This window comes from Dyadobacter sp. SG02 (assembly GCF_900109045.1).
Lineage (GTDB): Bacteria > Bacteroidota > Bacteroidia > Cytophagales > Spirosomataceae > Dyadobacter.
In genome coordinates this window covers 1-57671 of the sequence record NZ_FNYL01000002.1, presented here as the reverse complement: position 1 = coordinate 57671, position 57671 = coordinate 1, and the positions used below count along the sequence as shown (strand labels likewise).

Genomic DNA, 57671 nt, shown 5'->3' with positions numbered 1-57671 from the left:
CGTAACCTCGACGAGGATGACATGACTGCTGCCATCCAAAATTCTCTTTTCCGCGGATTTAAGTTTCTGCTTTTCCACTTCCCGCGCGATAAGTACCTTCCTGATTTTGAATGTGATATTTTTGGAAACCGGGAAAATATTTGAACTTAAATACTTTGGATCCCTCAGCTCGCCAGGCAATGACCCGAGATCTACCCCGATGGCAAAGGCCGCGGGCTTCTTAACGCTGGTTTCCAATTCTTTAATGCCGCCATTATCCGGACGCCAGTCACCCTGTTTTTGATAGGCGAAAAACAGTTGGTGTTGAGAAACCGGCTGATCAAATATTCCGAAATCCAATCGCAGGAACGGGCTGAAATTTCGCAAGCCTTCGAGCTCCCGGTTGAACATAGCAACCTGCTCTTTTCTACCGATCACCCATAAATAATATGGTCTTTTTTGATTGACCAATTTGATTTTGCCATTGCGGTAATTATAGTAATTTCCATTAAAATCGGAATTAAAACCATACAAAGAAGCACAGAATCCCTTCTTTTTCAACCCTCTGAATGTTGATTTCATCAATGCTCTCAATTCGCCCGCGGCCCGTTGCCTGTTGATTTCCGGGTTGCGCCTGACAATGGAATCCGGATAGGACAATATGCAGTCCGAGACAAAAATCGACAGGTCGTCCGGGCGGGTTTTGCCTGCGATCAGCTGAAAAATACGGTGCATATCGGAACTCTTGCTGGAAGCGATCTTTACAGTGGCCATCTGTCGGATAAAGTCCCGGGTTTCGCCCGTAAAGGGAATCGCCTTACCGGCAATGTAGTAAATCTGCATCGGCTGCGCCGGTGTGAGCCTGCTTCCTTCGATGTCCACCATCATATTGGCAATGTCCCTCACAAATTCGGTTCCACCCTTGAAATAACCTTCCATACTGGCAGAAGTCTCCATAAAGAAATGGATTTGATCTACCTTTTGCGGGGCGGCACGATCCTTTTTATGTGCCGCTTTCTTTTTGGTTTCATCGGTACATCCCAAAACAATAACGAAAAGTACCAGGAGCTGCAAATGCTTTATCATAATAGAGGCTGGTAATAAAGACCTGTTTTTACTTTAATTCCAACCATTCGAAAAAGGTAACAGAATCGAAAAGATAAATTCCGGAGCAGCGCTTACCTGAAAGCGGCCTATTAATTCCAGTCAAACAGAAAAGGTAACAGACAAATTTTCACAGGTTTCTGAAAAGCCTTTCTTAGGCTTCCGAAATAAGTTTTTTGTCGGCGTAGAAATAATTTAATATTTCATTCACCCGAATCAAATAGTTTTATTTCAGATATTTAGCATTCACAAACCCGTTCCTCATCAATAATGAAAAGATTTTTACAACTTGCAGGCATACTCCTGCTTGTCTGGGCTTGCCAGACAGTTCCCGACCCAGCGGAAAAATCCTACTACATCAGCGCCTCGCAATACGATAATGCAAAACATAATGAAGCGTGCTCATTTCGGTATAAAATCGATAATTCATACCGCAATCTCACCAGCCAATTGCAACAGCAAGCCGTCAGGGCTGCGTTCGATCTTTGGCAGAATGCGAATCCCAATATTTTATTCCTTCAAAAACAGGACGGGCTGGTAACAGAAATCAATATAGGTTTTGGAAAACTCACCGAAGAAGACCGGAAAGATCACAAAGCGACCATAGGTCTTTTGCGAGGTAATTTGGAAAGCCTATCCAAAGTTCTCCTGAAAAAAAATAATACGACGATTTTGCTGGACGAAGATTTTGCCTGGGACACGCACTCCATTACACGGGTGGTGGCCTATCATATCGGCAAATTCCTCGGACTTTCAAATTCAACCGAGACCTCTTCATTGCTTTATCCGCTATACATTGACCAGTCACTCCGCCTTACCGTCAACGATTCAACGGAACTAAACAGGCTATATAATGTGCCTTGTGAAGGAGAATGCCGGGACTTCCTCCCGCAGACTTTGAAACTGCATGGAATGGCCGCCAGGAGCATTCGGATAGATCAGCCTGGAAAAATCACTATTACGGGCTCGGGCAGTTTATACACCGGCCCTTTCTTGAAATGGAGCACGTCGGATGGCCTCGCAAAAGGACTTTTCAATTTTTCTATCGATGCTTACAACCTTGTCCCGGATTACAATCATGCCGCATTAATTTACAAACTGAACAACGAACCAAATTGGCGCCTCTGCAAAAGCAAATGCGAATTTGAAACAGACGGGGTCAGTCAATGCCTTGACCTTACCCTGGCGATAAATGACAACGACACACTCAATAACGAAGGTACATACAATGTAATAGTAGACTATAAAAAGTAGCGCAAGATGAGGCTCAGTTTTGTCTGGATCGCCCTTTTTTTCACCGGGATCCCACACACCGGTCGCGCACAAGCGCCCTCCTATCTGCTGCATTGGCGCGAAGCGGAACGGCTTGCCGGTAACGGCAAATATCCTGAAAGCCTGGTGTTATACGAAAAAGCGTTGGATCAGGTCCGGAAATCGGATCCTGTGTGGGCGGCCAACTTGTGTAACGATATCAGCAGCGTACATTATGGTCTTCACGAGTATGAGATCAGCTTGCGGTATTGCCGCGAAGGAATCGCTTATCTCAAAGCCAGCCGGACACCGCCCGACTCGATCTACTTCAAAATCTATTCGAGCCTAGGCACCATGCACAACAGCCTTAACCATCCCGACTCCTCGTCATATTACTTTATGGCGGCGGATCGCGTAATCGAAAAGGAGCCCGCACTGGAATCACAGATTCCCTCGTACATTCTGCATCACTACTTGCACCAGGGAAGGTCGTTCTGGGCGCTGCACCGCTATCATCATAGCATTTCCTACTTCCTGAAAGCGCAGAAACTGTCTGAAAAATTTCACCTGGACTCCGAGCGGGACTACATTCAAAGTAGTCTGGCGGAGACCTACGACCTGCTGGGCCAGCACGAAAAAGCATTGATATTCAGACTGACGGCCGCCAGTCATTCCACAACGGACTTAGTCCGTAAGCAGGGCCTATTTTCTGGTGTTGCATTTACCTACCAACGGCTTGGCATGCTCGACAGCGCCCTGCATTGGCAAAACCGTTCGGAGGAACTGCTCCTCCGGCAAAGCGGGAAAACAAACCGCAACAAGCAGCACCACATTGAGTTATTGCTTCTGAAAAGCATCATCCAGCGTCAAAAAAAGCAGCTCGGGCCTGCCAGGAAATTACTGGTGACCGTAGATCGTCTACTCAAAGCCTACACCGAGGAAGACCAGCACTATTACGCCACCTTCCTGCTCATCGAAAAAGGCTTGATCGCACGCACTACTTTTCGCTACGAAGAGGCCGGACGACTATTTTCACAGGCGTTCTCGAAAGCTACTATGCCGGGCGGGCAGGAAAGCAACCCCGATAGCAGGCCGCCGAACCCACAGGTTGCATTGCTGGCTCTTCAACTCAGCGCTTCTACTCTGTTCCAGCAATACCGGGAGTCTGGAAAGCTCGGCTACCTCACCGCCAGTTTCGACACTTTCGGCAAACTCGTCCGATTGAAAAAATCCATGTACTTCGATGCGGCGGAGGATGTCAGTGATCGTCTGGTCCTCTCCTACGAAAGCTATGACCTTTTCCGCGAAGCTATTCCGGCGGGGTACGCCTATTACCAATCCCGGCCGTCAGCGGAAATCCTGCAAGAGCTTTTTGAATGGTTTGAAGACGCCAATGCCGTATATCTTTATGACGTACTCCGCAAAAAAATGACGGGCCAGGTGCAAAATGCCCACCTCTCGGAAGTCAAATACCAGAGCAGCGCCAAGCTGACATTTCAGACCGTTCAGAAGCAGCTAGGCAACAAATCCGCGTTCCTTTCTTACAAATGGTTTGGAAATCAAATGTATGCGATCGTGGTAACACGCGATACCACGCAGCTCGTCAGTTGGCAGGTAAACGCGTCGCAACTAAAACTATACCTCTCTGATTTACAGGCACAATTCAGCAATAATCCGGGATTTGGCAAATATCTGGGCTCGTCATCAGCCATCGGCTGTTACCGCACACTGATCGAACCGCTGAGGCAATGGACGGCAGGTAAGAACCAGCTGGTCATCGCGCGCGACTGGCAGTTCAATTTCCTCCCGTTCGAACTGCTCGAAACGGGGAAGACCGTGAACGACTACCTGGCCAAAACCCTGGCTATTTCCTACACTTACTCGGCTTCGTTCTTTTGGCAGCATCCGTTTCACATCTTTGCAGATCCCGCCCCGGAGCGCAGCAAGCGGAACCTGGTCATAGCCCCTTTTGTGAAAGAACAACCACTTGCGGACACTACCTGGAAACACGTGTCGAGCCTTACGGATATTCTGCAAATTCGGGGAAGAAGGCTTTGGGGAAGCCAAGCAACCAAATCCAGACTCATGCAATCCGGGTTTCCCTACCACATCATCCACTTTGCCACACATGCCCAGTCATCCGACGATAACCCGGGGGATTCTTTTATCCAATTCTTCCCCGGAATCGATGACAGGCTCTACCTGGACGATTTGTATAAACTACCGTTACGGTTTGCCAGGCTCGTTGTGTTAAGCGCCTGTTCGGCAGGCAAAGGGAAAAACCTGCGTGGGGAAGGTAACATTTCGATAGCACACGCCATTGCCCAGGCAGGATGTCCTTCGGTGATCACCACTACCTGGGAAGCTAACGACCAGGTGATCAGTTTCATGACAAATCAGCTGCACCAGTATCTTGACAAGGGATTTTCCATCGATATGGCGTTGAAGAAAGCAAGGCTCGACTTTTTCAATAATGAGGAATTACGAAAGTTCAGCCATCCCTATTATTGGGCCAATCTTACGCTGATTGGGAATAATCAGCCGGTTTTCCCTGTGCCGACCATGCCCGGCAGTACGCCGTTGGTTGCCGTGATCTTCATTTTGGTGGGATTGGCGGTGGCGGTGAAGATTTATTTCAAAAGGAAGGGAACGCCGGATGAAGAACCAACCATGGTATCATAAAAAAGGCCGCACCCACTGTGCGACCTACGATACGCGATTCCTGGCAGCTTGCGGCGACTACTTGCAGTTTGGCAGGCCATTGCAATTTGATTTCGGCGGTTGCTCATCACCCCCTCCTTCGACATGCATGACCGGTGCTTCCGGAGCGATTTCTTTTTCTGAGCAACTGAAAGTAACCATTGCCAACATAACCAGTGCGAATACCTTTTTCATGTGAAATGTGATTTGAGCTGCTGCCAATCTCGACAGGTGCTAATCGAGGGCTGCGGCCGATCACAATCCCTCCCAGGCGAGAGGAAAAATTTCTAAACCCGCGAAAAAAATCCGGAGGCCCGTTACGTTTCGGAAAACGGCAGGTATAAACGGACAAATAAGCCCAACTCGTGTATGAAGCATTCTTATACTGACCGTGAAATCATTGAAGCATTACTCGCCCGCAGGGAGCGCGAAGTGAATGAAGCAACCGAAGCGCTTTATAATCAACATCACAAGATGATCACTCAGCTGATATGCACCAGTGGCGGTAACCGGTACGATGCCGACGATGTGTTCCAGGATTTGCTGGTGGCATTCCTGCATAATGTGTGGTCGGGGCAATTCAGGTTGAAGGAGAATGCGAAGCTGAGCACTTACCTTTACGAAATCGCTAAAAACCTGTGGTACAAGAAAATCCGTAGCCGCAGCGCCTCCACGAGCCGGGAACTAGCCTACATGAAGGATTACGAGGCACAGACACCGGACGCACCGGACGCAATGCAGCAGTTGATTGCGGCCGACGAGGATGCGTGGAGTCTGAAAATTTTCAGACGGCTCGGCATAGAAGCGCAACAGCTTCTGAAAGCATTTTACTTCGAAAAGCTGAGTTTGAAAGACATTGCTGTAAAGCTGGGCTACCCGAGCGACAATGCTGTAAAAATGCAGAAACACCGGACTTTGAGAGATTTGAGTAACGAAATCAGAAAATGTAAAGGACTATAAGCCATGAAAAGACCAACCGACCGGGAAGAAGAGCAAGCGTGGATTGAGCGGTATGCGCTGGGCAAAATGCCGCCCGAAGAAATGCGCTTTTTTGAAAATGAATTAGTAAACGATCCTGATCTGACACACAAAATGAACGAAATAAAAACATTGCATCGAGTAATGCAGGAGGCCTTTCTTCAGGAACAGGCCCTGGAAACACTCAGGAAGTTGCAGTCGCGCAGCCGCATAAAGCGACGGTCTGTTACCATGGTGCGTTACATTGGCTTCGCCGCTGCCGCCTGTGTGGCCTTTATGGCCTATCTCAGTTTCAGCATGCCGCGTTTCCCGGATTCCGAGAATGATTTTACCGTGGTGAGAAGTACCAACAAGACAACGATGCCGCCTGCGCAAAGACAGGTTTTCGATCAGTTCTTCGAAGGACAGGCGCACATTGTGGAGGGACAGTATGTAATGGCTGTCAAAAACTTCGAGACGGTCCTCGAATCCAACGACCTGCGCCCCTATTTCAAAGAAGCTGCGCAATGGCACCTGATCGTGGCCTATCTGAAAAGCGGGGATTTGTCCAGGGCGGAAATATTATACAAGCGTTTCGATAATTGCCTGGAATGCGAATACCATGTAAGCACCCTCAACAGATGGAAAATATGGTGGCAAATCAACGTTCAGAAACTCACGTCATAACTCCCCTATCAGTAACATGCGCCAAATTTTCAGCGATTTTTCTCCCAGCCTGGAACAACTTTTCGCGGGAGCTGCCGCACAAACCCCGGCAGATTTATTCCAGTTCACATCGGGAATTTTCGAGCACAAGATTATGCAGGAAATTCGAAAGCTGCATTTCGTCCAACGGGATGACGAACACGCACTCCTGACTGAGACAATCGTAGAACTTTCGTCGATGCTTGGCACTTTCCGCCCTCGTTGGGGAAAAATCAAAAAAGTGCACATTGCCGACCAATTGGCCGGGCTGGTGAAAGCCACCAAATGGAAGCTCGAAATGCGGGGCTATCGCTACTCAGTAGAAACGACCACCCGATTTGCCGGACAAGGTATACTGCTCCTTCCTGCGCTGGGCGAATTATTGGAGCAAATAAAAAATGAAAACACGAAACTGGTCAACCATCTGCTCGTGAAACAGGTACTGCAATGGCCTGTCGACTATCCCGAAATCACCGAACGTGCCTTACGCTCCGTGATAACCCACATCCGGCGCCCGGAACGCTCGCCTCAAACGATATTCTCCTGGAACGATCGGTACCAGCTGTCACTGCAACGTCGCTTGATGGAACCTCATTTATTTGAGCAAACAGAGATATTTGGCTGTCTGGTCAAAAGTTACGTGAAGGAAAGGACTATCCGGAAAATCAACGGCAAGCTCCGAAAGTTCGTTGAGTCCCAGCTAAGCCATGACGAAAAGGATCAGCAGGCAAAGGACATCATCCAGAACGCATTTCTGTATTTCCTGGAAAAGCGCCAGGATTATATCGACAAGGTTTTTTATGTAGACAAGAAACTCCATTCCTATATTTTCGAAATCATCAAAAACAGGAAAGAAATCCGCAAAGTCCGAAAGGAAGAGGCCCAGAAAGAAATTGACTATCCGTTTGATGCGTGCGTCGACAGCCCGATCATGTCGGAAGAGCAGCAGGTTGTTATTAAAAAGCTGCTGGAATGCATTGAAACGCTGGACGAAGAATGTAAAGAGTTGATCAGGAAACGATATTTTGGGGATTATGCGGCTCCGCTTTCTTACAATGATGTTGCACAACGGATGAATAAGAATTCCAAGACCATCGAAAAACGTGGCAGGAAATGCGAAGAGGAACTGAGAGACTGCGTAATGACTAAAACAAAACGGCTGGGCCTGCGCCCCTACTGATATGGAAGAATCCCTGAAAACAAGGCTTATACTGGCCGCCAGGACAGGTCGGTTGACAGAAGAGGAATATGAGTTATACCTGCAACTGCTGGAAGAAGACCCCGACTTTCGGGAACAGGCAGAGTGGCAGGACTTTTTGGAAGAAAGCCTTCCAATAGCCCGGGACGCGGCGCTTTACGCAGCCGCAAAAAACTATTCGTATACGGAGCGGAAGCCGTTTTATAGCAAGCACCGGTATGCGATTGCCGCCGGAATTGCAGTGCTGCTTGTCGCGGGCCTGGGGCTCTATTTCGGGTTGAGCCCGGCAACGCCGGAAATGGTTGCAGCGCGCAAGATTGATCTTTACAGCGGTGACAACAAACCCGAGGGCCAGCTAGGTTATGCCGAAGGAGATATGCCCGCAGACGAAGTTTCCCTGAAATGGTGGAAATCACCTGACCAGGAAAGCCGGATCAGCTACCTGCTTTGTGCTGACACACTCAATGTCTACTTCCGCGAACCGGCCGACACGGTTACTTTCAACGCAACCTATAAGCTGACTTATTTTACGAAAACACAGGAATATCAACTAGAATCGAAGGATAAAAAGAAAATACCATTGGAAAACTGCTCCGCCGAACCGAAACCACTCCTTCCATGAAACTAAAATCTCTCCTCCTCTATGCATTGATTTTTACCAATTACCCGCTTTATGCTCAAAATAAGGAAAGGCTTCCCTGCAATTGCGACGCGCTCCTCGAACCCCAAAAACGGTACTTTGAAAATGAAGCACAAGCCGATTCACTCATGCGTGCGTACGTGAAACAGCTGTGGGCATTTTCCAGGATCAAAAAGATAGACGATCCATTCATTATCAGAGAAGCATTTTGTGAATCCCCGCTTTCTGAAATCTGCCCGGATGTACTGCCCGATGGCAGCAAACGGTCAATACGCCTGATTTTATACAACGACCGTTTTCTGAAAGGGCTCAATACAAAAAAACAAGGGGTGACGCTGGTCGACAAACACGTGCTGCTTCATGAAATAGGCCATCACGTACTTGGGCATCATAAAAATGCCAGGAGTATCGAAGCATTACAGATCCCGTATCGGCGGGCCAAGCCCGACCCGAAACTATGGCGCAAATATGGTGTGAACAATCCAATGGCCCAGGAATTCGAGGCCGATATTTATGCGGTATGGGCGTTGTCTAAGCTCGAACCGTCATTTCGATTGGATGACTTCATAGCCCAGCTAAATAAGGCGATGATTAACAATCTGGACGCCTTCGCCAAACACAGCGACCATCCGCTGTTCAAAGACCGGATCGAAACCATGAGAAAATACCAAGCGCAACTGGCCGGATCGGCCGGGAAGAAGGTTCCCCAACGCTACTTCGCAGACATTGCAAGCACCGCTTACCTCGCATTATGGCCCGAATCGTATATATATGACCTTTCGCTGAATGCAGGCGTTTCACTCGCCGGCAAAACGAGCTTTTCGACGGGTGGTGAAGAGGTGGAGGGGTTTCTTTATCCGGTTAGCGAATTTAAAAACTATCACATAGGATTTTCCATCGACCGCTTTCGCTGGGACAAACCGCTGCAAACCGGGCTGGATGTACAGTGGTCGAGCCACCAATATGGTACGAAGGCGGCGACGGCCGACGGCTTTCGGCTCGTTGAGCAGCTTCGGGTAAACTATATAACATTTTGCCCGAAAATCACCTGGAACAGCATTGGTGGCAGCAAGCAACAATCTCTTCATTCTCTACGCGTGGGTTTTCTGGCTGGCGTAGGGCTTAATGCGCGTATTCCGCTGGGAGATGTACGATATGTGAACCACATTTCAGGCGTAGCTACGCCCAAACTGCTTTTCTCGGCAGGCCCCAAGGTTACCGTCGGAGCTGCCGTCACCAGAAAATCCTTCGTCGGACGTGGTGTAAAAATACTTTTCAGCTACGATCCGCAATGGATACGACTGCAAACCGACTCCGATATACGCGCATTTTCCCATAACCTTGAATGTACGTTGCAGTACACATTGAAGCGATGGTAATTTTTTAAAATTCTGCCGGCATTTTGTTACCTGCCGCCGTTCGGGAGGAATAAATAGACAAAACAATTTATTCCTCCTGCTCATGTTCAAGACTATTACGATCTCCGTTACATTGTTCCTGACAGCGTTCGTTTGCTTCGCTCAGGAAACCATCACAAATCCCAGTGTCATTTCGATGACCAAGGCCAAGATTTCAAAGGATGTAATTCTGGACAAAATCAAATTCGGCCCCACCAAATTCAATATGTCCACGCCGGGCCTTATCGAATTGAAAAAGGAAGGCGTCCACGAGTCGGTAGTCGACGCGATGATGCTGGCTTCTTCCCCGATGCCTATGATACGAAACCAGGATGTGATCGATATGCACATCGGCGGCGTCTCGCGGACGATTATCACTAAAAAAATCCAGTATTCTGACACCGACTTCAGCCTGACGACGGAGGCATTGATCAACCTCAAAGCCGCCAAAGTCCCCGACGCACTGGTAAAAGTAATGATGGTTCCCAAGCGTGCGCAGCAGCAAAGCACCAATCCGAACCTCATTGCCGGAACATTGCCGCCCCATCCCGAGAACTTTCCCGTACCTGCGCGCGGCAAGTTTTCTGAACCGGGAATTTATTATGAAGAATTCAAAAAAGGAGCGCCTCAATACGAACAATTGGAGCCGACTACGACGAACCAGACCCGTAAAGGAACTGTGGGGGAAGCATTCCTGAACCAGGCGACTTCCGGCGTATCGGGTACCACCCAGCGCGTAGGTTTGGCCAATCCAAGCGCCAATTTCGTCATCGAAGACAACAAGCCCGTATTTTATATGGTATTTAGCGGCGCTAACCGGAAAAATATGAACGAAGTCGCTGAATCCATTTTCGAAGGCGTGGCAAGCCCTAACGACTTCACGCTGCTGCGCGTCAAGCCGAGCAACCGCGGCCGGGAGTTCGTGGTCGGGAGGGAATCCGCCTACACCAGCGAGACGGGATTCGGAGAAGGTGCCATTCCTTTCCGGTTTAAAAAAATCAGCAATACATTGTACAAAATTTACTTCGACCAGGAGATATCGGCTGCCGAATACGCCTTCTTTTATAACAAGGGAAGCGAGTTCACGTCCTCCATCAAACTCTATGATTTCTCGCTGCACAACAATGTGAAATAGCGCGCTATACACGCCTAGTTCAGTTTTTCAGCATATGCCCTCCGGCAGGAACAACTCCTGCCAGCGGAATTCCTCTGTCTTTTTTTAAACAATTATCTCATCTACCTTATGAAAAAAATCATTATTGTACCTGTCCTTCTTTTTGCATTCTGCCTCCATGCAGTAACGGCCAACGCCCAGGCATTTCAGAAAGGCACCAAGCTGATCGACGCCGGCTTCGAAATCCAGGAATCTTTCGACGAAAGCGTGATCCCAGTATTCGCCAACTTCGAAGCAGCCGTAAGCGACGACATCGGCGTGGGTGCCAAAGTGCGTTACTGGACAAAATACGACGTCAACAGCATGGTCGTACAAGCTACCGGCAACTACCATTTTGGCAGGATCATGAAGCTCAATACTGACAAGCTCGATATTTTTGCCGGGTTAGGGCTGGGTATCAACAGGTTGTGGGTTAGCGACTTTTCCGAATATTCGGAAAGCGTATTCGTGATCAGCCCGGGCATCGGCGCGCGGTATTTCTTCACGGAGCGTTTCGGGGTTACCGGTAAACTCGGGCTCGACACTTACCGCTACGACTACTACGACGACTATGCTTCCCGGTTCACAGACGCGAGTTTTACGCTGGGTGTCTCATTCAAATTCTAATGCCCGCAGCAGGTACCCGCGCATTTCCTCTTTTATCGTAATAGATTTCAGCACATCCGGAAAGCACCTGCTTTCCGGCATGTCTTATTCCCAATTACGTATACCAAAAAGCGTTCACAGCTCATTCCAACATCTTAAACGACTACATTATGAAACTTAAATGCACATTAGCGCTCGCCGCTATACTCTCGTTTGCCATCGGATTCACCGGATGCAAAAAGGATGGCGATGTGGTGCGGATACAGAAAGTGGTCCCACAGAAAATAATTGACGATCTTAAATCCAGGGGTATGATCATCAACGAGGGAACAAAACCACCTACTCTCGACGACGCGTATTTCATGTCTCCCTACGAGTTGCTCTCCCCATTTGGCCCCGACGACGACTTTGAGGTGGGTGACGAGGCCAGCGACTATTACTATAAGTTTTATGGACAAAATGAGAAAAATGAAGTCCTGTACGACTATATGAGCGCGCAAGGCGGAGATCACGGAGAGGCGCAAGGTGCTTTTATCGCGGGAGACGGGAAAAAATTCACTATTTTCTCCGAGGAAACCAGTGTAAGCTCTGGTATTCCCAATAAAAGCGTAACCATTATTTCAGGCGAGCTAACGTCCAAGGGCATCCGGAATTTCCAGTATGCATTTGTCATCAAAGAAAAAGACGGGGACGACGACGATGAAGTGCTGGTGGCCGTCAACAAAGGCCGGGTCTGGATTGATGGCGACTATATTTCAGAAACCACCAACTACCTGCGTACCGCGGGTTCCGGCGTGCAAAAAAGAGCTTCTTTCGAAAGATCAGTCCGGTCCCGGAAATGACCATGTAAAGCTTTTGTCAACAGCGCAGAAAGAAATAAGTCATCGACAGTAAAAAGTTGGTGACTTATTTCTTTCTGCATGCTAACTTTAACGTTCGGATTTATGATCCCTACCCTCTGTCCTCTCTGTGTTATCAAACTGAAATTGCATTGAAATACCGTCTACTCGTTTTCCTCTTTCTGTGCCTGTCACTCTCTGCGCATGCGCAAATACCCGTCGATTTCCAGTTTTGTACCGGTACCGGCGAGCTCTGTGTGACACCCAGCGATTCGACTTACGAACTTTGTCTTAACCTGAAACCTGGTTTTTGTGACTCTAAAGAATACGAAATCAGATGGGGCGACGGCAAAACGGAGCGCGTCACGCTCACCGCCGAAAAGAAAGCCACGCACATTTACGACCTCAGGCAGTTTGCCAAGAATTGCAGTGATGCCGAAATCGAATACAACTTCAATATTCGCGCAGTGAGCTGCGGGAATGACAATAAGGGGTATTTACTGATTTTCAAGAAAAGGCCGGAAGCCCGGCCGGTGATCGACGCAGCTTGCGCCGGCGCTACCGTGACGATCAGGAACCAGAGCTGCCCCACGTACAATGTCGACTTTCTCTGGGAATTCAGCGACGGCAGGACCAGCACCGACACCTACCCTTCACTTTCTTTTACAGACCCTGCGAAAACATACAAAGTGAAACTGACAGCCACCTCCAAAGTTTGCGGTTCCAGCACCGCAGAAACGGAGTTCAGGCTCGCCAAACCGCCTGTTGCGGATTTTAAAGTGTCGGGCGTGTCGGTCATTGAAAAAGACACGGTGGTATGCTTGTCCGGCGGCGGTGTCATCGACCTCGACGGCAGCATTTCGCAGGACGAGTCCGGCTACGACTGGTACATCGAAGGCGGAAAATTCACTTATCAGGGCAATACCAAACCCAGTGGCTCGGCCGTAAAGATCAAACTGGAAGAGGCAAAGGAGTACACTGTCACGTTGACGGTAAACAACAGCTGCGGCAGCAGAAAGATTACCAGGAAATACAAGGTAATCAGCACTATGGCTCCTTCCATTACGCCGCAGCCGGACGTCTGCGAAGAAATCACATATAAGGTGGGCAATCCCATTCCTGGCGCGGTTTATACGATCAACGGGACCGCATTCTCTCCCTCACAGGAGATTCCCGTGAAATTTGCATCCGCGCCTTACATTGTCGTCGCCAAAGTCCAGAACGCCTGTGGTACGCAAATAGCAAGCGATACTTTCAGCGTTGCACCGGCGCAACCGGTAAAAATCGTATCTATTCCCAAAGACACACTGGTTTGTACAAGCTCCGGGCGCATTTTGCTCACCGCCACCCTGCCGGGTGGGGAGTGGAGCGGAGGTTCCATTGAAACCGCTAACGGGCAGAGCTACTTCATGCCCAAAACGCCCGGCAATTTCACCGTCACTTACACACGCGGTACGGGCAAATGCGTGATGACCACGTCTGTGAAGGTGTTTGTTGAAGGCATTGAGGCGACGGCAGATAACAAATCCATTTGCGAAGGTACGGCCTGGATCAAGCTTTCCGGCACGCCGGTGGGCGGTCAATGGACAATGCCTTCCTGCCCGGGCTGTATTAAAGGAGATACCTTGTTTACCGCAGGGTTATCCGGGGACGAATTCGACATCCGGTATAGCGTTGCGAGCAAGACCGGCTGCAAGGCGGAAGCGCAAGCGAAGGTGTCTGTCGGTAGCCCCAAAGCGGACTTTTCCATTCAGGACGGTTGCACAGGACAGGCGTCTAAGCCGGTCAACACCTCGTTGCGGGCAGAAGCTTATGTATGGATGGTCAACAACAGGGTCATCGCCAGCGAGGCTATTCCGGAGCTACAACTCCCTGTCGGCAAGCAGACGATCACACTGATCGCGCGTGCCGGTTCTTGCGCCGACACAATCTCGCGGGAAGTGACCATTACCAGCCCGCCCGCTAAAATCAGCTTTACGCCGAGCGCAACAGCCGGGTGTGCCCCGCTGAATGTGTCGTTCAATATCAATGGTAAGGCAGAGCCCGGCATTGAATATGTTTGGAAAGTAAATGGCCGGACTGTTTTCACCGGGTTCCAGCTGCCCTCCAGAATATTTGAAAATACAAGCAGAAAAGACTCCGTCTACCAGATCAGCGTAGCATCCGACAATGCCTGCGGAGGGCAATCCGAAACAAAAGAAATAACGGTACGGCCCGGCACGCGGGCGGAGATCGGCGTCGACTCGACCATGCTCCGGTGCACCCCTGCTTCGCTACTGTTTTCCAACCGGTCTACGGGTCACGACAAAAAAACCTCTGTATGGTCATTTGGCGACGGTACCACGCTGCCATCCGCCGACGCAACCGTTTCCCATTTATTTTCAACCAAAGACAGCGCTACTACGTACACTGTCAGGCTAAAAGTTGCCGGCGAATGCGGACCGGACGATGATTCGGTAGCGATCCGTGTGTATCCCTCCACGGTAAAAGCTTTATATACGATTTCCAAGTCGGAGGTATGCCCTGGCGAAATCGTGCAGTTCAAAGATGCTTCGGTCCCAAAACCTGTTCGCTGGCTATGGCGCTTCGGCGACGGCACCATCGCCACCATTGCTAATCCCACACACACGTTTTCCAAAAGCAAGAGCGAGTACAAAGTAACGCTCATCGCATATACGGACTGCGGTTCCGACTCTACTCAATTAACGATCAGAACGACCGAAGCGCCTGCCGGGACTTTTGAAAGCCCCGCGCTGGCCTGCGACAATTCCGCAGTGAAATTTGCCAACCAGTCGCCCCCCGAGTATGGATTTGTATGGGATTTCGGCGACGGCAGTCCGCTCGATTCGCTTAGCCATTCACCCGAGCACCGCTATCCCGGTGCGGGGACCTACCAAGTAACTTTGAGCGTCTTCCGCAATACCCAGGCGTGTAAAGTGGTAGCCAAAAAAGCTGCAGTTACTGTCGTATCGCCCGCCAGGGCAGATTTCGGTTTCTCCGGTGACTCGTTGTTCTGCGCCCCCGGTCCGGTCGTCATGGTCAACCGTTCCGAGCAGGCCGACCGCTATTTGTGGTATTTCAGCGACGGGCGTACCGCCGAGTCACGGGAGCCGGCCCTCCCTTTTGAGCCAGGCATATACGATGTTAAACTGGTTACGGTAAAAGGCGGGGTTTGCATGGACTCAACCGAACGTGCTGCGGCATTTGTCGTGCAGAAGTGCCAGGTAGACATCCCACAGGCATTTACCCCCAACGGCGACGGCATCGGTGACCGCTATACGCTGTTTGGCGCCGGTATTAGTGAGATCAGTCTTTTGCGGATCCGAAACCGATGGGGAGAAATTGTTTTTGAAATGAAAAACGCCCAACCGGGAAGCCAGAAACCCGGCGAATCGTGGGACGGCACTTTCGGCGGTAAGGAAATGCCCGCCGATATGTACGTGTACGAAACCGAAGTGCGCTACATTGATCAAAAGAAATCCGAAAAACTACGGGGTAACCTTTACCTGACTCGCTAACACTTTATGAAGAAAATTCTACTTTTTTCCGGTGTGATATGCTGCATGCTGGGTTCTGTTCAGGCGCAGTCGCCGCAATTTTCCCAGTTTTACGCAAACCCCATTTACTCCAATCCAGCACTTGCCGGAGATGCCGGAACGCCTCGCCTGATCGCCAATTACCGTAATCAATGGGCCACCGTGGGTACCGCATTCCAGACTGCCGCGTTCTCGTTCGATACCTATGCCGAAGATCACCAAATCGGCCTGGGTGTCCAGGCGCTTCACGACCAGCGCGGGAGCGTACTGAAAAGCGATCAGGTTTCGGCCCAGTTTTCAAAAATGGTGTACCTGGACGGGCAACAAGAACTCCGGCTCATCGGCGGCGGCCAGGCCGCGTTTGCGATGAACCGATGGAACGGCGCCGACCTCACCTTCGTCTCCGATTTCCTGGGAAGCCCCGATCCGCTTTCTGGAAGCGCCATCCAGCAAAATCGGCTCACCTTATCGGTCGGTGGCATTCTTGAATACCTGCCCCGGCACGAAGACTACGCATCTTACTGGATCAGCGGCTCTTGGCACAATATTGGCGTCAACAGCCCCGTTAGCATCGACCACCAGCGGATCAATGTTCAGCTCGGCTCCAAAATACCAATTGGCATTCCGGCCCTGTTTGGCAACAACCTGGGTAGTGACCTTAGCCGCGAAAGCGCGCTGAACCTGGGAATGCAGGTGAGAAAACAGGGAAGCTCTCGGCAATTGGAAGTCGGCTTCAACCTGATATTCTCCCCTTTGGTAATAGGTGCATGGTACCGCGGGCTGGTCTGGGGAAGCTCCCGTCGCGACGCAGTGATCGGTACCGCCGGATGGGCTTATGGCAATATCCTTTTTCAGGCCAGCTACGACCTGCCCGTATCATCACTCGGCCCGGACACCGGTTCATTTGAAATATCGGTTTGGTACGGCGTGGACGCACTGTTCCGTTTCGCCGGCAGAAGAACGACCGATCGCAGGGCGCGTAAATGCCTGCGGTATTGAGAAAATCCGTTATCTTCTCCCAATGTCCAGACTGCATTGAAAACCCATTTAAGGTAACTAAAAGCAGATTAACTCTCGCGGCGGGCGTGCGGACTACCTACAAGCCTGCCGGATTCAAATATCCTACCTTTAATCAATTCTTCTTAATGCCCGTCAACTGGACCTTTCCCCTCAGGCGATAGCCTTAACTCGTAATCAGGCCTAACCATATATACTTAAAATTGCCCGACACTGTGTCCTGTTGATCGATGGCTCTACGCATGAATGAACTCTCCCACCGTTCTCAGATATATAGCTCAATAGTTTGGCAATGTTGACTAGGTTCCCAACTTTTTGGAATTTAATGCGGAGACGATGATCTATTATGCGTCGCATCAGACCTTGAAGCACTCTACTTTCAACCGTCTCGTTCGCCGGGGGGAGGTCAATAATAGTTGAAATCTGCAAGCTGTCTCAAGAGTTGACCCTCTGTTTGCATAAAATAATGCCTCATTTTAATTTCCATGAATAATAATTTTCTGTTTCGGCATGCAAGCTAGAATGGCACCGGTCATTTGATAAAATATGGTCGACGGAAACCCGCTTGCACCAACAAATGCGGTAATGCGCCTGTTGGCTCGCCTCGAGAGCTTCTTTCGTCGGAGCAAGCGGATGTTTGTCAACAATCCTGCTTTGGAGCCAGAGGGAAAGGTATGCCTCCTGGCCTTGCCAATATCTATTTTACAAATTGTAATAAAGCAGCTTCCAATGTTTCCCCTCTAATATCTTTTGCAACAATCACGCCTTCGGGATTGATCAGAAGTGTTGTAGGATAGCTCTCAATTTGGTATTTCTCTACAATCGTGTTCTTGTCGTCCGACAATATTTGCGGCCAGGGCAGCGCCAGTCGTTTAATGGTTTTTACCAGTTGGTCTGGTTTGTCGCGACCGGCTATACCGATAAATTCAATTTTATTCTTGTCTACTTTTTGATACAACTGTTTCAACATAGGCATTTCCTGAATGCAAGGTGCGCACCAGGAACCCCAAAAATCCAATAACACCCATTTCCCTTTCAGGTCGGCTAATGATACCGCCTTTTTGCTAATAATGTCCTGCCCACGGAAATGCTCCGCTGGGAAGTTTACCTGAGGTGATTTAATTGAATCAGTCGATGCAACACGTTTGATGATCAGCGACTTTGTCGGAAAATCAAAGCCCTCCACCTTGTACGTGCTGTCTCCGGCAGTCAGTAGTTGTCTTTCGCTAATAATTTCCCGGGAGTCTGACTTTCCACGGTCAGAGGTATTTCCATCGCTCAGGGCAACCTGCGGGCGCTGGAAGGAGGCCTCCATAAATCCAAAGAACCTTATCTGGATATCGTAACTATTGATCTTACCTTTTGCATAGATTGGAAAGTTATAAAGCAACATTCCTTTGTCAGAAGCAACGAATAGGGGAATCTCACAATCGACAACACGGCCCGCACGAAATAATTGATATTTAACGGTCTGCTTGTATAAACGACTCAAACTATCAAGGTGCACAAAATCGTATGGCGGCGGAGTAAATTGTTTCTCATCTGAGACGTCGCCGTCGTTGTCGGTATCAATAACTATTTTGCTCTCCCCCGACACTTCGCCAGTGGCGACAAAGACACTTGACTGAATCGGTGCTGATGACAAGCTGGCCAGGTCAGGCTTCCAGTTCCAGTTCTTTTTCAAGGTATTGAACCAGGAATCGTCTACATTACCCGCCTTCCAGTTCTGATACGCGAATTGATACATGTCAAGCCAGATCATACCTGTCCGGACATTCTTCCAATCTGCGGGAATTCCTGTTGCTTTTGGGAAACATTTGCTCCATGGTCCAGGCGAATTACCGTTTTGGAACCCGACCACACCCATTCCGGCATTATTAGCTAGCAAAATACTTGGTAGATTCATGTTGAAGCCTTGCTGGTGCTTAACTGCCGAGAAGAATAATAGAAAACGTCTGCTTGCCGCCCCAGCCTTCAATCTATTTGACTGGTGCCCTTTTTAGGCACCCTTGCATGGCATCTATCAGTGTAGTCCACTAACATACGATCGAGTTAACCCACTATTAATTAGCTTTAAGCGATTTAACAGGATTTGCTACCGCCGCCTTGAAACCCTGAAAACTGATCGGAACAATTGCAACGCACAATCCAGCCGCTCCCGCCAGCACAAATACCCAACAACTGATCGGAATATGGTAGGCGAAATCTTCCAGCCAGCTTTTGATTGCCAGATAGGCAAGCGGATGCAAGTAAAACGGATATCACTACCAGTTCCAAAAAGTATTTGGAGAGCATTGTGACAATATTTATGGCGGTCGCGCCGAGCACTTTCCGGATACCGATCTTCTTTCTGCGCTGCTCCGCTGAAAAAGTCGTCAGCCCGAACAATCCAGGCATGCAATTGCGATAGCTTCGGCAGCAATAAAAATTATTTGTCCGTTTTGGTTTTGAAATCAGCAAAGACGGCTAAAGAAGATGCCCGCTTGTCCGATTCTTGTGCCGAGTGTTCAGTTTCGAACAAGCGGATTTACAAAAACCCTCGTTTCCGGGCCATAAATACACCCTTTTAACATGGCACACCATTTGTTATACAAATACAGAAATAATTAAAATGTATGCGAGGTACCTACCTGGGAGAATTTGAAGAATTGGTGCTGTTGGCAGTGGCGATATTGGCCGGCCAGGCTTATGGCGCAGCTATTACCAATGAGATTGAGCACCAAATGCAGAGATCGGTGAATTTGGGTGCAGTACATGCTGCCCTGGCCCGATTGGAAGAGAAAGGTTTGCTTACGTCCAGACTCGGTGGGGCAACTGCGGAACGTGGCGGACGCAGTAAGCGATTTTTTACCGTTACGATGGCTGGAACGCAAGCTTTGGACCATATCCGCGAAATTCGAAACCGCATGTGGATTGCCATTCCCAAACCTGCCTGACGATGAAAGATCAAATTCAACCGCCCAAATGGGCCACAAAGCTACTACGTTGGTACTGCGCGCCACACCTGCTCAACGAACTTGAAGGCGATCTTCATGAACTATTTGCACAACGTTTGCATGCATACGGATTGCATGAAGCGTGTAGACGTTATGTGCTCGACGTATTCAGCCTGATGCGTCCTTTTGCGTTGAAAAAACAACCCGAGAAGTATCCAAAAACAGCATTTTATCAGATAGCCATGATCCGTAATTATTTAAAAATTGCCTTCCGTAATCTTGCGAAGCACAAGATGTTTTCCCTCATCAATATCATGGGACTTTCAGCAGGTATGACAGCCTGCTTTCTGATCGCATTGTATGTTCATTTTGAATTGACCTACGACGCATTCAATACAAAGGCCGACCGCATTTACCGCGTTTCAACGGATGTCCAGACTAGTTCCGAAACACTCCGGTATAGTATCAGCCCTTGGGCGATGGCATCGAATATGAAAAACGAATTCCCCGAAATCGAAACTTATGCGCGGGTCCAAAAAGACGAAATGCTTTTCCGTACAGGCGACCTTAAATTTAAAGAAGAAGACGCATTACTGGCAGACTCAACACTCTTTCAGGTTTTCGATTTCAGACTGTTAAAAGGAGATCCCAGAACCGCTTTGACCGCGCCGTTCCGCATTGTTCTTACAGAAACTGCCGCACGGAAATATTTCGGCAGTACTGACCCAATGGGTCAGACGCTGCTGCTCGGTGACAAAGGTGAACCCGCTCAGGTGACTGGCATCATGCAAGATCCTCCGGCCAATTCACAGATCAGAGGAGACATCTTTGTCTCAATGAGCACCTACACGGCGCATCAGGACAAAAATATCGAGCGCGAATGGGGCAGCTTCGGTGCCATCGCCTATGTACTGCTTAAACCAGGCGCGGATCCGGTCGCATTGGAAAAGAAATTTCCAGCATTTTTGCAAAATCACGCAGGAAAGATGATGGCCGAGCAGCAAATGCAAATCCACATGCTGCTCGAACCGCTACGTAACGTTTACCTGCATTCTACCCGGCCGGCAGATGAGTCCGGGAATGTGAACAATGTCTACGTTTTCGCTGCGGTCGCACTTTTTATCATGCTCATAGCGTGCATCAATTTTGTAAATCTCACCACTGCACGTTCAGTGGAAAGGGCGCGCGAGGTAGGTGTGCGGAAAGCGGTTGGCGCAGGGAAAAGTACATTGGCACGTCAATTTCTAGCGGAGTCAACGCTGTTGTGTTTGCTGGCGTTCTTCATTTCGATCATCCTATCGGCTGCGTTAATTCCCATTTTCAATGAGCTTGCTGGCAAGGTGGTAAGTGCCGGGATAATCTATGAGCTGCCCTTTGTAGCAACATTACTCGCAGCAGCCTTGTTGATCGGTTTGCTGTCGGGCATTTACCCAGCATTTGTATTGTCGTCTTTTGAACCAGTACGGGTTTTGAAAGGTCGATTTACTACGAGCCTGAAGGGCATAATGTTACGCAAAGGGCTGGTGACCGTTCAATTTACTATCTCTATCACAATGATTATCGCTACAATTGTGGTATACACTCAGCTTGACTTTATGCGAGGCTACGACCTGGGCTTTTCAAAAGATCAAACGCTGGTCATTCAAGGAGGCACCGACCGGGAGCGTGATGCTTTTGAAGAATCCATTGCAAGTTTAGCAGGGGTAAAATCGGCAACAGCTTCATCGGCAGTACCAGGGGGCTGGAATCCGCAGGCTTTTTCAAAAATAGAAAATAAAAGCGGCGAAATGCAGGCAGGGAATATGGACGTGTATCGCGTAGATTACGATTTCATACCCCAATATGGGTTGCAAGTGGTAGCCGGGCGCGGCTTTTCAAAGCTGTTCGGCACTGACAGTATCCAATCGCTGATCATTAATGAAGCGGCAGCGAGAGTACTGGGTTATGCCTCCCCGGGTGAAGCTGTCGGAAAGAGATTTGATCAGTGGGGCCGGCAGGGTACCATTATTGGTGTCGTGAAGGATTTCCATTTTAGGTCATTGCAGGAAACCATCAAGCCGCTGACATTCCGCACGCTCGACTTCTGGAACGGGAAACTCCTTTCCGTACAGATAGAGGGCAAGAATGTGAAGCAAACACTTTCCGCTATCGAAAATAGGTGGAAAACGATACACCCTGATCAACCATTTAGCTATTATTTCCTCGATGAGTTTTATGACCGTCAATATCGGACCGACGAGCGCTTTGAAGCACTTTTTGTGAATTTCGCGACACTGGCGATCTTCATTTCCTGTCTGGGATTGCTCGGACTGGCCTCCTACTCAACTGTTCAGCGTACAAAGGAAATTGGCGTCAGAAAGGTAATGGGCGCTTCAGCCGTTAACATTGTTGCGTTGTTGTCCTGGGATTTCCTGCTACTCGTTGGCATAGCATTTGCTATCGCCGCTCCGGTGGCCTGGTTTGTAATGAACCGCTGGCTGGACGGTTTTGCGTATAAAACGAGCATCCATTTCTGGATTTTTGTGGCAGCAGCGCTGTTAGCAGCGTTTGTTGCACTTGCGACAATCAGTTTCCAGACAATCCGCGCGGCAATGATGAATCCAGTAAAAAGTCTCAGAAGTGAATAATGGGGAGCTTGCCCAAAAATGCTTCATCGGATAAATCGGCGTACCACTATTTTGCCCGGTGTGCCTTTTTTCAACTTATAATAACACAGATAACCTCAAAAATGTGCATCAGTAGCACATACGCTTGTTCATTCATCGTAAGGCAGGGCGATGACTTTAGGGATGCCGGTTTTAAATGTGAGTGCGCAAAATACGCACGGCATATGTAGGTTCAATCCCCTTTCTTCGACAGCAACTCGACGTCCGCATCAATTGGCTTAGACTGCTGGAACATGCTGTGAATTGTATTAAAAAATACCTTTACCTTCCCGGTAAGCTCTGAACATCGGTTCTACAAGTCATGCGGAGTTCGTGAGGATTGGTCAAGCTACGTCAGAGCCACTTGCTCTTCAAGCGTAATTCGGGAAAGCCTACAAAGTCACTTCGGCGGCTATTATTCAATGCAGAAAGATTGTAGGAGTATCGCCCTTTCATGGCTACCAAAGACTTTTAAACCTGGCTGCGTATTTTTAAATTTTTTAAGATTTTAGGATAGCCTTTCTGGGAGATGACAGCATTCTCTGCTTAACAAAACGTCAAGTTATACAACCAAGGATTAATTGACAGATATGGATACGCCTAGTCTGTATTTGAGGAGTTCATTTGGATCGATGAGCTTAGAATTGTTATCGAAGCGCGTATTAAAAAGAGCCTCTAAGCCAATACGCCGGCTCAGTCGTAAGTTCAACCCAAACGCGCCGGATAAAGCAAAGTTTTGAGAATTTACGGTCGTGTGCATACCATCAATGTACTCCTTTCCCCATTGGAAATTATAGCCGGAGGAGAGTTGCACAAATGGCTTTAGTCTGAACCTGAGAAGGTAATAGCGGGAATAGATTTCAGGGAGCGCCGAGTATAGTTGATATTCAGGAAACACGAAGGTAACTGGTGCCCCGGATTTAGTCTTCTGGTAACGTTTCCCCATTGAAAATTGTAATCCAACTACCAAACGATCGGCTATAAGATAACCGATCTGAGGCGTGAGTGACCAAGTCCTGGTTAATTGCTGGATATCATTTGCCGCAGACGCCGAGGCATTTAACGTTGCAACGATGCGTCCTTTTTTCAGTACAGCAGAAGAAGCTTTGTCTGAACTATTGGTTGGTTCGCTCAATGCTGAATTTTCCTGTGCATGTGTATGGCTAATTGATGCAAGGACAACAAGCCAAATAATGAGTATGTTCCGTATTTGCTTCATAGAAATATCGTCTGAGTGAAAGGTAAGAAGAGCAAATTTCTTCCAATTTGCTACAAACGCAGCTAAAATTTCAATGTGTAGCTTATATAAGGCAGTATTGGGAGAAAAGAAACCTGCTTGATGGAAATTCCTGTCGGCTTGAAATCACTATTACTGCGCTGAACTTTAAGGTCAAGATATAAGGGGTTTTTTCTGTTATAAACATTGTATAGCCCAATCCCCAACTCAGCATTACGTTTTCGGGCAGTGGTTAAAGATTTGACAGCACCAATATCCAATCGATGGAAGGCAGGCATCCTTCCGTTATTCCGATAGTCGTATATAAACTTTGGGTCCGAATTATTTTCCGTCAATGTGGCGGCCACAGGTAATGTAACAGAATGTCCTGTTTGATAAATAAATGCGCTATTGAGCGTCCATTTATTTCCAATTGCATAGCCAGCCGTAAGCGAAATGTTGTGCCGCCTGTCATATTTCATTGGAAACCAGTTGTTATCATTTATGCCTGTAAACCTTCTCTCAGATTTGGACAAGGTGTAAGAAAGCGACCCCTTAAACTTACCAATGCTTTTGGCGGCCATAAATTCAAATCCTTTTCCCCTACCTGTCCCATTTTTAATTACTATTGAATCCCAGGAATCGGCCAGCAAGCCGGTGAAATTGGTGCCATCGGGATAGTCAATCAGATTTGTCTGCCTTTTAGCATATACTTCAAGTGATAGCTCCCAGCCTGAGTTTGGAAAAATTTTATACAATCCCAGTGACAATTGCCTAGCTCTTGAAGGCACTACCTTATCCGTAGAAGGAACCCAGGCATCATAACCAAATCCGAAGCCATTGTTGGTCAGTTGGTGGAGGTATTGATTCATCACCGAGAAACCCGCTTTTAGTTTCCAGTTGTTTGAAAGGGAATAGCTTAATCCGAGTCGTGGTTCCGAATTATAGAATGTACGGTCGCTTACTTTATAAATACTGTAACGTAACCCGGGATTAAGCCGGATGCTCGAAGTTATGGCGATATCTCCGTCGACATATAAATCCAACTGATATGCAGGAAGCCCACCTCCTTTGGAGTTATCAAACAATCCGTTGTAGTTGCTTTTCGTTACAAACGGGCTAAATGAATGTCGTGTGCCGTCGATACCAAACTTCAAGCCCAATCGATTCACCGGAAAATAGTCAAACTGGATTTTGCCTCCCCAATCGCTTACACCAGCATTGGTATACCTATAAAAATTTACAGGTTGTTCATTTATATTTTGGTCTTGGAAATCATTCGTGAATTCGCTGGTGTACTTCGAATAGAGAACAGCAAATCTTGCGAAAAGTTTTTGAGAGAATACTTTGCTGTACCGGAGTGTCGCCGTCGTGTTTCCCCAATTATTCCCGATGGCTGTTTCTGCTTCTTTACCATTACCGCTGGCGCTCCACTCGGTATATTTAAATCGATCAAAGCCATTGTAAAGACTAATATATACTTGATCCGTTTTATTGATCTGGTAATTGAACTTTGCATTTAGGTCATAAAATCGATACACACGCCTCTCCCCTGTGCCAGAGCTGTGCTTCTTACGTAAACTGAATAGAGATGTAAGCCCTAATGTCGAAACGCGACCTGATATGATAAAGGATGCCTTATTTTTAATGAGAGGTCCTTCCAACGTAAGTTTTTGATTTAGCAGTCCTATCCCGACTTCTCCTCCGAATTTCTGATTGTTCCCATCCTTCATCGTAAGGTCGATAACAGAGGCAAGCCTGCCCCCGTACCTGGCTGGGAATGCACCTTTGTACAGATCTACGGATTTTAAAGAAGTCGGGTTAAATACTGAGAAAAACCCACCTAAATGCATGACATTATATACAGGTACTTCGTCCAGAAGAATCAAATTTTGATCCGGCGTTCCACCGCGAATGTATAGTCCTGCACTTCCCTCTGTACCGGTGGAAACACCAGGGGTATAGCTTAAAGCTTTCAGGACATCAACTTCACCAAGTAATGCTGGCAACGCCTTAATTCTGTGAATAGGAATTGACAAACTCCCGATAGGTGCACTGAAAAGCTTATTTTCTCTGATGCTTATCTCATTGAGATTATTCTGCTGATACAACTTTATTTCCAAAGGAAAACCAAGATTGGAAATGCTGGTTATATGAGCTGGCGAATAACCCACATAGCTTACTTTAAGATGATGGCCCGAAGAAGGAACTTCAATGCTAAAGAAGCCATATGCATTAGTTTGCACTCCCGTTCCCGCAATGCTATCGCTAACAGAAGCTCCGATAAGCAATTCGCCGCTTGTAGCATCGCGAACCGTTCCACTTACAGTAACTTTTTGCGCAAAAGCCTGCCCAATGGAAGTAAACAATAAAATGAAAATGTATGTAAACGGCTGGCTCATAGTAGCTCTATGGTTTTTTCGCTGGACGCAAAAATAAGTCCGTAGCCATTTTTAACATTGGTTAGTGCCTGCTGTGGAGGAAGTACCAAGTGGTCTACACCTTCCGGTTGCTTGTTTTCTATTTTCGCATATTCAAAGTATTCTTTGGAAACCACGCCAATACGCGCAGTCACTTTTAATGCCCGGTCAGTATAATTGTAGCCAGTTGCTGTTTCCACGTAAAATTTCAGTGGTGTCGCCGGTACTGGCAAGCATTGACTGGACATCAAGAAGACGCGACTTTGTGGAAAAAGATAGGCTTTTATAACCGCATTGTATTTTGGCTTCTCCGGTTCCGTTCCCCAAGTATGGCAATCTTCTTCATTCGCAGGTATATTATCTGCCGAAGCATAGGGATAGCTGGAAAGCGTATCACTTTTGTAGTAACTCATCAACTTGATGCTAAGATACTTTTCGGACATCGCATCTTCTTTTGCAAGATATAGAGTAACCAAATCTTGTGGAGTTTGATGGTTCATTTGAGGAACAACATCATGTGTCCGCACTGCAGTCACCTCAGATATTTCGGCGGGGACAGTCACAACAGCCGATTCTGCCGTAGGTAACGAAGGTGCCGACACCTTGACAAAGTAGCTGGCACCCGCCTGAATCACGCTATCGGATGTGTAGAACCCAGGCTCCTTGCCGGAATGTGAAAGTGTCAGGTATATTTTTCCGTTTTTATACAATACGACGGTGGCATTATTCACTGTAACATCATTCGGAATATTTCCAACCGGATTAAAAGTCTTCGTGACTTGTAATTTAAATGAGGAATTCGCTTGAAGTTTCCCCCACAGAACAAGTTTGTCGCCCGAATATGGGACATTCATTTCCAAGTCTTGTTCTTTACAGCCTACTAAGAGTGTTAGTGAGAAAAAAAGAAAGCGCCTAATGTTCATAGTCAGATAGATATGCTTAAAGCCAAACCATGTATACACATATAGTATTTACACGGCTTGGCCATCTTAGTTCAAATCTGCGTAGTTCGTTGGATGCGTATGCAGATTATAAAAAACCAGGGTCATTCTGGATAGAAATCCACATTATACAATTTTGAAGGTGTAACCTGGCAGTACATGTTAGCCCGGCAATCGGAGAGCCAGGACAGCCCTGCCGGTCCGTAAACTTCGACAACGAACATACTGATCTCTTCTACATTGTTGCCACTTCTTGATCCAGAAAAAGGAGATCTTGAAATAAAGCCTGCCTCATTTTTTTCGTAAGTACCTGAAGTTGTGAAACTAAGATGATCTGCCGCAGTACCACTCCATCCAATCACATTTTTCTTTTTATAGCTTACTTTGACAACGAGCGAGCTGTAAAAAGGAGCTAGATGACGTTTAAACTCCCCAATAATCCGGCGATTCCCATCGGTATTTTGGTAATCTTGTACCCTGGCATTTCCCAGTTGTTCATTTATAACTTTGCTGTATTTCACCCCTGCCATGTTATAATTAGTCAAAAATTCCTTCAAAATACCGTAGTCCTGACCAATTTTTATTGCACTTGCCCTTTCAGCTCCGATATGATAGGCTGTATCTGACACTATTATGTATCCTTTTGCATTCAAAATTGCTGCCAGCCTTGGATCATCTACGATCTTCTCCAAGATCTTGTTTTCGCCGCTCCCTCTGAATATTGCAACGTCGGAAAGCTCGCCAAACTCACCAGTTTCAGCGATTTTATCATATTGTGCTGTGGTTATGGCATTTTGCCGTTTCAACAATGATGTGAAACCAGAGCCGGCATACCAGTTACTCATATCCTTTTGATTCGCAATTTCCTTCACCACGCTATTCAGATGAGTTTTAGAGGAGAATTTGAGCACCCCGTTCACAACCTCAACATCATTTATCGAGCCCACTCGCTCTGCATCAGGTGACGGGCTAATTTTTCCTTCTTTGTCACCACAGGACAGGAAGAATACACCTCCGACTAACAAAAGCAACAATTTCTTCATACTTTTACTTTGGTTTAAATTGTGAAAAATAGTTTGAACTGCTTTGAGCTCACCCTCCGACCGCAAAATCCTGGGTGAGCTTTTTTTAAAAAAATTGATAGACACACTTTTAAAATTATATTCAAAAGTGTTCTACGCTGCGTAGCACAAAGAATTGCTCAATGAATACGCCATTCTATTTACATTAGGCGTAAAATTATTCTTTCATTTTTTATTAAACTATTGCGAATTCGCAAGAAATCGGCTAGTTTGTAACCAAAGATTACTTTTTAGCTACCAGACTTATTGAATACCGCATGGAATCAATTGTGCATTTGATAAAATCTCACCTTGACGTCAGTGAGGATGCCCTGTCTGAGATAGCCAAACGGTTTGTCAAAAGGAAATTGCCCCGGAAAGCTCAAATCTTGATTCCAAATGATCGACAACAAACACTTATTTTTTTGGTGAAAGGCGTAACTCGGAACTTTTATAGACTGGATAGAAAGGAATGGACAAGCCGATTCTCCCAAGCTGGCGATTTAGTATTATCAATTGATAGTTTTCTTTTTGACGAACCATCAAAGGAATATATAGAGTGTTGTACACCGATAGAATTTTGGGAGATTTCAAAAAACGATTACCATGAGCTTTTATCCAAATATACTGAACTTCAGATATTGGCTTGTAAGCTGTCGTATCGCAATTTAAGGTTAAGCACTACCAGGATGTACAATTGGAAAATGTTGACCTCAGTCGAACGGTATGGGCAATTTTGCAAGGAAAATCCAAGCCTTATTAAGACTGTACAGGGACAGCACATTGCTAGTTATTTGGGGATTAGCGCGTTTGATTTGTCAAGAATAAGACGCCGGTTTTCACAAATAAAAGTATCTACTCTTATTTTCCATCTAGTCCCCCCCCTAGAAATCTGGTGAACTGTATTTAAACCCACGAAATTTTATATAATAAACTCAAAATTGAGCAGTGCGGTCAGATGTTTGTATTCCACGAATACAAATTTATGAGTCAACTACCACCTTTCGTATCAGCACAAACTCTTTATGTTCCAAAATGTCTATTTTCCAGAAGTAGTCACATGAACTTGGTCGCGGAACCGCTTTACCCTCGATAGCATCGGCGCGATGATCGTGTTGCTGTGGCTGACGAAGTCATGAAGATATCCCAATGTAAGCTTCCCCGCATTTGAAGCCTTACGTAATTGTCAACTCGAATTTGTTCGGGGTATGGCCTGACCATTGCTATCACACGGCATCCGATCGTTAAATCTCTCGCTCTTCGTCATAAAAACAAATCTATATCAACTCGCAACCGATTCGGGATCAATGTTTCCATTAGATATGCAATTTCTATTTCTTCGTCAGGAGTAGGCGACAGTGTTCCTGGGTGAGAATCCATAATTTCTTGAATCTCCTGTTCAGTCAGTTCCCGTTCATAATCCAGATCATAAACAAGCCCAAATTGTACCATTGAATAAGTATTTGGTTACTTACTAGTAGTTCGCAGTGGCGAATTACTTATATCATATTGATTTTCAGCACGATTGACTTTTCCAAACCAACCGCTCAATCCACCGGCTTATGAACTACAAACCTACGATGTCCGCCATGGGCAATTCAGGATCTACATGCGCCGCTACCCTGTTTTTATTCTTCGTAAAACTGTTTTACGTATTCATTTTGCTCGTACCGCTTTTTGCACATGCACAGCCTCCGAATGTGTTGTGGAAAAAAACGCTTGGAGGCACAGCCGATGAGTCTGGACGCGCCGTTATCCGGACCCTCGACGGAGGATCCCTTGTAGTTGGCGGGGCCAATTCCAATAACGGAGATGTTACGGGTGTGCACGGGCTCTCCGATTTCTGGGTCGTGAAACTGGATGCTAATGGTAATGTCGGTTGGCAAAAAGCTTATGGGGGAACGGGGTACGAATCTGCATCGGGCGCACTGGAGACCACAGATGGCGGCTTCTATATTTTTGGCTCCACAATGTCCAATGATGGTGATGTAACGGCAAACCATGGTAGCTCCGATGCGTGGATTCTCAGGATCAATTCTTCTGGGGCTATCATCTGGCAAAAAACCTATGGCGGCAGTGGCTCCGATGGGGTAACAACCGGATGGGCACTCGCTGATGGCAATCTGGTACTTTCCGGCTCCACTAGTTCTAATGACGGAGACGTGTCGGGCAATCACGGAGATGCTGATTTCTGGTTTTTGATAATCGATGAAGTTGGGGCGCTTATTATGCAAAAATGCTATGGGGGTACTTCCATGGACCTTTCGGCAGGTATGACCTTTTCGCCGGATGGCAATGTTGTCATGACCGGAACGACTTATTCAACGGACGGTGATGTTACCGGGAATCCAAGCCCCTGGTTCGCCGGTTCATGGACAATCAAAATAAATTTGGTGGGAATATTGCTGTGGGAACGGTTTGAAAAGCCGGAATTTTGGGCGCAAGGGGCCTTTAGTGTTGCGAGCACAAAAAACGGGGTCGTCATAGCAGGTTATAAATCAAACAGTGTCTACCCCGATGGCGCGGATTTGTGGCTGGTTAGATACGATGAAGACGGAAACAAACTCTGGGACAAAAGGTATGGCGGCTTTGCGGCAGACGATGCTTATCGCATCGTCCCGATGATCGACGGTGGACTGATCGTAGTTGGTGAGACGTGGGAAACGGGTTCTGACGGGGTTTCCAGGGGATGGTCTAACTTCTGGGTATTGAAAATAGGTCTGCCAGGTAATATCATTTGGCAGAAGATAATGGGTGGTACAGCTGGTGAAGAAGCCTGGTGCGCAGCGGTTAATCCCGACGGAAGTATAGTTGTAGTGGGAAATGCCGCCTCCAACGACGGCGATGTGTCGGGCAATCACGGGTTGTACGACATATGGGTTGTCAAGCTCGATGTCGATCCTGCACTTCCAGTCTCGCTGATCAGCTTTTCAGCACAACCCCGAGATCATAATTCCGTTGAACTGAGATGGGTTACCGCCAATGAAGTTGATAATGCCTACTTTGAAATTGAGAAAAGCAAAGACCTGAAAGATATCGGCCCATTAACCCGCGTTTCACCTGATGAGCAACTTGCGGCAACCCACACCTATTATTACGTCGATGAAATACCCTTTCACGGAACAAGTTACTACCGGTTGAAACAGGTGGATATCGACGGCAAAACGACAACTTATCCATGGCGTGCTGTAATCCTGAGCGGCGACTATTCAGTATATCCGAACCCTTCCACGGCAGGAAGTTTTCACCTGCGGCTGGATGAGCCGGCAAACGCGGTCATTCAATTATACGACCTCTATGGCCGACAGGTACCTATTCAGACAAGCCGTCGTGAAACAGGCTTTGTTGAACTGAAACTTGCTGAAAAATCCAGCCCGGGAGCATATGTCCTGCAAGTGACCGAGCGCGGCCACGTCCGCGAGCATCGGGTGATATTTGACTAGATAAAAACCTAATCCATCTCAGAACGTAGTTAAATGCGAAATGACTATGATAAAAGTGTTACTTTCCATTGCTTTTGCATCGTTCATCTACGGCAGAAGCTTGGCCCAAACCTGTGGGACAGACGGGATTTTGCTTGAAAACCAGGCACAGGTAGATGCGTTTGCGACGACCTACCCGGGATGCACGCAAGTGGGGCAACTTGAAATAACCGGACCGGGAATTGTGAACCTAAATGGCCTTGGCGGCATCGCTTCCATTCAGGGATATTTAAACCTGCACGATTGCCCCAACCTTACGACAATGGGTGGGTTTAATCTCAGCGGAGTAGGCGCCCTGAGTTTGACCAATAATGCGCTCCTTACCGATTTTGCCGGTTTCGAGGCGGTCACATCGTTGGAACTCTATGTCATCAACTGCCCTGCCATTACCAGTTTGTCTGGACTGGGAAATGTTGCGAGCCTCCCTAACCTTCACCTGGAAGGCACTGGCATCACCAATTTCACTGCTATGACTTCCCTCACCCAGCCAGGCTATATCAAGTTCGTAGGCCCTAATCCCAATCTAAAAAATTTTGCCGGTTTTGAAGCTGCAACGACACTTGCAGGCGGCATTACGATTGGGGAAGGGATGGTAATGACTGATTTTACAGGCCTCGACAACGTTACCGGAATGTATTACCTGGATATCTGGGGTAAGCTCGACAGCTTTAAAGGGTTGGGTGCGCTTAAAGCGACACTTGGCTGGATGGACGTCTATGAAACCGCCGATATCCCCAATTTCAAAGGGCTCAATTCCCTTGCTTTCGTCGATCGCCTTTCGTGTGCCAGTCCTACCCTGACCAGCCTCGAAGGCCTGGAAAGTTTAGATTCGACATATTTTGGTGTAACGTTCGTCAATTCCAAGATTCAAAATCTGATGGGGCTCACGGGAATGTCCAGGATCAGTCTTGGTTTGCTGAACAACGCGCTGCTAACAGATGTATCAGCCATTGAGAACACTCCGATCACAGGACTGCGGATCGAAGGCTCTCCGCTCTTATCGGATTGTGCCGCCAAAAGCATTTGTATCTATCTTACAAATCCAACCAACCTGGTTACTTTGGCAGGCAATGCTGTGGGCTGCAATACACGCGAGCAGATCGTAAATTCAATTGAGTGCCAGACTATATTACCCGTTGAACTACTTTCATTTACGGGAATGCAGACCCCTGAGGGCAATAAATTGATGTGGCAAACAACCTGGGAGACCGGTAATAAAGGCTTCGAAATCGAACGCAGCGCCGACATGCGAAACTTTGAAAAGATTGGTTTTATTGAAGGTTATGGCGAAAGCAACACGCAGAAAAAATACTCATTCACCGACGCGGGCATTGGCAAAGTTTCCTACTATCGCCTGAAACAGATCGATTACGATCAGACATATCATTATTCAAAAATCATTGCGATACATAATAGCCCCCGGGCGACTCGAGTATATCCGAATCCTGCGAAAGAGCGCCTGAACATCGATGCTGCCGATCGGAACCAGGGCTTCGCCATCAAAAACTCGCAGGGTGTTACCGTCATGGAAGGATCGATATTACCGCAAGACGCGATGAATACAAGCTCTTTGCAGTCCGGGATCTATATCTTGTCGGTTGGAAAAGAGGCTTTCAAGGTGGTCGTGCAGCAGTAACGTTTATGTGCACAGCTAGGCCATTCATCCTCTACCGGCCAGAGGGAAGAGACACGGCCCGACGGGAAGCCGGTTTGAGTTTGGCCACATAATCCTGTTGCAGTCCTGGCGAATGGTAAGCGAAATCCCGTATATCAACCAACAGTTGGCGCATGTCTTATTTTATGGTTCTTCCGCTAATATTGGATTTATAGCATTATTGTTACCTCAATTTACAAAGATGACGATGGTGTTGCCAAATTTGTGAAATATTTCTTGAAAGCAATCGTGTAAATTTCAACATGAGAAGATACACGTACGAGGTGGTGCTCATTGCTCGTAACGCGTTTTTGATATCGAAAAGAGATGTTGGGCTATTACTTGTTTCTGATTTGACCACGTTACTCAAACTTGCACCGGCGCGGGACTTATTATATTGGAAATCAAATTGGAGGACATTCAGCCACTCGGCTGTTGGGCATTCAAGATCTGGGACAATTTTTCAATGAACTTTTTTTGCGCGCTCGTCGCATAGGGTAAGCTTTCCCAAAATTGTAGGCTTCCCTGGAATTAGGACGGTGAAGGATTAACTCGAAAAGAGCCGAAAATCTCAAATTATCAGCTTTCTCGTTTGCCGGGGGAGGCCATTTCTTGATGTAAATTAACAAATTCCTTCGAGGTTAAATCATTCAGTGCGCTGTTTGACCCGGAGGTCACACAGATCATACAGCAAACCGTAGACACCCTTTGTATTGAGACTTGTGGTAGAAACTTTCTTCAGTAGTACGTCAAAAATACTTGCTACTACTTTCTTGATCCGGTAAACGCTATGCTGATAAATTCGATATTACTCTGATCAAACTTCCTAGAAACAAGAGCGAAATTGCAGCAGCATAATCGCAACGCTGAAATAAGTTTCATCCGCATGCAGCAATTTATAAATAGTCCTTGTCATGCAATGGGCTATGAGTTGTCAAATGCTCCCGGATACTATTACTACCATTCAATTGCCATAGCTACCCTAATAAACACCTGAGCAAAAAATAACTTCTAGAAATGAAAAACCGCGCATTAGCAGCAGGGGGGAGTGTTGGCTCCTTCCAGAATTATACCATTGTCTCTATTTTATTTGTTCTTGTCTTCGCTACTACATTTCCTAAGTATCTTGAGATACTGGATGATCCTAAACCGTATGACACCTATAATTATTATTTTCAAAAAATTAGCGCCCCATTTTCTCCAACCAGATCTGTTGACGAAAGTAGCCACGGAGCAAAACTGACCTTCAGGTTTACGGTTCCACTGCTTGCAAAATTGCTCGGAATTGGGGCGGAAAATGCGGGAAAGGGTATTGTCTGGCTTTATGTAATTCAATCTGTGTTGCTGTATCCATTTCTTTACATGCTAACTAAAATTACATTTCGATTTGCTGATCGGGCTCAAGGCTTATATTTTACATTCGCTTGTGCATTTACCTATCTGTGTAAGGCTTTTTTCTGGGACTATGACTTCTGGTTTGACGGTTACGCATACTTCTTTTTGCTGGCGGGTCTTTACCTTCGCAAGCCCTTTTGGGTGTTTTTCATGCTCCAATGTGCCTGTTGGACAGATGAGCGCGCAGTTGTAGCTCTGCCGGGGGTTTTTCTATTCCACGTATTGCAGCAGGCAGACTTCACAATTCCGAACCGCATTGATGACTTCCTAAAATATGCCCCCAAAGCCAATCCACTGACAACCGTATTAGCCGGAGTTGCGTATATTGTTATACGTTTATTCATTTCGGTGAACTCGGGGCTCGTTACTCCGACTGGTGAAGCCGCCGGAGTAAGCGTTGCATTGATCCCCTTTCAGATGCACAACAGGCTGATTGGAATATTTTTAACCTTCGAGGGGCTTTGGGTAGTAGTCATCTTGTCGATCTATTTTTTGGTCAAAGCCCGAAATTTTCTTGCCTGGGTTATTGCGTTGCTAATGTCAGTGCAAATCATAGTTGCATTCAGCGTTTTCGACATTACAAGAAGTATGACGTATTGTTTTCCGTTATTACTTGTGTGTTTTATCGTATGGAGCCGTTTGGACACGAAGAGGGAAATGTATAATATGTTGATAGTCTTACTTTTATGCGTTATAATCCCCACTCAGTATTTGATATTTTTCCCAAGGCAGATACCAATGACCATTTTCTCGTTGCAGGAAATGTTAACAATTTTCAAGCACAATTTCTAGCCGGCCGAGGTAAGGGCTTCACAGCACAAATTCCAAATCCGGGAATGGCCTTAATTAAATTCTACTCTCGGTGCAGCATTTTCGTGAATCGGCCTGTCTAGTCAGTGAAGTTGACCTATATGTCTGAAAAGAAGATGAGATTTAGTGGATTAGTAGTTGTTTTATTGACGTTGCCTCTCTTATTTGAGTGCAACCACATTAAAGATGTACAGCCTGAGGATAAGGATATTGTTCCGTCTACTGCGGTGCAGGCTATAAAGAAATCTTACCCGGAGGCCAGGGATTTTATTTTCGAATCACTGATCAAAGGTGAGTTATGGGTGGTGGATTTTTCTGTCGACAACACAAAATTACGCACGCAGGTAAATGACTCTGCCATTGTTTCAAGCATTTATGAGCGTTTACCTGCCAACTTTGCGACGTATAAAGCATTGACAGACAAGTGCAGTATTCGAGGAGGCGAGTTCTCTGATCTGCTTAGATATGCAGGAGACACCAGTTCAGCCCGCATAATGAAATACCATTGGCAGGGTGATACTTACTTCCTTGAATTTCAAAAAGATGACTTCTTATTTAATACCAATAGAATTACTCTAGTTTCACCAGATGCGTCATTGCCATGTTATGTCTCTGAGCAGCAACTGCCAGAAAAGGCTAGGCAGTTTTTTCAAGATAATAATGTTGGTCTGAAGTACCGATTGGGGCAATTTGCGGTGTCCGGTGCGGAAAAAAAAATATACCGAGTTTACGCACTGAATTACGATTTCCCGTTCTTTTTCGACGACGACGGAGATCTGATTTGGAGTTTGGTTGCAAATAATCCAGCCAATAGTATTTATAGCGTAAAAAATTCTGAATTAGGCTACCCCGCTATACTTGCCAAAACCGATGCGATGTATGCAGGTTTTGACACTTTGACCAGTGGGGCGTCAAAGACCGATTACAATGGAATAATCAGCCTGAGGTTTTTATTTCGAAAACAGACCGGAGAATCATTAAATCCAGACGGGTCAATAAATATGAATTACATCAATGAAATCAGCGAAGTTTATTTTAACGCGAACACAAGCGATTTGATACTTAACTATTACAGGGCTTTTATAAAATATTGAATGACTGGATATCTAAATAGTATTGGCGATTCGAAATAGGTTACATGGGATTATTCAAGTCGAAACATGTTTGGGATCCTGCCGAGCTTATCAAGGCCTGCCTTCGGAAAGAGCCGCGAGCGCAAGAGGTATTTTATGAAAGGTATAAAAAGAAGTTAATTGGGGTTTGCCTTCGCTATGCAAGAACTGCTGCCGAAGCAGAGGATATATTTCAGGAAGGAATACTTAAGATATTTGGGCGGCTCCATGAAGTCAGAGAGCCCTTAGCGCTGGATGGCTGGGTAAAGACCACCATGATCCGACATTCGATTAACTACTACAACCTCGTCACAAAGAAAGAAAATTTGAATGTCACGATTGAAAGTTCAGATGTAGTTTGGGAATCCAATGACTACACTGACTTTCTAACCAGATTTGAGATCGTCTCAATTCTGGAAGTTATCAATGAGCTCCCTGATGGATATCGAATGATGGTAAACATGTACTTTATTGACGGCTACTCGCACGCCGAAATAGCGGAAATGCTTGGTATAGCGGAATCTACCTCACGGTCGCAGGCAGCAAGAGGAAGAAATCTTTTGCTTAAAAAATTAGAAGAGAAGGGCATCAGACACTATGAAAGCTACTGACGATAAAATTAATAGCGAAGTGAAAATGTCACTTCAGGCAACCTTTTCGAACTTTGAAGGTGACTTCGGGCCAGCTTTCGACAAGGATATATTGGAGTCTTTGAGAAAGCCATTTTGGAGACGTAACTATATGTTTTGGCCCGTTATAGGAATTCTGATCATCTTAACGATCGGCTCAGCGTTGGTATTTTCTCTATCCGGCACTAAAAAGACCGCTCAAAAAGCGAATACCATGGCATCCTCCCACCTAAGAACTGACAACGGTTACACGACTTTGGCTGGTAGTAAAAAAGCTAAAAACATTAAGCCTCAAATCGGATCTGATGCGGGACAAATAAAACTTATCGACACGGCAAGCTTGCCTTCGGTCGGAATTTCTCAGCTACATCAGAAAATCATCGTAAGTAAAGTTTCTAAATCGTCTATCCTGTTCCAGGATACCACCTCCCAACGAACAGTTCCAACTTCCATGGAATCGTCGGGCACATACAATAAGAATCGCTTCCAATTGGAACCAATGATTGATGATTCCGTTGCATTGTCCTTACCTTCCAGTAACCTGAGCTATCAGGCCGCCGGAAAATTGGATTCTACATCGAATATAGAGGTATTGCCAATGATTGAAAATCGAAATGTCGCACCCCCTTTTAGGGCACCTGACCTTCCAATAATTAAAGGCTACGGTAAAACAGCACAAAATGCCCGTGTTGCTGTGAATAACAGGTACAAGATTGTATTGAGTTTAATGCCAACGAAGGTTAACTTTGGACTTTTCATAAGACCTGCCGAAAATTCAAGAATACAAGATGTTTCGCTTTTAAAGTCAAGCTTGTCAGTTGGCATAAAGGTAAGCGCAGGACTAGAAATAAGGAATGCGCAGTTTTTACTCGCATATAGCCATCTGAACAGGCGAATTGGCTATGAGACAGGTATCGAAAAATTTACTGCGAATGAGACAAGTCCAGGCGAGTACGTAATTAAAAGACTAGGAGATCGACGGGAGGTACGGATGCCTGGTCATATGCTGGGGATTGGGGTAAAAAGGATGTTTTATTTCAACTTCCTACAAAAGCATGCATTGTTTGCGTCTGTTGGCGGCGACTATATGCGAGCCTTACGCCCCGCAGGTGGAAATCAGATTCAAGTTAATTTCATATTAGGGAGGAGCTTTGCTTTGAATTCCAAATCAGTATTCACAATTGGCCCTTATCTCGAATATGGGATTACCAAGCAAGCGTTTGTTAATGGCCAGATGCGAGTAAGGCAGTACCAGTATGGGATTTCGCTGGGCCTCAAACTTGCAAAACCACCTCTATTTGTTCCGTGAAGACATTTTGCAGGCTTCAGACAATGTAGGCGAGCCTTTGTCAGAATAATTGATATACCGGGACAAAATTGGTTGAGTGAAGTCGCTTAGCAACCGAAAATTTATTTAAAAGCGTTTATGTTTTGAACCCAGAGATTCTGCTGCTTGCTTTTAAAGTATTGCTATGCTAGATGCGAACTCCCCCTTCCGCTTTGGATGGATGCCCCTGTACCGAAGTCACATTAAGATAGCGATAACTGATGACAATAGTTTTACCCGGAACGAATTAAGATCGTCACATAGTCAGGATCAATCGCCAGTATTAAACAGTGGCATATGGAGACTTGACAAAAAGGTCGAAATTGCCTGTTGTTTTCTTACTTGGCCAAGGAGCTTTTGAGTCGAAAGTATCTTGGAGGCTAAGTTCAAAGGCCGTAACTTGGAAACTGAATCGATCAAAATACTACAAAGTCGATCGTTGCATCTCTTGACCTATCCAGTAGCCTGAAAATTGAAGTGTGAGATATTGCTGTTTCTTAGACAGTTAGGCGATAAAAATGATCCCAGCGGGATAACCGAGATCGCCTCAAAAGGCGCTTTTTTCAATCCAAAAAGTCGTTATTGTGAGTTTTTAAAAAATAAGCCCATCATTACCGTTCAATCCACGTCAAAGCATCTTGTAACCTTTTCGGTAACCTGTTAAGTTAGGCTGACTATCATTTATTCAAAACACCCTAAGCTTTCTATCTTGCGGACCTACGTATTTCCCTGAATGCGTATAATGCTGAGAGTCTTTGGTCAGCGCGCCTCTTCCAGCTCCATTCCGGCAAGCATATGCGTCAGTATAGGTTTACACTTTTCGCGGCAGGCCGGATAGAAATGCCGATGTTTCCACGAATCGGATTTTGGGGACTGGCCCCACCAGAACTCAGCCATTGCAACGGGTTTCATGCCATACCGAAAGGCATATTGCAGCATTTTGGGTGCAGCGCACTCGCCGGCACCCGCGGGAGGATTTTTGTACGAGGCTCCTTCGAAGATGGCACGCAGGCTTTTCTCTTCCCCAGCCTGGTTTAAGAAATTATACTGGTCGTAAATCTCGTTTTGAAGGCGGTATGAGTGAATCTTTCGCGCTGTTTTCAATGATTGTATTTCCTGTTCGAAATTTGGGGGCTTTCGTGTTTCCAATGTCCTGATCTGCTCGTTGAGATCGGAAAGTTCGTGCATTCCTGCATTCAGAAACCCACCGTCGGCCAATCCGTCGAACATCGGCGGCACAAACCCTTCGTGGTGATTGCTACCTGCCAGTTTACCAGAAAAAGCAGACAGGTAACCGAGCCTGCCCTCCCGGGTCATTACCACCAGTACACCGAACATCTTGCCGATAACAGTTTTGTCACTCGCCGACAGACCAAAATTATGCACCCAGTTTTGTTGTACTTCCAAATGCGATTGCAGCTTTTCGACGGCTAGCAGGCTGATCGCATGTGGCTGATAGTGAAACGGGAAAGTAAACTTTTCAGGAAGCGGAAAGTCCCAGGGTGTTTCGTTAAAATAATGAATGACAGAATGCTTTTCCGTTGAGCCTGTGTCCAAAAGTATGCAGCTTATTACCCGGGCCGACCGGAGATTTTAGTCAAAAAAAGGTTCGAATTTACAGAAAATTATGTGTTAATGATGGCTTTCTATGGATACCAAATGGACAGTCTAGAAAAAGTGGACCGTCACTGGCAGATCTTTCTCCATAAAATCGACACACTCAGTCCCGAAAAAATGTGTAGGAGAAATCTCGCCTTCAACGAACTAGCCAAGTCCTTGGATGTCGACTATGATGGCTGGGATATCGAACATATTTTACACTCTTCAAAATCAACTGTGGCATTTTACTTAATAAGTTTAGCATGGATTCAGAAAGCTTCACAATCACACTCACCAATGCCTCAAATAACCTGGGGAATATGTGACAGTAGCTCGTTAGATGCTGTAAAGCAATTAATACGTGAATCGTTGAGTAGGAACGTTCAATCTTAGATGGACGGTTGTCGCATCAACCGGCATAGCATTGGAGCTTATCGTCCTTGTTTTCGTGCCTGATCCAAAGTGTAGGCAGAAACTATGTGACGTGGTGGCTTGGGTAACGTTCTTTAGGAAGAAGGGATTTTTTGTAAATTGCTCTTGAGAGGGGCGTAACAAAATATTCAACCTTGGTGGGTTATTTAATGAATGCGCTTCCTCTCATTTAGTATGGCTGCTAAAATTTCTTTCTATGTCGTATAGTGAAATCACACTTGCTGAGCACCCAGATGATCGAGTATTCGTTGGTATCGCAAATCTTCTTAATGAGAAATTGAATGCAAATGTTATTACCAAACTTTCTGATCTAGATTCGACTTATTGGGATTTAGAGATTGGATCATCAATATTGGTGCTTCATCAGCAAACATTCGTAGGTATTACAATTTTCCCAAAAGAAGGTTACAGCGCCCCCGAAGAGACGATAGGACTGGTCAAAGCAATTGGGATGTTGGTCAAGAATGGGAACGCGTAGCCATATTATTCACACTAGATCAACCAAATCCGTAAACAATGAGAATTTTTTACAATGTAAAGGTGAGAAACGCCTCTATCATACTGACAATATTACATTTCATTGCATTGATTTTTACTCCCGGGACTTCATGGAGTCGTGATCCCACGGAAGCCGGGTTTTGGATGGCAGCAGCCAGTGCAATAACATCGACCTTGGTAATAAATTGGATTCTTGTGCGAGTGTTCACAATAAAAAAGGGTGACAAAAATACCTGAGTTCCATATTCTCACTTTACAAGCCCTGTATCTGGAATAAAATCTCCGACCTACTGCCTGCGGTATCATGGTAGCCTCTCGACCATTACCATGCAAGTGACCCCTTCTCAGATAACGAGGGTGAGTAGATTCAAGTTTGACCAGTGCGTTCCGGAGAAGCTGCTGCATCAGGTAGAATAAGGGATCCAGGCTGCGTTTCGAAGGCAATCAGTTTGAATAAAGTTTTTTCTCCCTTATTGCAAATTTGCTGTTAGCGATAGTTCTATGCGGTCGACCTTGAATTTTCCTTATTAGATTTAGAGATTTGGAAAGTCAACTTGGCTTGTCAGTCCATTTTTTGTGTCAATAAATAAAAGGTATGTATTTCTTAAACCTTCCATTTTTTCCCGATTTTCAATTCGAGCAATTACATATTCGGCTCCCTCAACTTCTGTTAACTTGTTAAAACTTACATAGTTGTATTTATCTTGCCCGTATATTGTTAGGCAGAAAGTTGTCATGGTAATTAAAAGGATGATTTTCATTTTTTTGAATTTAAGTTTCGTCCGTGTGATTGGCAGGTAGCTGAAATACAACTTGCCGGTCCACGCACTTCAAATATAACATTCGTATTGCGAAAGTATTGTCTCAGACAAAGCCTATGGGGAAATATACTTATTTTACCTTCTCGTAGGATTATCCATTATTTGATACGCTGGTTCCTACAACTGATGTCAATAGTTAACGTCTTAGCGATATTGCTAATCTTATCAGAATTGGCTCCAATCGATGGCAATGCAGTGGTCAGGCATCCAGTTATCTAAATAGCTCAAATAACCAGGGAAATTTGTGACAACGGCGCAACATCAACCCCAGAGATAGCATGAACGGGCAAGGACAAGTAACTGGCTGCAACAAAGGCAAAACTGGCTCGCAAAACGGAAAGAATTCGACAATTTCTTACACAAATGGCTTTGTAACGGCTTTTTCCACGCCCACTATTCAGAATTATCAGCTGATCTGGGATGATCAAAAAGGCAATCTGACGAGTCGTAAAGATGCTAGGGACACCGTAAATAAAATCGGGACGTTCTTATATGATGGCCTCAATCGGCTAACGAGTGCGACCGTAAATGACACAGCCTCTATCGCGGCCTATGCATCTAATGGTAACATTGCCAGTAAGACGGGTTTAGGAGCGTATCTCTATAATCACCCGTCTAAGTTCAAGAGCGAGCTAAGACTCAACAATGTAGTTCAAAATACCAGATATTATTTTTCTTTTAGTTCGACATTGACGGTCGTGCTGTTTATAGTTCGTTCTGCATCAAAATTCTGAATGCGTATCAGATTGTTATTCTGATATTCGAATTTGGTTTTCGGATATTTGACTCCGTTTATCTCAATAAAAATCGTCGACAGTCTCTCGCCTTTATATTCGAAAAACAGTGTAGGGTTTCCTGGCCCTCCACCACGCACACGCGACATGACTGTTGGTTGGCTCCGGGAATCGTATTCAAAAGCATAGGATATGCCTGATTGTGTAAATTCAGCCAGCTTACAATTTTTCGACAACACCTCTTCAACCGGATTTTTCTCTTTACAAGACAATGTGATACAGGCTAACAATATTGCACCAAAAAGGATTTTGTATACACGCATTTCAGGTACATTTATTGCAGGTCGTTAGCAATCAGAAAACCGGTTAGCATATTGGCAAATAGTGTTGCTTGTAAACCACCTATGGATTAGCCACAAATATTGAATGGGGTTGCGAAGATGTGGCATCACCTGAAAGTGGGACAGGCGTGTTATTCTTGAGGTAAGAAGGACTGCAATTTGGACAAGGCGTTGAAGGAGTAATCACATAGACATTGCTATTGAGCGTTGCGATGCTAATCGCATCGCGACCATTCAGATTACTTTTGACTCCGTTTTTCCATATCACAGCTTTATCAACCTGGTTTACATATTCAATTCCAACAATGTAAACATCCTCGCCAGCAATAGCGATATCTCTTGCCAACGCACTATTTCCACCGTCATCAAGATTATTTTCGACACCGTTTTTCCAATATTTTGGAACAAATCGACTCGTGCCAGGAGCAAGTTCAAAACCGACAATGTGCACATCGTTCTCCGAAGCAGCTATGGCAAGAGCGTTTGTAATATTTTTGCTTTTCGAAAGGTTAACCTCGCTGCCATTTCGCCAATATTTAGCGACCGGCCCAATCTGATTTTGAGTAAAACCACAAGTGTGTACATCGCCTCCGGATACAGATACCCCGGTCATAGTCCCGAGGTCCGTTTCGTTACCGATTACACAAACTCCATTCTTCCAATAAGCTGGTAAGTGTATATTAAAAGGATCGTAAACCGCACCTGCAATATAAACATCATCTCCAACTACCGTAATGTCGTCAAAAGATGTAGGGATTCCACCGGTTAAAACATTCGATATCACGCCATTCTTCCAATAAGTGCCGAAACCTTGAATACCTGCATTTAAATAACCGCTTCCAATCACGTGGACATCTCCGCCGGACACAGCAATGCCAGTCGCTCCGATGAATGCAAATTGGTGGGAAGGACTTGGCAGACTAAATGATTGTCCATTTTTCCAGTACATCACCTTTGAGTTACTGTTTACCCCTTCCGAGCCAGTTACGTATACATCTGGTTCAGGTTCGATTGGCGAAACATGTTTAGAGGAACAGTATGATAAGAAAAAACAAATTAAAATAGCGCAGAGGCAACGATAAAGATTTTGCATTTGCAAATGTAAAAGAATGTAACTGGCTAGCCAAGATCAAAAATAACCAAATGGCAAGTTAGAACCGAATAGCGAGCGAGATTTCGCCTTAGCGATGTGGCTAAAATTCTACGACAAACAAGCACTAATTGGTACATTCTGATGCGTGACGCGAACGTACCTTTCTGGTCCGTAGTCACTTTCGGTCACCTGTATTGTGATTCGGAACATTGGAGCTGCTAACAACATATTTACAATTACGATACTTCCCCCTATGAGCAAACTTTACAACATAACATTCTTGTTTTTGATTTGCGCATTCCATGCAAGCGGCCAGTATATCACCGTCTGGAAAACAGATAATGATGGTACCAGCGCCAGCAATCAGATCACCATTCCGGCAACAGGAACCGGTTATAGCATCGTCTGGGAAGAAGTCGGTAATCCGGCGAATAATGGTACCGCAATCGGAACAAACAATTATGTACTCACTTTTCCCTCCCCGGGAACTTACCAGGTAAGCATTACGCCCGGCACTGGAACGTTCAACAGAATTTCCTTTGCCAGCCAGGTTGATTACCGCAAACTGCTGGAAGTAAAACAGTGGGGTAATATTCAATGGGCCAGCATGGAAAATGCGTATTTGGGCTGCTATGACGTGAAAATTACTGCTACTGACGCTCCGGACCTGAGTAATGTGACCTCTATGCGAGGCATGTTCAGTTCATGCAGTTCGGTCTCGACTGTTCCCGGAATCAACAACTGGGATGTGAGTTCAGTAACGAATATGAGTTTCATGTTTGCCGCAGCATCTTCGTTCAACGACCCTTTGGATAATTGGGATGTCAGCAATGTCACAGACATGACCGCGATGTTTCAGAGCTCGGCGTTTAACCAGCCAATCGCCAACTGGAATGTCGGCAATGTCACCACCATGTATGTCATGTTCCAAAATGCAATTAATTTCAATCAGCCGATCGGTTCGTGGGATGTCCGCAACGTCGACATAATGAGTGGGATGTTTACCGACGCAGAAAGCTTTAATCAGTCTCTCAATGACTGGGATGTGAGCGAGGTTACCGACATGGACGGCATGTTTCTCGATGCGACAATGTTTAATCAACCTCTTGATCACTGGGATGTCGGAAATGTGGAGACGATTAGCGCGATGTTCTGCCGGGCCGCGGCATTTAACCAGCCGATCGGCTCATGGGACGTAAGTAATGTGATCTATATGCGCTCTGTGTTCAATGGGGCTGCCAGCTTTAATCAACCCCTCAACAACTGGAATGTAGGAAATGTGATTGATATGTCTGAAATGTTCAGCGGCGCCACGGTATTTAACCAGCCGATCGGTAACTGGAATGTCGGGCAGGTAACGAGCACGACGCACATGTTTCGGCAGGCAACGGCTTTCAACCAGCCCATTGGTAGTTGGGACGTAAGTAAGGTTACCAACATGACTTTCATGTTTGGCGGTACCAATAATTTTAACCAGCCGCTTAATAGTTGGGACGTAAGCCAGGTTACCGATATGTCTTACATGTTTCTCGGCGCAAGGGATTTTAACCAGCCGCTTAATGACTGGGATTTAAGCCAGACTACCACTATTTCGGTCATGTTTTACCTGGCACAGTCTTTCAACCAGCCTGTCAACGAATGGAACGTGAGCGGGGTTACCGACATGTCGGGAGCATTTTATGGTGCCGCCGCATTTAATCAACCACTCACTGACTGGACGATTTCCCCGGGCGCTAACCTGACCGCCCTGCTTTTCGACTCAGGGATGGATTGCGTGAATATGACGCTGACGTTGCAGGCCTGGGCAGCGAATACCGCTACGCCCGATAACATTACATTTGGCGCCCAAGGTATGACGTATGGTTCTCCGGCAGTCGCAGCATTGGAAACTTTAAGAAATACTAAAAATTGGTCGATTGACATTGGCGACGAGGTAGACTGCGAAGCCTTGGCTGTGTCGCTGATCAGTTTCGATGCAAAAAGCGTAGAGGGAACAGTGCAACTGGAATGGGCCACGGCGTCGGAAACTGACAATGATTATTTCGACGTGGAGCGTTCGCCTGATGCAAGAAGTTGGAAAACAGCCGGTCGGATCAAGGGCGCCGGAACTGTGAATTCTGTCCGCTATTATTCAATGACCGATTCAAGTCCATTGAAAGGTATATCGTATTACCGGTTGAGAATTGTGGATTTCGAAGGAAAGGCGGAATATTCCAACATGCACGTTGTTAAACTGAACACGCCTGCCCCGATCGTGTATCCTAATCCTGCGACGAGCTCTCTTACACTTTCAGGAAAAACAGATGGCTATGTTAAGATATACAGTCTGTCTGGTCAGGAGGTTGGACAAATAGAGGTGAAAGGTGAAAAAACGATTATACCTATAAAGGAACTTCCCGTTGGCCCCTATTTGCTAAAATCAAACGACGGATGGAGTTCAAAATTCATCAAGCATTAAGTTGAGCTGATATCACCCATGGAAACAAATCGCAACAACTCCGAGAAAGCATAAATAGCTTATTTTCCACTGCTTAAATCCGACAACTTTTGCAAATCAACCAACATTTCGTAACCGAGCCGACAAGCATAGATAACGAAAGTGTCTCACAGAACCAGGGTTATTTTCGTATGCTACGGAATGACGTTGACAGCTAGCCAGTTTGATGAAAATGAGCGCCGTATTGGATATTTCCGAACCGCACTTTTTTATACGGATACCATTTTAGTGGGAGCGGGCCTGAGCGTCGATGCGCTTGGTTGGGCGTCAGATAGCCGATTGAGGCGTGTGGTCGAAGGTTATTGTAGGCATTAATGGCCCGTTCGATGGAAGTGCTTGCTGCTGAAAAAGAAAGAAATCCTCTCAGTTTAAAATCTTCCCGCTCCGGCGGCTTGGTTCAGTGTTCGGAAGACGCGTTCGGCCATCGCATTTTCATTCGGGTCGCCGCTTTCAGCCATACTCGCGGCCAGATGGCAAGCCAAAGTTTGAGTTCTGGCAGTATGAGAATTTGCCGCCGCTCGGTGATGACAGGCAATTTGAGTCAAAATTTTCACTATTTTGAAAAATCACTGGTCCGCCAGTTTAACGAAAAATACCTGAACACAGAAACAATTATGAAATCAAAATATTATGGAAGAAGGGTACGAAACAACTAACGTCTCCCCTCTTTGGACAGTTTGACCGCTATTTTCCTTAATTCCCCCTGGCACCTTCTGTTGACATGAACTCGCCCATTTAAGATCCGCAACGTCTAATTCAAGCGACAGGAAAGCTTGAAAAAAAAATTGTAACCGCTTTTGCACTTTTGATCTTTTTTCCATCTATAATTGTAAAAGTTCTTCACATCTATCCGTAGTTCTTCTACAACTAGCACCCATAATTATTTCTCGCTTCTATTGTACCGAATCTAAATTATCGGGATGATAAGTTGCGCATGCCTGTCAATATCTTATACTCTATGGCCAAATTAATTGGCATGAAACAATCTATATGAACGTACAAATGAACTTCGCTCAACAATTGAAGATGATAACAAAATCTAATTTTTTAAAGAAAATAGAACCATTTTGTGGTATTAAAATAGCAATTCTTACACTGTTTGTTTTTTGGGATACACCCACATTTGCTCAAAAAAATATTGATACAACCGCCCGTTGGGAAATCGGATATGATATAATGCCAAATTTAAGGTCAATATCTACCGGAAAGATGAGCGCAAGTTTCATCGTAAAGCGATATGGGCAGTCAGGGTTAAACGCATGGCGTTTCAAGCTGCTCTTCTTCGGAAATAATATTGGCAAGCAAGAGACAGAGGGACTTATTGACAGTAGTGGCTATGTTGACAGCCATCGGTCAATTTGGGAGGGCAGGGTTGGAAGGGAATGGGGCCGGACAATTTTATCCGGACGTGCTAAAATCTTCTGGGGATCAGATATTGTTTACAGTCTCACCCATGAGAGCGCAGAAGCATTCACCAATGCAGGAGATAGCAAATGGGATCGATCAACTAATACATTTTCGTACGGTATTTCCCCTCTCCTAGGCCTATCATATGCGTTCAAGAAGGGCTTAGCTATATCTGTTGAAACCCATTTAAATCTTTATCCAACCTTTACCAGAAGGCGGGTTAACGACCCTACACTTGCTCCGAATACGGTGACTTTTCGCCAAAACGGATTTGATTACCAACTTAATGCCGTCGATATGTTGTATATAAGTTTAAGGTTTTAACTAAATAATGAAAGCTCATGAAAAAAAGTATGCGATTTCTTTTATTTCTACTTGCCTATCGGGAAAATGGCTTTTTCACAGCCGACAAATCTCGTAGTTAGCCCTATTGAGCCACAGTACAACACGGACGCTCCCCCGCAATTGATTAAAGTAGCATCTAGCCTTCAGGAAGTTCCCAGCACTCTAGGTATTGGATACCAGGTTAAATGGGACAACGGGGACGGTATTAATTTAAACGGATGTACCGTTGTCTGGGAGACAACCTACGGTGTAATGTACTCAGGGGTCCAGTATTCCAATCCTGATGCAAAAACAAGTACTTTGACAACAAACCCTAGCCAAGGGTACGTTCGATGGGTTAATGCAAAAGAATATCCCGTAGCAAATCCAGACGGTAGCACTACCTACGTAGCAAGGGGCAAAATCAAAGTGACATACTCCGGTTCTAATTGTAGCGCCAATGGTAAAACCGCAACAAAGGACGTAAACATTAGATTTGTAGGAAATCCCGGCGCAGTCACGATCACTGGGTATTCAAATCCCGCGACCGTGACTTGCGGCGCCAAGAACATCACATTAACTGTGACGCATCACGACTGAATCATTGGCTCGACATGTGTTACAACACACCTCGCTTCGTCACTTAACATGGCATCCGTTATCAGAACAAAAGCGGATTTTCTTGGTTTTGTCCTATGAACAACGCACTACTTGCCTACCTAGGATTTGAAAACAGCTTGGCCAAATGCGTGCCCAGAGCGTCGGGTTTCAGATCTGTGGCGAGTATCTTGCCGTTGGGGTCGATGAGAAAGTTTTTAGGGATCGCTTAAAATTACATTTAAACCCCTAAGGTCGCGAAATAGCGTAACTTGTTTTCATGTACCGCTAATCTGTACCGCTAAAAGGCAATAATCGCCACTAAAGTCGATTAGCGTCAAGCGTCGTGAAAGTACAGAAATACGACCGAATAAATCGAAAGGATAAGATTCTACAATAGCGACAAAATTCATGTGGTTGTCTAGGCGATGCCAGACAAGCTGCCAGAAAAGCCTTGGGGAAGACGATATCAGGCTGATCTGCCAGAGCGTTGCCCAGGACAGCGGCCCTGCCGGTGCAGAACACGCCCGAAAGTGGATAGAAAGGGACACTGCTAAAAATGTCATGGAACTGGCCGGGTACCGGCAGCAACTGCGTAGGCAGGAGCTGGATACTGGGAAGGAAAGGGGAATGAGTTTAGGGATGTATGGAAATGACAGTGAAACTGACCTGCTGATTTTCAATTTTGGTTAACCAGGTTATTTTGGTCTCAATTGACCATTCATTTCTTTTCATCAGCAAGTTACCTAGTAGTGAGCGAATCACACTGAAAGTCAATGGCATCCTATTTTCCGATAAAATGTACAATCTTTTTCTATTTAAATTTCAACCGTACAACGGGTTACCTCTTTTTGAATGAATAGAAATATTCTCGAAAAGCTAGCGTATCCGCTTTACTTAGTGAATTCACATAAGATTCATCAAATTCATTAAACCAGGTACCGGATGCCCTCCCTCTACGATGCGGGTCCAAGTAGTAATTTGGGTCACCGTGTGTATTCCACCATACACGGCTGTACTCAAACAGTGGCAAATTCAGTTCAGAGTAGCTCCCGTACCCTACAAACATATTATAGTGGCTAAATTTGCTATCCCACACGCGTTCAAATTCACTTCTGTATTTAGCCATGTTATAAAAGTTTTGGATGTCCTCTTCTGATACAATCAACTTTCTTGTCGACTTAAATACTAGTTGTTTGTCATTTTTTGTGACTAGCAAGGATTCAAATGTGTCTGAAAATTCAGCGGAGTCGGATGAAAAGAATCTGATGTATACATCGCTGACAAATGAGGAATCTTTTAATGTAAATCCCCCATAGCCTTTTACAAACCTGTCTATCACCGCCTTATCTGTTATTTCCCTTTTGTCAGTATACAGCCGGATTTTCGATTTTACGCTGATCCGATTTAGGTAAAGCGTCGCTGGAAATTCAGGAAGCTGTTTTATCTCTGATTTTTTACAACTGATTGTAGTGAGGAAAAGAAGGAGAACGGAAAGGTATTTCATAAATATCGATATGGGTAATTAGTGCAATGTAGAAATTTTTAGGTCACAGTTAACCCGGAGAGTGCTACTTTCCCTGAATGAGTACAGAAAAACCACCGAATAAATTGTCTATACAGGTCAATAGATTAAATCTATAAAGTTTATGGCCAGCTGACATCGGAAGTCGTTGCGCGGGCTGGTGGAACGCCATCAAAACCGGAAGCAAGAAAGAATAAGAAGTCAATGCCTACTAAAAGATTAGTAAAAAATCTAATCACTTAGCTTGCATACTAAATTTTTAGTAGTTTACTTGCCATCATCACTCATTAATCTGGAATATGGAACCCCGTTCACTTACTAGGGCCGAAGCAGAAATTATGAAAATCCTCTGGCAGCTCGGTAAAGCATTCGTTAAAGACATTATTGCGCAAATGAATGAGCCTAAGCCTGCATATACCACTGTTGCGACCTTCGTGCGAATATTAGAAAAAAAGGGCATCGTTGCCCATAAGACGTATGGCAACACACATGAATACTACCCGCTGATCAGCGAGCAGGAGTACCGCAAATATGAGGTTCAGCAATTAGTCGAAAATTACTTTGACAATTCCGTGACCAACCTGGTCTCCTTCTTCATGAAAGACGATAATTTAAAGAAGAGTGATCTTGACGATTTGGCCGCATTTATCGAGAAAAATAAAAGCAAAAAATAACTGTCCTGAAAATGGAAGCACTTCCTTATTTGCTTAAAGTCAACATCTGCTGGATGGTATTCTATGGGTGCTACTGGCTTCTATTCCGGAAGCATACCTTTTTTATACTCAACCGTGGATATTTACTGTTTTCATTGATCGTCAGCTTTGTAATTCCGGCTGTTGAATTGCAGGAAACGGTCAGCATTGTTGAAAGTGCGGCAGTTGCCGTAACGGCAAAGGGTCCGGTAATAGCCGGGGAAGTAACTCCTAACACAAATTATACGGGATATCTACTGCTTGTTTGCTATTGCGCAGGAGTCATTTCAATGGTCATTGTGCTGATCAAAGCTATTTCCCAAGTATATCTAATCGTGCGAAGTGGGATTTCCGTTCCCATGCAGGGATACCATCTGGTAATTAGTCAGCGCCAATATGCACGGAGCGGATCGTTTTCATTTCTGAAATGGATGATCATTTCCAATGATGACTATGAACAGAACTTTGAACCGATTTTTACGCATGAAATGGTGCACATCAGCCAATGGCATACGCTCGATATCCTGCTAATTGAGGTCTTAAAGGTGGTATTTTGGTTTAATCCGGCTCTATGGCTCTACAAGCGCGCGTTACAGGATACTCATGAGTTTCTGGCCGACGAGCAGGCTTCCGACAGAGATTATTATGCCACATTCCTGCTTACATACGCAAAAGGTGCTATTTCCACTTCGGTTACCAATCAATTCTTCAACGCATCACTGCTTAAAAAGCGCATTCATATGATATACAGGAACAGGACAGCTACTTGGCTAAAGGGCAAGTACCTCCTGTTACTACCGGTCCTCGCATTAGCAGTAGTTCTGATGGCTGCCAGAAAGTATGTCTCCGAAGAAAAGAAAACGATGCCGAAATATGAATATGGTCTAGGTTTAGTAACGGTTAAGGGAATTGTAATCGACGAATCAGGTTCGCCCGTGTCCAATGCTGCAGTCACTTTCTCGGGTACCTATGAAAGTACGGTAACCAATACGACCGGTAGCTTCGAGGTCAATAATATCCCGCGAGGGTCAACAATGACGGTGTCTCACAACGATTTCTTGCAGTACATTCAAAAAATCCGAAAACAGAATACCGAATACCATATTCGCTTACAAAGCAATGCAAAGCAACTATTAACGAAACAAGAAAGGCGTGCAGACAAACGAACGCTTGCAACCAACGAACCGGCTCATATTCTGCTAGACCGCTGGCCAAGGCTCCCAGGTAGGGGCAATTTTATTGCCAGGACGCTAAAATATCCGGAGCAGGCCATACTAGATGGTGTTCAAGGGCAGGTCTCGGTATCGTTCCAAATTGATACAGCTGGAAATGTAAGCGATCCTAAAATTGAAAAAGGCGTTAGGAAAGATCTGAATAATGAAGCCTTGCGAATCGTTAGCCTGATGCCTAAATGGCGACCGGCTGAAAAAGACTTCAAGCCTGTGGCTGTTCGCTATACAATGAATATCACTTTCGACATTGCCGTTGACACATTACCGCTTGCTGCGAAAGAGAAAACTCCACCAGGTTTTTGGGGAAATAGATCCATTTACTCACCGGCAAAAACGCGGCCGATTGGTAACCAGCTTGTTAAAGATATTTTTGAGTCTACAACAATTAACCTACGTGATAGCACTCCTCCGACGACAAAATTACAAAGATTCCGAATCGCGATGTATCGCCCATTGCCAGAAAAACAGGTCGATATGAGAATTAAACTACCAAAGAAATGACACGCATCCTGATATATTTACTGGCATTGTCAACGATCATGCCCACAAAAGCACTAGGTCAAAACATTAAGATCGCAACAGTTGACCTAGAATACGTATACGCTAATCTTCCCTCGTACAAAAAACTGATGACTGAGATCGATAGCTCATCTTCAAGATATCAGTCAGTCCAAAAAGAGAAACTGGTAGTCTATCAGCAAAAACTACAAGCTTATCAGAAACTAGGGAAACAAACACCAGAACCCGTTTTAAAGGACAAAACGACCGAACTAGAATCTCTTCAGGCTTCCATGCAGGAGTTTCAAGCAAACGCAGACACTGACCTACGCACAAAATACGCAAGCAAGTTTCCCGAGATTGAGAAGACGGTTAGAGCGGCAATCGCTGAATGCGCTAAGGAGCTCCACGTGACCTACGTTGCCAGAAATTATGCAGACTACAATGCCGGCGAGTCAGCGCCCCTGGTACTATATTCAAGTGATATACAAACCGACTTAACAGATCATATCCTACGTAAACTGGGTGTTGCAAATCATACTGAAAAAGGCAAGGTTAGGAAAAATGGGATAATCAAGTGATTCCGCTTTCGACAGCACAAATAAGAGAGCTAACCATTCGTCAGCCATCCTAAGAATTGAATAGACGAATGGCTAAGCTACATTTAAACGCGTGCTCGTCGCAATTTGTGGACTGAACATCCCCTACCTGGATCATCCCGATTGCACTTTTACACACATGCCAGCATAGTACGGCTAAACCACCGGATAACTCCAATTGGTAAGATCGTACAAATTGGAATCGCAGCTTCCCACGACGGCTCGTAAAGCTCAAAATAGTGTCATTATTGCAATCACCTTTTCTCGAAGTTTAGAAAATTATAGAGAGATTATCAGCTACGCGCCCACCTAGTGTTTTGAATGATAAATAACTCAGAAAAGCGGAGCGCGTTGCCGCGCTTGTTATCTGGACACATAGATCGAGAGAGACCTTATCAGCAAATGAACGAAAGAGTTACTTGCGGTTAAGAAGCTATCCGGAATAAAGCTAGGTCGACCAACAGGCCCAGGTAAAAGTAAACTTGATCAGTTCAGGCCCGAAATTGAAGCCTTGCTACTCAATGGCTCGAGTCAAAAGTACATAGCAGACCGCTACCGGGTGACCGAGGCAACCTTGTCCAATTGGATTAAAAGAATGATATTAGAAAAAATCAGAAAGCTACCTAGCAAAACAGCAGTCTTTAACCCTATGTCAAAAATGGATTCTTGGACAGACGAAGTTATTAGCCAATGGCAGATCGAACGCATAGAACTGAATACCAGCATTACCAACGACCAAATCAACGTCGCCGAACAAATCCTCAATTTTACATTCCCCGATCAATTTAAACAGCTGTATACGAAGGCAAACGGGTTCAGTAACTACGACTGGCTGTCAAACATGTTTTCAATATGGCCACTGGAAAGAATTATCGACGAATACCAGTCCAGTACTAACAAACAATTCATTGCCTTTGCAGATTTTCTAATTGGGAGTCACTGGATTGGCTTTATGAACGACAGGGATGGTATTTATAAATTTTATAAAGAGCCTGAATTTGTATCCGTTACGTTTGAGCAAGCAATTCGCCTGATCAATTCAGACGCTACAATCATATACGTTTGATCTTTCCAGAGACATTCTTATCTGCACGCTAACCTAGCAATTACATTGCTGTTTAATTCTGAATTTCGCAAGTATTATTGTAAAATAAAAAGTTATGATAGATTTTGAGCAAAAGATAAACGAGATCACTAATAAAGAAGATTTTGTCAGTTTTATGGAGTTACTATTATCCAATTTAAATAGCAATCCAGAGGAGTGGGCTAATAAAAATTTATCGGAGTACTTAGAAGGGATTGCAGGTTGGACAGAAGATATGGAAGGATATTATCAAAACAATAATATCCCTTTTCCCGAAAATATAAATTGGAAGGTTTTTGCCAACATATTGATAGCCGCAAAAATGTATGAATAGTAAAAGCCCCGGTCACACGGGGCTTTATTGTTGAATCACTTTAAGTTTTGACGTTATTGATCATGGCATCGAGCGCATATAGAATACGTGTTTTTTTTTGTCGATCTCCGGAAACTTTGCAATATCATTTAGCCGCTTCATCATGGAAGTGTCTTTTAGAAGTTCTCTGTCCTCGGTCCCCCCCCATCTGATAGCCCACGGTGGTATCCTTCTTCCAGCGGCCCTCCATCAGCCAAAAGGAAAAGGAATAAACGCGCGAAGGCACTGGTGGCTTCATTTGAGTGCCTCAGAAAAATGGAAAGCCGCCATTATGCCGGAAGCTTTTGGCGGCTTTAAACAATCCTGAAATACTAGGGCCACTATTAAGCTGGCCTTTTGCCGAGTTTGTTTGTAAAACATCGTCTAGGAAAGCCTTTCGCTAAGTTTAGCCATGTCGTTGCTAACCTTTCTATCGACGATACGAGCGTAGTGCTGCGTCGTTTTCAGATCTTTGTGCCCCAACATTTTTGACACAGTTTCGATTGGGACGTCATTTATGGGAGATATGCCTTATCGCTTTGAGATAAAACGCATAGTCGGAGATGAAAGAATAGGTAAGCTGGTCTATTTCAATGTCCTTCGCTTTGTATTTGTAGTAAAGGAACTTGCTGACATTCCCCAGTGCAGCCTCATATCTGTTGCATGTACTGAGGGTGAAATCACGACCGACCAACGCAAACATTTCATCATTATGTTTTCGAAATACATCCAAGAGCGAAATGGCCCTGTCTTCTTTTCCGGAAAACATGGATTTAAGGTATTCCAGAGTTACAGGAATATTATGGTCTACAAGATGGCGATGAATGTCGTAGGCTTTGTTCTGTAACGTGTCGAGGTATGAATTAAGTAGTTTGACATCCTCCTTGTTACCAACCTTGCGCCCTGCTCGAGCGTTCCACTTCTCCGGTTCACAGTCCCTCTGAGTTGATAATTCGATGCGTCTCCCATCGAAAGTAACCCGAAGGTAACTATGCATCTTGCCACTTTTGTAGTTGCGCGGCTTTTTTAGAAAAAAAAGTAATGAAAACGTTTTACTTAGCATAACCAACAATTTAAAGTTTAAATGTACGGTTTGCAAGCGAAAAAAATCAAGATGTACAAGTAGTGAACAAGCTCAAAATCAAACCTTTAAAGCTACTTTGGTGAGTCATTATTCCAGGTTATGTTGACTCACCGAATGACGCACCAAGATATTGAGCATATTTGAACGTTTTTATACAATCGAGCCAAAAACAAATGCCTGCAAACCAATGATTTGCAGGCATTTAGATAATTTTAGCAACTTACTCTGTGCACCCTACGGGACAAAAGTCGAACCTTTTGCTGGAAGATTTGAGGAAGCTGGCTGCACTGTTTGAGATACGTGAAAAGGCTCAATAAGCAATCTTCAATTAGTTTAGTTTGGGTGTCTTTTGGGGCAATACCCGGAACTTGCATGCAACGATAACGATTTCGCAAACCAGAAATAATTAAACACGGTTAGCGCACAAATTAGTCTTCGTAAAATGTATACTGCTCTGCTTTCTGGCTACAAATAATTCGTTTGTCTGCTTTGCTAAAAGCCGCGGAGTGGATTGGGTACACGGACTTGGTGGAAACAGCTCTTCTCTTGAGGAGGTAGCCAATTCTATCAAAATAGCCGCCCCATTTTACTTCCATCCAGAAATGATTATCCCACTGGTGACGGTATTACTACTATGGCCATAATAGTTCAATCATTTGCAGGAGGAGCTGCGATTAGACACATGCCCCTTTCAAACAACAATGAATGGACCGGAGTTGTCACCATGGCTTCCCCTTTACGAGGGGCCCTGATAGCTGCCTCTAGTGGTAATGGTACAAATTTAGACATGTTAACAAGCTTCCTATTATCTCATCAGTATTTGGATTTTCATTTCTATCAACAGCTCCCCCTGTTCCGAGTTAGAATTTGGTGATACACTTACTTCTGATCCTACGGCAATGTGGACTGTCGATAGCCAACATACAATGCCATTGCAAACTGTGAAGTACTAAATAACCCGGCTAAATCGCTGGATTTGGCCTGCAATTAACGTCTTTATTCATTTTGTCGATAATCGGTACGATATTGGGAGTAATACAGCCAACGCTTAAAATAAGAATGTTTATAGTTGAAAGTTATCCAGTCGCAGTTTGCCTTTGTGTTATTACAATGATTTGTTGGGGATCCTGGTCAAATACACAAAAATTCGTTAGTCCACATTGGCGGTTTGAACTCTATTGTTGGGATTTTGTCAACGGAATGGTTCTTGCGGCAGTGCTCTTCGCGTTTACTCTTGGCAATTTTGGTAGCCATGGTAGGAGTTTTATAGCAGATATACAACAATCTGAAAGTGAACATCTATTGAGCGCCATGTTGGGAGGAATTATTTTTAACGCCGCAAATATTCTGTTTATGGCTTCGGTCTCCTTCGCTGGTATATCAGTCGCATTTTCAGTCGGTGCCGGATTATCGCTGATACTAGGAGTCATTGTCAATTTCTCGCATTCCACTGTTGGAAATATTTTTTTATTGCTCCTTGGAGTTGCACTCATCGTCGTCGCGATATTACTTAATGCAAGCGCGTATAGGAAAACGTTTGCTGGCTCTACTA

The 57671-nt window shown here is 45.4% G+C and carries 47 protein-coding genes and 2 pseudogenes (1 of these 49 running past the window's edge); 33 read left to right on the top strand and 16 right to left on the bottom strand.

Translation table 11 applies throughout. The annotated features are described in order from the left end of the window. On the bottom strand, positions 1-1065 hold the 5' portion of the coding sequence (locus BMW93_RS04060) for a hypothetical protein (RefSeq protein WP_090373939.1). 210 nt of this gene lie to the left of the window's left edge; 1065 of the gene's 1275 nt are visible here — the first part of the coding sequence; it begins with the start codon at positions 1063-1065; its stop codon lies off the left edge, out of view. Between the two features lie 288 nt (positions 1066-1353). Between BMW93_RS04060 and BMW93_RS04055 the strand changes: the two genes are divergently transcribed. After that, positions 1354-2337: a matrixin family metalloprotease gene (locus BMW93_RS04055; RefSeq protein ID WP_090373938.1), complete on the top strand. Its 984-nt coding sequence runs from the start codon at positions 1354-1356 to the stop codon at positions 2335-2337. A gap of 6 nt (positions 2338-2343) precedes the next feature. Continuing rightward, positions 2344-5016, top strand: coding sequence for a CHAT domain-containing protein (locus BMW93_RS04050; RefSeq protein WP_090373937.1), 2673 nt, complete (start codon positions 2344-2346; stop codon positions 5014-5016). Between the two features lie 57 nt (positions 5017-5073). On the opposite strand, the gene BMW93_RS35365 is transcribed toward BMW93_RS04050, so the two are convergent. After that, positions 5074-5229, bottom strand: a complete 156-nt coding sequence (locus BMW93_RS35365) for a hypothetical protein (RefSeq protein WP_177193991.1) — start codon at positions 5227-5229, stop codon at positions 5074-5076. Between the two features lie 174 nt (positions 5230-5403). Here BMW93_RS35365 and BMW93_RS04040 point away from each other — a divergent pair, with 174 nt between their 5' ends. The 10 genes from BMW93_RS04040 to BMW93_RS03995 all read left to right on the top strand — a co-directional run bounded on the left by BMW93_RS04040 (position 5404) and on the right by BMW93_RS03995 (position 17064). Next, positions 5404-5994: an RNA polymerase sigma factor gene (locus tag BMW93_RS04040; protein ID WP_090373935.1), complete on the top strand. Its 591-nt coding sequence runs from the start codon at positions 5404-5406 to the stop codon at positions 5992-5994. 3 nt (positions 5995-5997) lie between these two features. After that, positions 5998-6678: a hypothetical protein gene (locus tag BMW93_RS04035; RefSeq protein ID WP_090373934.1), complete on the top strand. Its 681-nt coding sequence runs from the start codon at positions 5998-6000 to the stop codon at positions 6676-6678. A 16-nt stretch (positions 6679-6694) separates the two neighbouring features. Continuing rightward, positions 6695-7876, top strand: a complete 1182-nt coding sequence (locus BMW93_RS04030) for a sigma-70 family RNA polymerase sigma factor (RefSeq protein ID WP_090373933.1) — start codon at positions 6695-6697, stop codon at positions 7874-7876. Between the two features lies 1 nt (position 7877). Further along, positions 7878-8516, top strand: a complete 639-nt coding sequence (locus BMW93_RS04025) for a hypothetical protein (protein WP_090373932.1) — start codon at positions 7878-7880, stop codon at positions 8514-8516. Continuing rightward, entirely contained in the window at positions 8513-9913 is a 1401-nt protein-coding gene (locus tag BMW93_RS04020) for a hypothetical protein (RefSeq protein ID WP_090373931.1), read from the top strand. Before BMW93_RS04025 ends, BMW93_RS04020 begins: the two co-directional genes overlap by 4 nt. An 82-nt stretch (positions 9914-9995) precedes the next feature. Beyond that, entirely contained in the window at positions 9996-11066 is a 1071-nt protein-coding gene (locus BMW93_RS04015; RefSeq protein ID WP_090373930.1) for a hypothetical protein, read from the top strand. Between the two features lie 108 nt (positions 11067-11174). Next, a complete protein-coding gene (locus BMW93_RS04010) occupies positions 11175-11711 on the top strand; it encodes a hypothetical protein (RefSeq protein WP_090373929.1) in 537 nt (178 codons plus the stop codon). A 149-nt stretch (positions 11712-11860) separates the two neighbouring features. Continuing rightward, entirely contained in the window at positions 11861-12532 is a 672-nt protein-coding gene (locus tag BMW93_RS04005; protein ID WP_090373928.1) for a hypothetical protein, read from the top strand. A 149-nt stretch (positions 12533-12681) separates the two neighbouring features. Further along, positions 12682-16047 (top strand): PKD domain-containing protein, encoded by a 3366-nt coding sequence (locus BMW93_RS04000; protein ID WP_090373927.1) that lies wholly within the window; start codon positions 12682-12684, stop codon positions 16045-16047. Between the two features lie 6 nt (positions 16048-16053). Continuing rightward, on the top strand, positions 16054-17064 hold the full coding sequence (locus BMW93_RS03995) for a PorP/SprF family type IX secretion system membrane protein (RefSeq protein ID WP_090373926.1): 1011 nt from the start codon (positions 16054-16056) through the stop codon (positions 17062-17064). 715 nt (positions 17065-17779) lie between these two features. Here BMW93_RS03995 and BMW93_RS03990 read toward each other — a convergent pair. Both BMW93_RS03990 and BMW93_RS36205 read right to left on the bottom strand, forming a co-directional pair. Further along, positions 17780-18988, bottom strand: coding sequence for a TlpA disulfide reductase family protein (locus tag BMW93_RS03990; protein ID WP_143061582.1), 1209 nt, complete (start codon positions 18986-18988; stop codon positions 17780-17782). A gap of 176 nt (positions 18989-19164) precedes the next feature. Continuing rightward, the gene (locus tag BMW93_RS36205; protein ID WP_409013057.1) at positions 19165-19479 is read right to left on the bottom strand and encodes an ABC transporter permease; all 315 of its coding nucleotides are present in this window, start codon (positions 19477-19479) and stop codon (positions 19165-19167) included. A gap of 218 nt (positions 19480-19697) precedes the next feature. On the opposite strand from BMW93_RS36205, the gene BMW93_RS03980 reads away from it, so the two are divergent. Next, positions 19698-20018, top strand: a complete 321-nt coding sequence (locus tag BMW93_RS03980) for a PadR family transcriptional regulator (RefSeq protein ID WP_090373923.1) — start codon at positions 19698-19700, stop codon at positions 20016-20018. Positions 20019-20020: 2 nt separating this feature from the next. Further along, positions 20021-22645 (top strand): ABC transporter permease, encoded by a 2625-nt coding sequence (locus BMW93_RS03975; protein WP_218147652.1) that lies wholly within the window; start codon positions 20021-20023, stop codon positions 22643-22645. A 595-nt stretch (positions 22646-23240) separates the two neighbouring features. Here the strand turns inward: BMW93_RS03975 and BMW93_RS03970 are convergent. From BMW93_RS03970 to BMW93_RS03945, 5 genes are all read right to left on the bottom strand, one after another. Beyond that, positions 23241-23882 carry a hypothetical protein gene (locus BMW93_RS03970; protein ID WP_090373922.1) on the bottom strand — a complete coding sequence of 214 codons (642 nt, stop codon included), beginning with the start codon at positions 23880-23882 and terminating at the stop codon, positions 23241-23243. Between the two features lie 62 nt (positions 23883-23944). Beyond that, on the bottom strand, positions 23945-26281 hold the full coding sequence (locus tag BMW93_RS03965; RefSeq protein WP_090373921.1) for a TonB-dependent receptor: 2337 nt from the start codon (positions 26279-26281) through the stop codon (positions 23945-23947). Then, positions 26278-27222, bottom strand: a complete 945-nt coding sequence (locus tag BMW93_RS03960) for a DUF4249 domain-containing protein (protein ID WP_143061581.1) — start codon at positions 27220-27222, stop codon at positions 26278-26280. Before BMW93_RS03960 ends, BMW93_RS03965 begins: the two co-directional genes overlap by 4 nt. A gap of 122 nt (positions 27223-27344) precedes the next feature. After that, positions 27345-28283, bottom strand: coding sequence for a hypothetical protein (locus BMW93_RS03955; RefSeq protein ID WP_143061580.1), 939 nt, complete (start codon positions 28281-28283; stop codon positions 27345-27347). A gap of 1281 nt (positions 28284-29564) precedes the next feature. After that, complete coding sequence (locus BMW93_RS03945; RefSeq protein WP_090373917.1) at positions 29565-29753, bottom strand: hypothetical protein; 189 nt, start codon at positions 29751-29753, stop codon at positions 29565-29567. Between the two features lie 110 nt (positions 29754-29863). Here BMW93_RS03945 and BMW93_RS03940 point away from each other — a divergent pair, with 110 nt between their 5' ends. The 6 genes from BMW93_RS03940 (at position 29864) to BMW93_RS03915 (ending at position 38692) form a co-directional block, all read left to right on the top strand. Next, the gene (locus tag BMW93_RS03940) at positions 29864-31744 is read left to right on the top strand and encodes a T9SS type A sorting domain-containing protein (RefSeq protein WP_090373916.1); all 1881 of its coding nucleotides are present in this window, start codon (positions 29864-29866) and stop codon (positions 31742-31744) included. Between the two features lie 46 nt (positions 31745-31790). Then, positions 31791-33419, top strand: coding sequence for a T9SS type A sorting domain-containing protein (locus tag BMW93_RS03935; RefSeq protein ID WP_177193990.1), 1629 nt, complete (start codon positions 31791-31793; stop codon positions 33417-33419). Between the two features lie 1035 nt (positions 33420-34454). After that, positions 34455-35624: a hypothetical protein gene (locus BMW93_RS03930; protein WP_090373914.1), complete on the top strand. Its 1170-nt coding sequence runs from the start codon at positions 34455-34457 to the stop codon at positions 35622-35624. Positions 35625-35743: 119 nt separating this feature from the next. Continuing rightward, positions 35744-36736, top strand: coding sequence for a hypothetical protein (locus BMW93_RS03925; protein ID WP_143061579.1), 993 nt, complete (start codon positions 35744-35746; stop codon positions 36734-36736). Positions 36737-36780: 44 nt separating this feature from the next. Further along, the gene (locus tag BMW93_RS03920; RefSeq protein WP_090373912.1) at positions 36781-37365 is read left to right on the top strand and encodes an RNA polymerase sigma factor; all 585 of its coding nucleotides are present in this window, start codon (positions 36781-36783) and stop codon (positions 37363-37365) included. Then, complete coding sequence (locus tag BMW93_RS03915) at positions 37352-38692, top strand: hypothetical protein (RefSeq protein WP_090373911.1); 1341 nt, start codon at positions 37352-37354, stop codon at positions 38690-38692. Before BMW93_RS03920 ends, BMW93_RS03915 begins: the two co-directional genes overlap by 14 nt. Positions 38693-39469: 777 nt before the next feature. Here BMW93_RS03915 and BMW93_RS03910 read toward each other — a convergent pair. Then, positions 39470-40267, bottom strand: coding sequence for a pseudouridylate synthase (locus BMW93_RS03910; RefSeq protein WP_229240198.1), 798 nt, complete (start codon positions 40265-40267; stop codon positions 39470-39472). 78 nt (positions 40268-40345) lie between these two features. On the opposite strand from BMW93_RS03910, the gene BMW93_RS36200 reads away from it, so the two are divergent. Then, positions 40346-40702, top strand: a complete 357-nt coding sequence (locus BMW93_RS36200) for a ribonuclease E inhibitor RraB (RefSeq protein ID WP_090373910.1) — start codon at positions 40346-40348, stop codon at positions 40700-40702. Positions 40703-40937: 235 nt separating this feature from the next. Then, the gene (locus BMW93_RS03900) at positions 40938-41219 is read left to right on the top strand and encodes a hypothetical protein (protein ID WP_090373909.1); all 282 of its coding nucleotides are present in this window, start codon (positions 40938-40940) and stop codon (positions 41217-41219) included. A gap of 553 nt (positions 41220-41772) precedes the next feature. Here the strand turns inward: BMW93_RS03900 and BMW93_RS03890 are convergent. Next, the gene (locus BMW93_RS03890; RefSeq protein ID WP_090373907.1) at positions 41773-42000 is read right to left on the bottom strand and encodes a hypothetical protein; all 228 of its coding nucleotides are present in this window, start codon (positions 41998-42000) and stop codon (positions 41773-41775) included. A 338-nt stretch (positions 42001-42338) separates the two neighbouring features. Here BMW93_RS03890 and BMW93_RS35090 point away from each other — a divergent pair, with 338 nt between their 5' ends. Continuing rightward, a complete protein-coding gene (locus BMW93_RS35090) occupies positions 42339-42794 on the top strand; it encodes a hypothetical protein (protein WP_143061578.1) in 456 nt (151 codons plus the stop codon). A 402-nt stretch (positions 42795-43196) separates the two neighbouring features. On the opposite strand, the gene BMW93_RS03880 is transcribed toward BMW93_RS35090, so the two are convergent. Beyond that, positions 43197-44228 (bottom strand): hypothetical protein, encoded by a 1032-nt coding sequence (locus tag BMW93_RS03880; RefSeq protein WP_143061577.1) that lies wholly within the window; start codon positions 44226-44228, stop codon positions 43197-43199. Positions 44229-44481: 253 nt separating this feature from the next. Here BMW93_RS03880 and BMW93_RS03875 point away from each other — a divergent pair, with 253 nt between their 5' ends. Then, positions 44482-46686 carry a BspA family leucine-rich repeat surface protein gene (locus tag BMW93_RS03875; protein ID WP_090373904.1) on the top strand — a complete coding sequence of 735 codons (2205 nt, stop codon included), beginning with the start codon at positions 44482-44484 and terminating at the stop codon, positions 46684-46686. Positions 46687-46879: 193 nt separating this feature from the next. Here the strand turns inward: BMW93_RS03875 and BMW93_RS36195 are convergent, their stop codons facing one another. Further along, complete coding sequence (locus BMW93_RS36195) at positions 46880-47041, bottom strand: hypothetical protein (protein WP_409013065.1); 162 nt, start codon at positions 47039-47041, stop codon at positions 46880-46882. Between the two features lie 10 nt (positions 47042-47051). Here BMW93_RS36195 and BMW93_RS35085 point away from each other — a divergent pair, with 10 nt between their 5' ends. From BMW93_RS35085 to BMW93_RS03855, 3 genes are all read left to right on the top strand, one after another. Then, on the top strand, positions 47052-47381 hold the full coding sequence (locus BMW93_RS35085; RefSeq protein ID WP_143061576.1) for a hypothetical protein: 330 nt from the start codon (positions 47052-47054) through the stop codon (positions 47379-47381). 334 nt (positions 47382-47715) lie between these two features. Beyond that, entirely contained in the window at positions 47716-48456 is a 741-nt protein-coding gene (locus tag BMW93_RS03865; RefSeq protein ID WP_090373903.1) for a hypothetical protein, read from the top strand. A gap of 1008 nt (positions 48457-49464) precedes the next feature. Then, positions 49465-49746, top strand: a complete 282-nt coding sequence (locus BMW93_RS03855; RefSeq protein WP_090373901.1) for a hypothetical protein — start codon at positions 49465-49467, stop codon at positions 49744-49746. Between the two features lie 148 nt (positions 49747-49894). Here BMW93_RS03855 and BMW93_RS03850 read toward each other — a convergent pair whose 3' ends face one another. Beyond that, positions 49895-50560 carry a hypothetical protein gene (locus BMW93_RS03850; RefSeq protein WP_090373900.1) on the bottom strand — a complete coding sequence of 222 codons (666 nt, stop codon included), beginning with the start codon at positions 50558-50560 and terminating at the stop codon, positions 49895-49897. Between the two features lie 317 nt (positions 50561-50877). On the opposite strand from BMW93_RS03850, the gene BMW93_RS03845 reads away from it, so the two are divergent. From BMW93_RS03845 to BMW93_RS03825, 5 genes are all read left to right on the top strand, one after another. Beyond that, positions 50878-51252, top strand: a complete 375-nt coding sequence (locus BMW93_RS03845; protein ID WP_090373899.1) for a BlaI/MecI/CopY family transcriptional regulator — start codon at positions 50878-50880, stop codon at positions 51250-51252. 11 nt (positions 51253-51263) lie between these two features. Continuing rightward, positions 51264-53003: a M56 family metallopeptidase gene (locus tag BMW93_RS03840; protein WP_090373898.1), complete on the top strand. Its 1740-nt coding sequence runs from the start codon at positions 51264-51266 to the stop codon at positions 53001-53003. Further along, positions 53000-53581: an OmpH family outer membrane protein gene (locus tag BMW93_RS03835; protein WP_090373897.1), complete on the top strand. Its 582-nt coding sequence runs from the start codon at positions 53000-53002 to the stop codon at positions 53579-53581. Before BMW93_RS03840 ends, BMW93_RS03835 begins: the two co-directional genes overlap by 4 nt. Positions 53582-54194: 613 nt before the next feature. Beyond that, positions 54195-54665 carry an SMI1/KNR4 family protein gene (locus BMW93_RS03830; RefSeq protein WP_143061575.1) on the top strand — a complete coding sequence of 157 codons (471 nt, stop codon included), beginning with the start codon at positions 54195-54197 and terminating at the stop codon, positions 54663-54665. 94 nt (positions 54666-54759) lie between these two features. Next, a complete protein-coding gene (locus tag BMW93_RS03825) occupies positions 54760-55017 on the top strand; it encodes a hypothetical protein (RefSeq protein ID WP_090373895.1) in 258 nt (85 codons plus the stop codon). 529 nt (positions 55018-55546) lie between these two features. On the opposite strand, the gene BMW93_RS35795 is transcribed toward BMW93_RS03825, so the two are convergent. After that, on the bottom strand, positions 55547-55804 hold the full coding sequence (locus BMW93_RS35795; RefSeq protein WP_229240197.1) for a phage integrase SAM-like domain-containing protein: 258 nt from the start codon (positions 55802-55804) through the stop codon (positions 55547-55549). Positions 55805-55819: 15 nt separating this feature from the next. Beyond that, positions 55820-56098: pseudogene (locus BMW93_RS36190) on the bottom strand (Arm DNA-binding domain-containing protein); the annotation flags it as partial. A 1080-nt stretch (positions 56099-57178) separates the two neighbouring features. On the opposite strand from BMW93_RS36190, the pseudogene BMW93_RS03810 reads away from it, so the two are divergent. Then, positions 57179-57671: pseudogene (locus BMW93_RS03810) on the top strand (multidrug DMT transporter permease); the annotation flags it as partial.

Bases quoted from the DNA above. Each gene is read 5' to 3' on its own strand.
- BMW93_RS03850 (WP_090373900.1), bottom strand. From the start codon at position 50,560: ATGAAATACCTTTCCGTTCTCCTTCTTTTCCTCACTACAATCAGTTGT.
- BMW93_RS04030 (WP_090373933.1), top strand. From the start codon at position 6,695: ATGCGCCAAATTTTCAGCGATTTTTCTCCCAGCCTGGAACAACTTTTC.
- BMW93_RS04050 (WP_090373937.1), top strand. From the start codon at position 2,344: ATGAGGCTCAGTTTTGTCTGGATCGCCCTTTTTTTCACCGGGATCCCA.
- BMW93_RS03970 (WP_090373922.1), bottom strand. From the start codon at position 23,882: ATGAAGCAAATACGGAACATACTCATTATTTGGCTTGTTGTCCTTGCA.
- BMW93_RS04005 (WP_090373928.1), top strand. From the start codon at position 11,861: ATGAAACTTAAATGCACATTAGCGCTCGCCGCTATACTCTCGTTTGCC.
- BMW93_RS03960 (WP_143061581.1), bottom strand. From the start codon at position 27,222: ATGAACATTAGGCGCTTTCTTTTTTTCTCACTAACACTCTTAGTAGGC.
- BMW93_RS04055 (WP_090373938.1), top strand. From the start codon at position 1,354: ATGAAAAGATTTTTACAACTTGCAGGCATACTCCTGCTTGTCTGGGCT.
- BMW93_RS35365 (WP_177193991.1), bottom strand. From the start codon at position 5,229: ATGAAAAAGGTATTCGCACTGGTTATGTTGGCAATGGTTACTTTCAGT.
- BMW93_RS03975 (WP_218147652.1), top strand. From the start codon at position 20,021: ATGAAAGATCAAATTCAACCGCCCAAATGGGCCACAAAGCTACTACGT.
- BMW93_RS03825 (WP_090373895.1), top strand. From the start codon at position 54,760: ATGATAGATTTTGAGCAAAAGATAAACGAGATCACTAATAAAGAAGAT.
- BMW93_RS03830 (WP_143061575.1), top strand. From the start codon at position 54,195: ATGATATTAGAAAAAATCAGAAAGCTACCTAGCAAAACAGCAGTCTTT.
- BMW93_RS03925 (WP_143061579.1), top strand. From the start codon at position 35,744: ATGTCTGAAAAGAAGATGAGATTTAGTGGATTAGTAGTTGTTTTATTG.
- BMW93_RS03940 (WP_090373916.1), top strand. From the start codon at position 29,864: ATGAACTACAAACCTACGATGTCCGCCATGGGCAATTCAGGATCTACA.
- BMW93_RS04035 (WP_090373934.1), top strand. From the start codon at position 5,998: ATGAAAAGACCAACCGACCGGGAAGAAGAGCAAGCGTGGATTGAGCGG.
- BMW93_RS03855 (WP_090373901.1), top strand. From the start codon at position 49,465: ATGTGGTTGTCTAGGCGATGCCAGACAAGCTGCCAGAAAAGCCTTGGG.
- BMW93_RS03880 (WP_143061577.1), bottom strand. From the start codon at position 44,228: ATGCAAAATCTTTATCGTTGCCTCTGCGCTATTTTAATTTGTTTTTTC.
- BMW93_RS36200 (WP_090373910.1), top strand. From the start codon at position 40,346: ATGATGGCTTTCTATGGATACCAAATGGACAGTCTAGAAAAAGTGGAC.
- BMW93_RS35795 (WP_229240197.1), bottom strand. From the start codon at position 55,804: ATGTTTTCCGGAAAAGAAGACAGGGCCATTTCGCTCTTGGATGTATTT.
- BMW93_RS03935 (WP_177193990.1), top strand. From the start codon at position 31,791: ATGATAAAAGTGTTACTTTCCATTGCTTTTGCATCGTTCATCTACGGC.
- BMW93_RS35090 (WP_143061578.1), top strand. From the start codon at position 42,339: ATGAACGGGCAAGGACAAGTAACTGGCTGCAACAAAGGCAAAACTGGC.
- BMW93_RS03955 (WP_143061580.1), bottom strand. From the start codon at position 28,283: ATGAAGAAATTGTTGCTTTTGTTAGTCGGAGGTGTATTCTTCCTGTCC.
- BMW93_RS03865 (WP_090373903.1), top strand. From the start codon at position 47,716: ATGAACGTACAAATGAACTTCGCTCAACAATTGAAGATGATAACAAAA.
- BMW93_RS04040 (WP_090373935.1), top strand. From the start codon at position 5,404: ATGAAGCATTCTTATACTGACCGTGAAATCATTGAAGCATTACTCGCC.
- BMW93_RS35085 (WP_143061576.1), top strand. From the start codon at position 47,052: ATGGAAGTGCTTGCTGCTGAAAAAGAAAGAAATCCTCTCAGTTTAAAA.
- BMW93_RS04015 (WP_090373930.1), top strand. From the start codon at position 9,996: ATGTTCAAGACTATTACGATCTCCGTTACATTGTTCCTGACAGCGTTC.
- BMW93_RS03945 (WP_090373917.1), bottom strand. From the start codon at position 29,753: ATGGTACAATTTGGGCTTGTTTATGATCTGGATTATGAACGGGAACTG.
- BMW93_RS03980 (WP_090373923.1), top strand. From the start codon at position 19,698: ATGCGAGGTACCTACCTGGGAGAATTTGAAGAATTGGTGCTGTTGGCA.
- BMW93_RS04010 (WP_090373929.1), top strand. From the start codon at position 11,175: ATGAAAAAAATCATTATTGTACCTGTCCTTCTTTTTGCATTCTGCCTC.
- BMW93_RS03995 (WP_090373926.1), top strand. From the start codon at position 16,054: ATGAAGAAAATTCTACTTTTTTCCGGTGTGATATGCTGCATGCTGGGT.
- BMW93_RS36205 (WP_409013057.1), bottom strand. From the start codon at position 19,479: ATGCCTGGATTGTTCGGGCTGACGACTTTTTCAGCGGAGCAGCGCAGA.
- BMW93_RS03835 (WP_090373897.1), top strand. From the start codon at position 53,000: ATGACACGCATCCTGATATATTTACTGGCATTGTCAACGATCATGCCC.
- BMW93_RS04020 (WP_090373931.1), top strand. From the start codon at position 8,513: ATGAAACTAAAATCTCTCCTCCTCTATGCATTGATTTTTACCAATTAC.
- BMW93_RS03900 (WP_090373909.1), top strand. From the start codon at position 40,938: ATGTCGTATAGTGAAATCACACTTGCTGAGCACCCAGATGATCGAGTA.
- BMW93_RS03915 (WP_090373911.1), top strand. From the start codon at position 37,352: ATGAAAGCTACTGACGATAAAATTAATAGCGAAGTGAAAATGTCACTT.
- BMW93_RS03875 (WP_090373904.1), top strand. From the start codon at position 44,482: ATGAGCAAACTTTACAACATAACATTCTTGTTTTTGATTTGCGCATTC.
- BMW93_RS03845 (WP_090373899.1), top strand. From the start codon at position 50,878: ATGGAACCCCGTTCACTTACTAGGGCCGAAGCAGAAATTATGAAAATC.
- BMW93_RS03840 (WP_090373898.1), top strand. From the start codon at position 51,264: ATGGAAGCACTTCCTTATTTGCTTAAAGTCAACATCTGCTGGATGGTA.
- BMW93_RS03990 (WP_143061582.1), bottom strand. From the start codon at position 18,988: ATGAATCTACCAAGTATTTTGCTAGCTAATAATGCCGGAATGGGTGTG.
- BMW93_RS03890 (WP_090373907.1), bottom strand. From the start codon at position 42,000: ATGAAAATCATCCTTTTAATTACCATGACAACTTTCTGCCTAACAATA.
- BMW93_RS03965 (WP_090373921.1), bottom strand. From the start codon at position 26,281: ATGAGCCAGCCGTTTACATACATTTTCATTTTATTGTTTACTTCCATT.
- BMW93_RS03920 (WP_090373912.1), top strand. From the start codon at position 36,781: ATGGGATTATTCAAGTCGAAACATGTTTGGGATCCTGCCGAGCTTATC.
- BMW93_RS04025 (WP_090373932.1), top strand. From the start codon at position 7,878: ATGGAAGAATCCCTGAAAACAAGGCTTATACTGGCCGCCAGGACAGGT.
- BMW93_RS03930 (WP_090373914.1), top strand. From the start codon at position 34,455: ATGAAAAACCGCGCATTAGCAGCAGGGGGGAGTGTTGGCTCCTTCCAG.